46 protein-coding genes (1 of these 46 only partly in view) are annotated in these 54,078 nt (G+C 46.7%); 17 read left to right on the top strand and 29 right to left on the bottom strand.

The window, feature by feature from the left end; translation table 11 throughout:
- The 5 genes from HPC38_RS07030 to mdh form a co-directional block, all read right to left on the bottom strand.
- Positions 1-648 carry the 5' portion of a class I SAM-dependent methyltransferase gene (locus HPC38_RS07030; protein WP_208120571.1) on the bottom strand. It extends 147 nt beyond the left edge of the window, so only the first 648 of its 795 coding nucleotides appear in the window; the start codon lies at positions 646-648; its stop codon lies beyond the left edge, outside the window.
- Positions 645-1,376, bottom strand: a complete 732-nt coding sequence (locus HPC38_RS07035) for an ABC transporter ATP-binding protein (RefSeq protein WP_208120572.1) — start codon at positions 1,374-1,376, stop codon at positions 645-647. Before HPC38_RS07035 ends, HPC38_RS07030 begins: the two co-directional genes overlap by 4 nt.
- Positions 1,373-2,347: a FecCD family ABC transporter permease gene (locus HPC38_RS07040; protein ID WP_208120573.1), complete on the bottom strand. Its 975-nt coding sequence runs from the start codon at positions 2,345-2,347 to the stop codon at positions 1,373-1,375. Before HPC38_RS07040 ends, HPC38_RS07035 begins: the two co-directional genes overlap by 4 nt.
- Complete coding sequence (locus HPC38_RS07045; protein ID WP_208120574.1) at positions 2,334-3,335, bottom strand: ABC transporter substrate-binding protein; 1,002 nt, start codon at positions 3,333-3,335, stop codon at positions 2,334-2,336. The genes HPC38_RS07040 and HPC38_RS07045 overlap by 14 nt, the downstream gene beginning before the upstream one ends.
- Positions 3,336-3,417: 82 nt before the next feature.
- Positions 3,418-4,356 carry a malate dehydrogenase gene (mdh, locus tag HPC38_RS07050; protein WP_208120575.1) on the bottom strand — a complete coding sequence of 313 codons (939 nt, stop codon included), beginning with the start codon at positions 4,354-4,356 and terminating at the stop codon, positions 3,418-3,420.
- Positions 4,357-4,565: 209 nt separating this feature from the next.
- Between mdh and argR the strand changes: the two genes are divergently transcribed.
- The 3 genes from argR to mrcB all read left to right on the top strand — a co-directional run bounded on the left by argR (position 4,566) and on the right by mrcB (position 8,427).
- Positions 4,566-5,033, top strand: coding sequence for a transcriptional regulator ArgR (gene argR / locus HPC38_RS07055; protein ID WP_208120576.1), 468 nt, complete (start codon positions 4,566-4,568; stop codon positions 5,031-5,033).
- A gap of 8 nt (positions 5,034-5,041) precedes the next feature.
- Entirely contained in the window at positions 5,042-5,932 is an 891-nt protein-coding gene (locus HPC38_RS07060; protein WP_208120577.1) for a TIGR01777 family oxidoreductase, read from the top strand.
- A gap of 77 nt (positions 5,933-6,009) precedes the next feature.
- Positions 6,010-8,427, top strand: coding sequence for a penicillin-binding protein 1B (gene mrcB / locus HPC38_RS07065; RefSeq protein WP_208120578.1), 2,418 nt, complete (start codon positions 6,010-6,012; stop codon positions 8,425-8,427).
- A 37-nt stretch (positions 8,428-8,464) separates the two neighbouring features.
- Here the strand turns inward: mrcB and HPC38_RS07070 are convergent, their stop codons facing one another.
- A complete protein-coding gene (locus HPC38_RS07070) occupies positions 8,465-9,424 on the bottom strand; it encodes an AEC family transporter (protein WP_208120579.1) in 960 nt (319 codons plus the stop codon).
- Between the two features lie 172 nt (positions 9,425-9,596).
- On the opposite strand from HPC38_RS07070, the gene guaB reads away from it, so the two are divergent.
- From guaB to HPC38_RS07115, 9 genes are all read left to right on the top strand, one after another.
- On the top strand, positions 9,597-11,060 hold the full coding sequence (gene guaB / locus HPC38_RS07075; protein WP_208120580.1) for an IMP dehydrogenase: 1,464 nt from the start codon (positions 9,597-9,599) through the stop codon (positions 11,058-11,060).
- 73 nt (positions 11,061-11,133) lie between these two features.
- Positions 11,134-11,451, top strand: coding sequence for a hypothetical protein (locus HPC38_RS07080; protein ID WP_208120581.1), 318 nt, complete (start codon positions 11,134-11,136; stop codon positions 11,449-11,451).
- Positions 11,452-11,473: 22 nt separating this feature from the next.
- Positions 11,474-13,048, top strand: a complete 1,575-nt coding sequence (gene guaA / locus HPC38_RS07085) for a glutamine-hydrolyzing GMP synthase (RefSeq protein ID WP_208120582.1) — start codon at positions 11,474-11,476, stop codon at positions 13,046-13,048.
- A gap of 107 nt (positions 13,049-13,155) precedes the next feature.
- A complete protein-coding gene (locus HPC38_RS07090; protein WP_208120583.1) occupies positions 13,156-16,407 on the top strand; it encodes a helicase-related protein in 3,252 nt (1,083 codons plus the stop codon).
- Positions 16,404-17,063: a DUF4391 domain-containing protein gene (locus tag HPC38_RS07095; protein ID WP_208120584.1), complete on the top strand. Its 660-nt coding sequence runs from the start codon at positions 16,404-16,406 to the stop codon at positions 17,061-17,063. Before HPC38_RS07090 ends, HPC38_RS07095 begins: the two co-directional genes overlap by 4 nt.
- Positions 17,063-18,910 carry a site-specific DNA-methyltransferase gene (locus tag HPC38_RS07100; RefSeq protein ID WP_208120585.1) on the top strand — a complete coding sequence of 616 codons (1,848 nt, stop codon included), beginning with the start codon at positions 17,063-17,065 and terminating at the stop codon, positions 18,908-18,910. Before HPC38_RS07095 ends, HPC38_RS07100 begins: the two co-directional genes overlap by 1 nt.
- 10 nt (positions 18,911-18,920) lie before the next feature.
- Positions 18,921-22,031: a type III restriction-modification system endonuclease gene (locus tag HPC38_RS07105; protein ID WP_208120586.1), complete on the top strand. Its 3,111-nt coding sequence runs from the start codon at positions 18,921-18,923 to the stop codon at positions 22,029-22,031.
- A 146-nt stretch (positions 22,032-22,177) separates the two neighbouring features.
- On the top strand, positions 22,178-23,725 hold the full coding sequence (locus HPC38_RS07110; RefSeq protein ID WP_208120587.1) for a carbon-nitrogen hydrolase family protein: 1,548 nt from the start codon (positions 22,178-22,180) through the stop codon (positions 23,723-23,725).
- A gap of 200 nt (positions 23,726-23,925) precedes the next feature.
- The gene (locus HPC38_RS07115; RefSeq protein WP_208120588.1) at positions 23,926-25,242 is read left to right on the top strand and encodes an anaerobic C4-dicarboxylate transporter; all 1,317 of its coding nucleotides are present in this window, start codon (positions 23,926-23,928) and stop codon (positions 25,240-25,242) included.
- A gap of 42 nt (positions 25,243-25,284) precedes the next feature.
- Here HPC38_RS07115 and HPC38_RS07120 read toward each other — a convergent pair whose 3' ends face one another.
- The 7 genes from HPC38_RS07120 to uvrA form a co-directional block, all read right to left on the bottom strand.
- Entirely contained in the window at positions 25,285-27,153 is a 1,869-nt protein-coding gene (locus HPC38_RS07120; RefSeq protein WP_208120589.1) for a GNAT family N-acetyltransferase, read from the bottom strand.
- Positions 27,150-27,605 (bottom strand): rRNA maturation RNase YbeY, encoded by a 456-nt coding sequence (gene ybeY / locus HPC38_RS07125; protein ID WP_208120590.1) that lies wholly within the window; start codon positions 27,603-27,605, stop codon positions 27,150-27,152. Before ybeY ends, HPC38_RS07120 begins: the two co-directional genes overlap by 4 nt.
- Complete coding sequence (locus tag HPC38_RS07130) at positions 27,592-28,665, bottom strand: PhoH family protein (RefSeq protein WP_208120591.1); 1,074 nt, start codon at positions 28,663-28,665, stop codon at positions 27,592-27,594. The genes ybeY and HPC38_RS07130 overlap by 14 nt, the downstream gene beginning before the upstream one ends.
- 100 nt (positions 28,666-28,765) lie before the next feature.
- Positions 28,766-29,254 carry a rod shape-determining protein MreD gene (gene mreD / locus HPC38_RS07135; protein WP_208120592.1) on the bottom strand — a complete coding sequence of 163 codons (489 nt, stop codon included), beginning with the start codon at positions 29,252-29,254 and terminating at the stop codon, positions 28,766-28,768.
- Entirely contained in the window at positions 29,254-30,303 is a 1,050-nt protein-coding gene (gene mreC / locus HPC38_RS07140; protein ID WP_208120593.1) for a rod shape-determining protein MreC, read from the bottom strand. The genes mreD and mreC overlap by 1 nt, the downstream gene beginning before the upstream one ends.
- A gap of 41 nt (positions 30,304-30,344) precedes the next feature.
- Entirely contained in the window at positions 30,345-31,394 is a 1,050-nt protein-coding gene (locus tag HPC38_RS07145; RefSeq protein WP_208120594.1) for a rod shape-determining protein, read from the bottom strand.
- A gap of 129 nt (positions 31,395-31,523) precedes the next feature.
- Positions 31,524-34,361 (bottom strand): excinuclease ABC subunit UvrA, encoded by a 2,838-nt coding sequence (gene uvrA / locus HPC38_RS07150; RefSeq protein ID WP_208120595.1) that lies wholly within the window; start codon positions 34,359-34,361, stop codon positions 31,524-31,526.
- Positions 34,362-34,520: 159 nt separating this feature from the next.
- Between uvrA and ssb the strand changes: the two genes are divergently transcribed.
- The gene (gene ssb, locus HPC38_RS07155; protein ID WP_208120596.1) at positions 34,521-35,036 is read left to right on the top strand and encodes a single-stranded DNA-binding protein; all 516 of its coding nucleotides are present in this window, start codon (positions 34,521-34,523) and stop codon (positions 35,034-35,036) included.
- Positions 35,037-35,089: 53 nt separating this feature from the next.
- On the opposite strand, the gene HPC38_RS07160 is transcribed toward ssb, so the two are convergent.
- A complete protein-coding gene (locus HPC38_RS07160) occupies positions 35,090-35,317 on the bottom strand; it encodes a YgjV family protein (RefSeq protein WP_208120597.1) in 228 nt (75 codons plus the stop codon).
- Positions 35,318-35,470: 153 nt separating this feature from the next.
- Between HPC38_RS07160 and HPC38_RS07165 the strand changes: the two genes are divergently transcribed.
- Positions 35,471-35,815 carry a SirB2 family protein gene (locus tag HPC38_RS07165; protein WP_208120598.1) on the top strand — a complete coding sequence of 115 codons (345 nt, stop codon included), beginning with the start codon at positions 35,471-35,473 and terminating at the stop codon, positions 35,813-35,815.
- A 48-nt stretch (positions 35,816-35,863) separates the two neighbouring features.
- On the opposite strand, the gene yciH is transcribed toward HPC38_RS07165, so the two are convergent.
- The 13 genes from yciH to rlmE form a co-directional block, all read right to left on the bottom strand.
- Positions 35,864-36,181 carry a stress response translation initiation inhibitor YciH gene (gene yciH / locus HPC38_RS07170; RefSeq protein WP_208120599.1) on the bottom strand — a complete coding sequence of 106 codons (318 nt, stop codon included), beginning with the start codon at positions 36,179-36,181 and terminating at the stop codon, positions 35,864-35,866.
- Positions 36,174-36,881 carry an orotidine-5'-phosphate decarboxylase gene (gene pyrF, locus HPC38_RS07175; protein WP_208120600.1) on the bottom strand — a complete coding sequence of 236 codons (708 nt, stop codon included), beginning with the start codon at positions 36,879-36,881 and terminating at the stop codon, positions 36,174-36,176. Before pyrF ends, yciH begins: the two co-directional genes overlap by 8 nt.
- 10 nt (positions 36,882-36,891) lie before the next feature.
- A complete protein-coding gene (gene lapB, locus HPC38_RS07180; RefSeq protein WP_208120601.1) occupies positions 36,892-38,088 on the bottom strand; it encodes a lipopolysaccharide assembly protein LapB in 1,197 nt (398 codons plus the stop codon).
- Positions 38,089-38,091: 3 nt separating this feature from the next.
- The gene (locus HPC38_RS07185) at positions 38,092-38,382 is read right to left on the bottom strand and encodes a LapA family protein (RefSeq protein WP_208120602.1); all 291 of its coding nucleotides are present in this window, start codon (positions 38,380-38,382) and stop codon (positions 38,092-38,094) included.
- A 130-nt stretch (positions 38,383-38,512) separates the two neighbouring features.
- Positions 38,513-38,797 carry an integration host factor subunit beta gene (locus tag HPC38_RS07190; protein ID WP_208120603.1) on the bottom strand — a complete coding sequence of 95 codons (285 nt, stop codon included), beginning with the start codon at positions 38,795-38,797 and terminating at the stop codon, positions 38,513-38,515.
- Between the two features lie 60 nt (positions 38,798-38,857).
- Entirely contained in the window at positions 38,858-40,525 is a 1,668-nt protein-coding gene (rpsA, locus tag HPC38_RS07195; RefSeq protein ID WP_208120604.1) for a 30S ribosomal protein S1, read from the bottom strand.
- Positions 40,526-40,623: 98 nt separating this feature from the next.
- Entirely contained in the window at positions 40,624-41,304 is a 681-nt protein-coding gene (cmk, locus tag HPC38_RS07200) for a (d)CMP kinase (protein ID WP_208120605.1), read from the bottom strand.
- Positions 41,305-41,307: 3 nt separating this feature from the next.
- Entirely contained in the window at positions 41,308-41,877 is a 570-nt protein-coding gene (locus HPC38_RS07205; protein ID WP_208120606.1) for an RBBP9/YdeN family alpha/beta hydrolase, read from the bottom strand.
- Positions 41,878-41,881: 4 nt separating this feature from the next.
- Positions 41,882-43,999 carry a bifunctional 23S rRNA (guanine(2069)-N(7))-methyltransferase RlmK/23S rRNA (guanine(2445)-N(2))-methyltransferase RlmL gene (gene rlmKL, locus HPC38_RS07210; protein ID WP_208120607.1) on the bottom strand — a complete coding sequence of 706 codons (2,118 nt, stop codon included), beginning with the start codon at positions 43,997-43,999 and terminating at the stop codon, positions 41,882-41,884.
- A 116-nt stretch (positions 44,000-44,115) separates the two neighbouring features.
- The gene (locus HPC38_RS07215) at positions 44,116-45,321 is read right to left on the bottom strand and encodes an MFS transporter (protein ID WP_208120608.1); all 1,206 of its coding nucleotides are present in this window, start codon (positions 45,319-45,321) and stop codon (positions 44,116-44,118) included.
- A gap of 76 nt (positions 45,322-45,397) precedes the next feature.
- Complete coding sequence (gene serS, locus HPC38_RS07220; protein ID WP_208120609.1) at positions 45,398-46,690, bottom strand: serine--tRNA ligase; 1,293 nt, start codon at positions 46,688-46,690, stop codon at positions 45,398-45,400.
- A 156-nt stretch (positions 46,691-46,846) separates the two neighbouring features.
- On the bottom strand, positions 46,847-48,766 hold the full coding sequence (gene ftsH, locus HPC38_RS07225; RefSeq protein ID WP_208120610.1) for an ATP-dependent zinc metalloprotease FtsH: 1,920 nt from the start codon (positions 48,764-48,766) through the stop codon (positions 46,847-46,849).
- Between the two features lie 62 nt (positions 48,767-48,828).
- Positions 48,829-49,458, bottom strand: coding sequence for a 23S rRNA (uridine(2552)-2'-O)-methyltransferase RlmE (gene rlmE / locus HPC38_RS07230; RefSeq protein WP_208120611.1), 630 nt, complete (start codon positions 49,456-49,458; stop codon positions 48,829-48,831).
- A 113-nt stretch (positions 49,459-49,571) separates the two neighbouring features.
- On the opposite strand from rlmE, the gene yhbY reads away from it, so the two are divergent.
- Positions 49,572-49,865 (top strand): ribosome assembly RNA-binding protein YhbY, encoded by a 294-nt coding sequence (gene yhbY, locus HPC38_RS07235; protein WP_208120612.1) that lies wholly within the window; start codon positions 49,572-49,574, stop codon positions 49,863-49,865.
- A 42-nt stretch (positions 49,866-49,907) separates the two neighbouring features.
- Here yhbY and greA read toward each other — a convergent pair whose 3' ends face one another.
- Positions 49,908-50,387, bottom strand: a complete 480-nt coding sequence (greA, locus tag HPC38_RS07240) for a transcription elongation factor GreA (RefSeq protein ID WP_208120613.1) — start codon at positions 50,385-50,387, stop codon at positions 49,908-49,910.
- 165 nt (positions 50,388-50,552) lie between these two features.
- On the opposite strand from greA, the gene dacB reads away from it, so the two are divergent.
- Positions 50,553-51,971: a serine-type D-Ala-D-Ala carboxypeptidase gene (gene dacB, locus HPC38_RS07245; RefSeq protein ID WP_208120614.1), complete on the top strand. Its 1,419-nt coding sequence runs from the start codon at positions 50,553-50,555 to the stop codon at positions 51,969-51,971.
- Between the two features lie 55 nt (positions 51,972-52,026).
- On the opposite strand, the gene HPC38_RS07250 is transcribed toward dacB, so the two are convergent.
- Positions 52,027-52,956, bottom strand: a complete 930-nt coding sequence (locus tag HPC38_RS07250) for a mechanosensitive ion channel family protein (RefSeq protein WP_208120615.1) — start codon at positions 52,954-52,956, stop codon at positions 52,027-52,029.
- 156 nt (positions 52,957-53,112) lie between these two features.
- Between HPC38_RS07250 and tehB the strand changes: the two genes are divergently transcribed.
- Entirely contained in the window at positions 53,113-53,979 is an 867-nt protein-coding gene (tehB, locus tag HPC38_RS07255) for an SAM-dependent methyltransferase TehB (RefSeq protein ID WP_208120616.1), read from the top strand.
- Positions 53,980-54,078: the final 99 nt, after the last annotated feature.

Consider the following 54,078-nt stretch of genomic DNA (forward strand, 5'->3'; position numbering starts at 1 on the left):
ACTGTTGGCAACAAAACGCTTGTCCTCGCAATGAATATAGTCAACTTTAGGGTGAATGCCCATTTGATATAAGATGTTAATCACATAAATATAATCAGGCTTTGGCACAATCCCACGTTCGATAATGGCGTCAATGTCTTCGGCTAGAAAGCTGCGCCCCACTTTGTAAGTGAGATAGACGCGCCTTTTGGCCTTGCTGATGAGCTTTTCCAGCCCCATTTTGATGTCATCAAGCTCTAAGCAGCGTGAGGCAAACACCAAATCGCACGCTGGCACATCACGCCAGTCATCTTCATAGGCTAACTGGCGGGTACGAATATTGCTAATGCCCTGTGCCTTCGCATTTTCATGCAGGCAGGTGAGCATATTGGCGGAGTAATCACAGGCGAGCACCTCACGCAAGTGCGGTGCAGCCAATAGCGACAAAGTGCCTGGCCCACAACCGAAATCCAGCACACTGTGGCAATCCGTGAAATCTACTTTGGCGATAAAATCGGTGGGATAGTTACCTTTGAGCATATTTTGCCCAGAAAGGAGCGCTTTCTTATCCCAGTCTGCACTTGTTTTTGTTTTAAAGGTGCTGGCTTTTTTCTGCACACGATAAAGCCTGTCGAAATCCAAAAGATCATAATTTGCTTGTTCAATCATAACAGTGCTCCGTAGCGCTGATAATCAATATCATACAAGATGGAAAATTGCGAGGCTTGCAGCAAAGCTTGCTCACCAAACGCAAGCACTTTTCCCTGCTTAATCATCAAAATCGCAGTGTCTAAAAACTGCGCTTGGCGTGGGTGGTGGGTTGTAATCACAAAGCTGTAACCTTGCGTTTGCAGGCGTTGGATCAACTCCAGCAAGCGAATTTGGTTGCCAAAATCCAAGCCATTGGTAGGTTCATCCATAAAAATCATCTTCGCCTGTGTTGTCAAGGCACGGGCAATATACACAAGCTGCTGTTGCCCACCGCTGAGTTCGGTGAATAATTTATCGTGCAAATGGGGAATGTTAACCTGAGCCAACGCCTGCTGACAGATGGCATAATCCGCCTGGCTAAAGCCTTGCAGGGTTTTCTTATGGGCTAAACGCCCCATCAACAACATATCTATCACACGATAAGCAAATGGCGTGTGATAACGCTGTGGAATATAGGCCATTTTTCGCGCCAATGTTTTGCGTGGTATCTCATTAATCAGCTGGCCTTGAAACCGCACTTTGCCTTGAAAGGGTAAAATGCCGAGCATGCAACGCAGCAAGGTGCTTTTACCACAGCCGTTTTCACCGAGAATGCACAGGCTGCGCCCTGCCTCAAGGGTGAAACTGACATCGTTCAAGATGTTTTTTTTGCCGTAACTAAAGCGCAGATGCTCAACCTCAATCATACCGTCCCCTTCACGCTAAAGAGCACCGCAATAAAAATAGGAATACCAAATAACGAGGTAATAATGCCAATCGGAATTTCATAGCTATAAAGCTGACGTGACAGGGTGTCACAAATGAGCAAAAAGATTGCGCCAACAAGGGCTGACGCACTGAGCACAAAGCGGTTATCCGCTCCGAATAAAAAACGGCAAATGTGCGGTGCAATCAAACCGATCCAGCCAATAATGCCACCGAGCACCACGCTGAGAGAGCTGGCCAGTGTGGCTAAAATCACCACTGAAATCTTCAACTTTTGCGTATTAATGCCCAAACTTTTGGATTCGTCCTCCCCAAGACTTAACGCGTTGAGCTGTTTGCCGAGCAAAATCAGCAGCACAATACACACCAACATCACACCACCGACCGCTAAAACCGCACTTTTGGTCGCAAAGCTGAGACTTCCCATTAAAAAATAGACAATGTTTGGCAAAGTGTCGTATGGGTCGGCGAAATATTTCAGCACAGAGAGCAGCGCGCCAAAAATGGCGGAGCTAATCACCCCGCCAAGGATCAACATCAGCAACGGTTGCGCTCGCGAGATCAATGACAGCATAAAAGCAATCACCACTGCAGCAATGCCCATCACAAAGGTCAGCATTTGCATTTGCACAATCGACAGCCCCAAAATCATCGCCAACGCAGCACCAAAGCCTGCCCCACTTAACACACCCAAGATCGATGGCGACACCAATGGGTTAATCAGCATGGCTTGATAGGCCGCGCCACTGACCGACAATGCCGCGCCAATCAACACGGCGGCGGCAATGCGCGGGAAGCGGATATCCAGTAGCACCACCTTCGCTACGCTGTGATCAGCGCTGAAAATGGCGGCATATTCGCTCAAGTTAAGCTCAAATTTACCAATAAAAAGCGTTATTGCAGCCAAAAATGCCAACAGTAACGCCAGCAACGCAAGGCTAAGGTGTTTCATTGAGAATGTCGTTCAAATCGGCTTCACTTAACTCCCGTGACAAAAAAAGTTGATAGAATTGTTTCGCTTCATCACGAATATTGATCTGAGTAAATTCGTTTGGATGCAAGGTTTTCAGCAGCCAGCGAATACCCAAAAAACGCATAAATGATGCAGGCTTACCCATCCATGAAAATGGCTTGCGTGGGATTAAAAAGACTTGTTTATTTTTGACCGCACTTAGCACTTGCCATTTTTCGTCTTGATAAACACTGTCATAAAAGGCTTTATCATAAGCAATGATCATATCAGGGTTAAGAGAAAGCACCTGCTCAAAATTCACACTGACACGGCTGTTTTGTTTGGTGTTTTCACATTTGAGCACCACTTCGCCGCCTGCGAGCGTAATCAAATCGCCGAAGCTACTTTTTTCACACTCACTTTTTAAGCCATCTTTGCCAAAAGCGTAATAAACGCGAGGCTTGGTTTGATAAACCGCACTTTTTGCCATATCCACGGATTGCTGTGCGTACGCATGGAGTTTTTCACCACGTGCGCTAACGCCCAAAATATCTGCCAATGGCGTAAAGCTGTTCAAACTTTGCTCCAGCGTTAACGCATCGATATACAACACAGGCACACCAGCATTCACAAAAATTTCGCGGTATTTGTCTTGCACATTACCACTTGCAAGGATTAAATCAGGCTTTAGTGCGAGCACCGCTTCCATATTCGGGGTTTTACCTTGACCAAAAAAGCCGCCCACCACCGTCTGCTCGGTGACACTAGGGTCAAGATATTGCTTTTCAATGGGGTAAAATTCAAAATTAAGGCCCGCAATTTTGCTTTTATCCACCGCGTAAAGTTGGTAGAGCAAAACAGGATTTGACGCATAAACTTTTTTGATGTGTTCTGGGGTTAAATTCTCACAGCCCACACATTCTGGCGCGGGTGAGGCCCAAACAGGCTGCACAAAAATCAGTGAAAGAAGAAGCAGAAATAAACGCATACGCACTCCGTTATAGATAAGTTTATATAACGTTAACATAAAAAAGCCCGACAACATAACTGTCGGGCGATCTTTTAAAGCGTTATTCGCCGTTAACGAATTTTTCACCCAAAGCAATGTCTTTTTGCAGCGTCGGCAACATGGCTTCAACCGCACTTTGCTCAAATTCACTTAATGGACCAATTGGCAAAATTTCTTCTACACCATTTTTGCCTAAACGCACAGGTACCGCGAAGAAACGTGCATATTTGCCGTCGCCTTCAACATAAGTGTATTCCACAGCATCTTGCCCGCTTAAGCCTTTCAATACAGAAAGCCCGAAACGCGCGGCCGCTTGCGCCATTGAAAGGGTTGCACTGCCGCCACCTGCTTTCGCTTCCACCACTTCGGTGCCCGCATTTTGAATGCGTTTTGTCAAAGATTCAACTTCTTCAGCATTGAAACTTGCGCCTTCGACTTGTGAAAGCAATGGTAAAATGGTAACACCAGAGTGACCACCAATCACAGGCACTTTCACTTTATCTAATGCAACACCTTTAAGTTCAGAAACAAAAGTTTCAGAGCGGATAACATCGAGTGTCGTGACACCAAACAGACGACGCTTGTCGTACACGCCTGCTTTTTTCAACACTTCAGCGGCGATAGCCACAGTGGTGTTGACAGGGTTAGTGATGATGCCAATGCACGCTTTCGGGCAAGCAACAGCGGCTTTTTCCACCAAGTTTTTAATGATGCTGGCGTTGATGTTGAACAAATCAGAACGATCCATGCCTGGCTTGCGCGCAACACCTGCGGAGATCAACACCAAATCAGCGCCTTGTAATGCTTCACTTGGGTCTTCCCCTGCATAGCCCTTGGCTTGCACAGGGGTTGGGATATGGCTAATATCTTTTGCCACACCTGGTGTGACAGGCGCGATGTCGTATAACGCCAATTCTGTTCCCGCTGGGCAATTTAATTTCAGCAACAAGGCCAAGGCTTGACCAATCCCACCTGCGGCACCTAAAACAGCAACTTTCATTCAAATCTCCTTATGTTTACATTTAATTAACTAAAGTGAGTTAAGTCTAGATCCAAATGCAGCCAAATTCAAACACGACAATACAAAAGTGAGAGCTAGGGCAAATTTTTTCACACTTTAACCGCACTTTACACAAGAAGAAAATTTTATTTGCCTTTTTATGAAAAAATATGCACTATCTATGCAAATTTCTGCATAGAGAACGCATAATGAACACACAAAACAAGTCTGAATCCCTCAATAGTGCTTTTCGCGCATTATTGTTAGCCGAAAAATACGCTTCACAAAGCGAAATTGTTGAGGCGCTGCAAGCGCAAGGGTTTCAAGTGAATCAATCCAAAATTTCACGCATGCTAGCCAAATTTGGCGCAGTGCGCATTCGCAATTCCAAAATGCAAACCGTTTATTGCCTGCCACCAGAATTAAGCATGCCGAATACCTCAAGCCCGTTGAAAAATTTGGTGCTGGATATTGATTACAACAACGCGCTGGTGGTTGTACGCACCAGCCCAGGTGGCGCACAATTGATCGCGCGGCTGTTAGACTCCATCGGCAAAAACGAAGGTATTTTGGGCACCATTGCTGGCGACGACACGGTGTTTATCACACCAACGTTGGATACCAAAACTGCACAGTTGATGAAAAATATCCAACAGTTGTTTGAAAATTCACTTTAGGAAGAGCTATGCGCATTTTTATCACTGGCGCGACAGGCTTGATCGGCAGCGCACTTTGCCAACAATTAGTCTCTCTTGGGCACACGGTTGTTGCACTCACGCGCGATGCCGCCAAAGCAAAAGCGCACTTTGGCGAGCTAAACATTGATTTTTGTACCGATTTAACCGCACTTTGCACACTGGATGATATTGATGCGGTGATCAACCTTGCAGGCGAACCCATTTTCGATAAACGCTGGCATAAAACACAAAAAAAGCGCTTGATCGAAAGCCGCGTTACCCTCACTCAAACGTTGGTTGGGAAAATCAACGCCAGCCAAACACCGCCACAGGTGCTTATCTCAGGCTCTGCGATCGGTTTTTATGGCAACGTGACTCAAAGTGCGGTTGATGAAAGCGCCCCTGCGGGAGAAGGCTTTGCCGCTGAACTTTGCCAGCGCTGGGAGCAGGCTGCGCTCAACGCCAACACGCGCGTATGTTTGCTGCGCACGTCAAATGTGCTTGCCACCCACGCGGGCGCACTTTCAAAAATGCTGCTTGTTTACCGATTAGGGCTTGGCGGCCCATTGGGTTCAGGCGAGCAAAACTGGGCGTGGATTCACTTAGCCGATATGGTCAACGCGATTCTCTTTTTGTTAACCACTCCGTCATGTCAAGGGCCATTTAACTGCTGCGCACCGCACTTTATTCCTCAAGCGCAATTTAGCCACACGTTGGCGAATGTATTGCACCGACCGCACTTTGCCTTTGTGCCCGCCTTTGCGCTCAAACTGATGCTCGGCGAACGCGCGCAGCTGCTGCTTGACAACCAGCCGATTATGCCAAATGCACTCACGCAAGCAGGCTTTCGGTTTACGCATCCGACGCTTGACGGCGCCCTGCGCAACTTGCTGACCTAACGAACGTTAGGCATTTTGCTTCAGGCTTGCTATAATTTGCGCAAAATTCGAATAGTTAAATGGCATAGGTTTATTGCATGACAACGCCGACAGATCCGCAAAACGCACAACAAGACCCACAAGAACAACCCGCTGCGCCTAAACGCACGCGCTCATGGCGTATGCGTTTTTTGATCTTTAGCCTAAAATTGGGCTTCACCGCACTTTGTTGTGTATTGTTTTATCTCGCCTATCTTGACGCCAAAATTCGCCATACGCTTGACGGCAGCATTTGGCAGCTGCCAGCGGAGGTGTATGCCAATATTGAAAGCATTGAACAGCCCCGCCACCCAACCCTCAATGAGGTGCGGGCAAAATTAATTGATAATGGCTATCGCCAAGTCAATATGCTCGGCACACCAGGGGATTTTAAAATTGAAAACGATACTTTAGTACTGATTCGCCGTGCGTTTGAATTTCCTGATGCACCTGAACCACAACGTGTTTTGCGCCTGCGCTTTAAAGACGAGCGACTTTACGTGATTGAGGATTTGGTTAACCGCCAAGCTATTGCGCAATTTCGCCTTGCGCCAAAACTTATCGCGATGTTGCAGTCTAACAAAGAGGACCGCTTAGCCATTCCGCTGCACCAGTATCCGCGTTATTTGATCGATACACTTCTTTTAACCGAAGATCGCCGCTTTTATGAGCATAATGGCGTCAGTTTGCTTGGGATTACGCGTGCGATGATCACTAATATTCAAGCGGGTCAAACCGTACAAGGTGGCAGTACTCTCACCCAGCAATTGGTGAAAAACCTCTTTTTGAGTAACCGTCGTAGCTTCACGCGCAAAATCAATGAAGCCTTTATGGCGATTTTGCTTGATGCGCGTTACGACAAAAACAAAATTTTAGAAACCTACCTCAACGAGGTTTACCTTGCTCAATCGGGTGACACCGAAATTCATGGCTTTGCGCTGGCCAGCCAACTCTTTTTTGGCCGCCCAATTCAAGAAATTCGCCTTGATCAAATTGCATTATTGGTAGGCATGGTCAAAGGACCATCAATTTATAATCCGTGGCGCTATCCTGACAACGCCACCGCGCGGCGTAATGTGGTGCTGAAAATCATGCAAGAAAATGGCATTATCAACGAAAGCCTATATCAATTGCTTAGCCGTCGCCCACTGGATGTAAAACCCAAAGGCAGTGTTACCCGCGCGCAGCCAGCATTCATGCAATTGGTGAAACAAGATCTCAGCCATGTGCTAGGCGAGAGCAAAACAACCGCACTTTCAGGTGCACGCATTTTCACCACGTTAGACATTAACAAACAGCGCATGGCCGAAAAAGCCCTCGTTGAAGCCACCCAAAAACTACAGCTGCAACAAAAACGCCCTGATCTGGAAGCCGCAATGGTGGTGGCGGATTACCGCACTGGCGGCGTGCTGGCAATGGTCGGTGGGGTGCAAACACAATATGCAGGTTTCAACCGTGCACTGCGCTCACAGCGGCAAATTGGCTCACTCGTTAAACCGTCAATTTACCTTAGCGCCTTGGCAAATCCAGAGCAGTTTAGGCTCAACACGCCGATTCAAAACCGCCCTATTACAATTCGTATCAAAGGCGCGCCTGATTGGCAACCACGCAACTATAATCGCCGTTATAGCGGCTCAGTAATGCTGATGGATGCCTTAGTGCGCTCACTCAATATTCCTACTGTCAACATCGGCATGAAAGTGGGGCTTGATACCATCATATCTAATCAAAAAGCGATGGGCTGGGATAAAATCAAAATTCCGCGTGTGCCTGCCATGCTGCTTGGCTCATACTCTATCGCACCATTTGACGTGGCGAAGCTGTTCCAAGTGATCGCCAATGCGGGGGAAAAGGTGCCGCTCTCATCCATCGATAGTGTTACCCGTCGTGATGGCGAAGTGCTCTATCAACGCACCGATACCGCAAACCAAGTGGTTCCCCGCGAGGCCGCTATTCAAACGCTCTTTGCCATGCAACAAGCCGTTGAACGCGGCACTGGGCGCAGCTTACAAACAGATTTTGCTGATTTTCATCTGGCTGGCAAAACAGGCACCACCAATGACGCGCGCGATACCTGGTTTGTCGGCATTGATGGGCAAGAAGTGATCACCGTATGGCTGGGGCGTGATAACAACGGTAAAACAGGGCTAACTGGCTCCACAGGCGCATTAAAACTCTATCAGCACTATCTCTCCCTCGTGCCACCCACACAACTGCATTTGCCAAAATCGCCTAACATCAAATGGGTAGGCATCAACAGCTTTGGCAGCTGGGATTGCGCCAGTGGTCGCACTATCCCTGTATGGGCTAACCGTAACCAAAGTTTTTGCTCACAAAGTGCACCAGTGGTGGCTCCGAGCAGTCAACCTGCACCAGACGCACCAGTCGCAAGCCCTGAGCGCAAACCCAGCGTGTGGGATGCATTGAAACTACAAGACGGTGGCGCCCCAGTAGAAGAAGCCCAACCCAGCCGTTAAAGTGCGGTTTGGTTATAAAGTGCGGTTTGGTTTTTAATCAAATCCAATTCAGCATTTTTAAGATGACAATGCCGATGGCTGAGGTGAACATGGCGGCGAAGGTGGTGATGCCGATGATGTTAGCAGCGGTTTTGTCATTGCCACCCATGCCGCGCACCATTGCGTAGCTCGCGGCGGCTACTGGTGTTGAGGTCATTAAAAAGACTACCCCCAACCCGATGCCATGTAGCCCAAAGGCGTGGGCGAGTAGCACCATAATTAATGGTGCGATAAATACCCTGCCACAACTCGATGAAATAGCAACCATCGAAGTGCTATCTATCCGTTTGAGATCTAAACTGGCACCAGCGCAAAGTAACGCCAGCGGTAGTGTCATATGCGAAAGATAATTGCCTGTGCTAATCAAGGGGACTGGGATTTTAAATGGCAGGTGGCTGACCACCAGTGCGATGATGATCGCTAAAATCAGCGGATTTTTAATTAATTGTTTGAACACATAAATAATATCTGCTTTGCCGTTTTCCGCCAGTGAGCGGCTTAAGGTTATCACCGCTAAAACGTTATATAACAGCGTGATAAGTGCGGTATAGACCGACGCCACCGCAAGGCCTGCCGCGCCGTAGGCATTAGCGCACAACGACAGCCCGATAATGCCGCTGTTGCCACGAAATACACCTTGCACAAAGGTACCGCGCTCACGTTTGTCCGCCACAAAGCGCCAAGCATACAGTTCTGCAAGCGTGAAAATAATGAATGTGCCGAGATAACCAACGCCAACGATACTTAACTGAGAAGTATAATCCGTTGGGTTTTGCACAATGCTTAAAAATAAAAGTGCGGGTAGCGTGATGTTAAACACTAATTTCGCCCCTTGCTGAGCAAAATGGTCGTTGATCATGCCAATGCGTTTAAGATAAATGCCAAGCAGCAGCATTAAAATATTGGGCAGTGTTACACTCACTGAGAAGGCGATAGAGTCGAGAAAAGTGTCTTGCATGACATGTCCTACCGAAAAAACATCGTTCTATCTTAGTCATATTTCATCTAAATTGCCAGTATAAGTCAGAAAGTGGTGTTGATACGTTAAAAGTCATTCACAAATGGCGTAAAAGCCTGTATAATCCGCCAGCAATATTTATACAACCCACCTTGATTTGAGAGATATTGCAATGCTTAGAATCGCCAAAGAGGCACTCACTTTTGATGACGTGCTATTAGTGCCAGCACATTCAACCGTTCTTCCGAATACTGCCGATTTAACCACTTATTTAACCAAAGACATCAAGCTGAATATCCCTGTATTATCCGCTGCGATGGATACAGTGACAGAAACCAAATTGGCGATCTCCCTTGCCCAAGAAGGCGGCATTGGTTTTATCCATAAAAACATGAGCGTTGAGCGCCAAGCCGACCGGGTGCGCAAGGTGAAAAAATTTGAAAGCGGTATTGTAACCGATCCAATTACTGTGCGCCCTGATATGAACTTGCGTGATTTAGCCGCATTAAGTAAGAAAAATGGCTTTGCAGGCTATCCTGTTACGACTGAAGATGGTGATTTAGTTGGCATTGTCACTGGTCGTGATGTGCGTTTTGTGACAGATTTAGATCGCCCTGTGAGTGATGTTATGACACCGAAAGAACGCCTCGTTACCGTGAAAGAGCATCGCCCGCGTGAAGAAGCCTTTTCACTCATGCACCAACACCGCATTGAAAAAGTGCTGGTGGTCAACGATGCCTTTAAACTCGTGGGCATGATCACCTTGAAAGACTACCAAAAAGCTGAAAGCAAACCGAACGCCTGTAAAGACCAATACGGCCGCTTGCGCGTGGGTGCTGCTGTCGGTGCCGCCCCAGGCAATGAAGAGCGCATTGATGCCTTAGTGGCTGCTGGTGTGGATGTATTATTAATTGACAGCTCTCACGGCCACTCTGAAGGTGTGTTAGAGCGTGTGCGTGCAGCACGGGCTAAATACCCTGACTTGCCGATTGTGGCGGGCAACGTCGCCACCGCGGCGGGTGCCATTGCGTTGGCCGATGCCGGTGCAAGTGCGGTTAAAGTGGGCATTGGCCCAGGCTCGATTTGCACCACCCGTATTGTAACTGGCGTGGGTGTGCCACAAATCACTGCTATTGCTGATGCAGCCGAAGCATTAAAAGATCGCGGTATCCCAGTGATTGCCGACGGTGGCATTCGTTACTCAGGTGACTTAGCCAAAGCCATCGCCGCAGGCGCTAGCTGCGTGATGGTCGGCTCTATGCTCGCTGGCACCGAAGAAGCACCTGGGGAAATTGAACTGTTCCAAGGCCGCGCGTTCAAATCCTACCGCGGCATGGGCTCACTGGGTGCGATGACCAAAGGCTCAAGCGACCGTTACTTCCAATCCGATAACGCCGCCGACAAACTCGTGCCAGAAGGCATTGAAGGACGCATTCCATATAAAGGGTATCTCAAAGAAATCATCCACCAACAAATGGGTGGCTTGCGTTCATGTATGGGTTTAACAGGGTGTGCCACGATTGAAGAGCTGCGAACCAAAGCACAATTTGTACGTATCAGCGGCGCTGGCATCACCGAAAGCCATGTGCATGATGTCACTATCACCAAAGAAGCCCCGAATTATCGCATGGGATAAGCCAAAACCGCACTTTGATGATTAAAGTGCGGTTGATTTGAATAGTTGCTATTAGATATAAGGACTAGACCAAATGAAAAAACTCGCTATGCTTTTAATGACTCTTTTTTTATCCGCCTGTGCCAATGATTGGTCATCAAGTGGTGTCCCTGATATGTATGAAGGTCAATCGCAAGAAAGTGTGCTAAAAGCCTTAGCGAAAAATCATTGGGTGATTAAAAAACAAGACACTGATGAAGACGGCACTTTATATCTCATTGCTGAAGGTAAACCGACAGCCCAATTTGCACGCCTCTACGGTTCAGATTGTCGCCAAGGTGCATTTGCAATCTATAAAAAAGAAGGCTTGCAAGTGCTAAAAACGTCATCATGCCAAGCCACTAAAAAATAATATTTAATCAATAGAGATCATAATGAACAACATCCACAACGACAAAATCCTTATCCTCGACTTTGGTTCGCAATATACCCAACTGATCGCACGACGCATTCGTGAAATTGGCGTTTATTGTGAGCTGTGGGCGTGGGACGTTTCAGAGCAAGACATCCGCGATTTCAACCCGAAAGGGATCATCCTTTCTGGCGGGCCAGAAAGCACCACGGAAGAAAACAGCCCGCGTGCGCCAGAATATGTGTTCAACGCTGGTGTGCCAGTGCTGGGCATTTGTTACGGCATGCAAACCATGGCAATGCAACTCGGTGGCTTGACCGAAACTTCTGATCATCGCGAGTTTGGCTATGCGCAAGTAGCGTTAGAAAATCCAACCGCACTTTTTGCTAATATGAAAGATGCGCAAAACGACACTGGTCGTGCGTTGCTGGATGTGTGGATGAGCCACGGTGACAAAGTCACCCGCTTGCCACCGCACTTTAGTATTGCTGGCACCACCGCTACCTGCCCAATCGCCGCTATGGCGGACGAACAGCGTCATTTTTATGGTGTGCAGTTCCACCCAGAAGTCACTCACACTAAAAGTGGCTTAACACTGCTCACCAACTTTGTGGAAAACATCTGCGGCTGTGCACGCGAATGGACGGCAGAAAACATCATTGAAGACGCTGTGGCACGCATTAAAGCACAAGTTGGTGACGACCAAGTGATTTTAGGCCTTTCTGGTGGCGTGGATTCATCTGTGACCGCACTTTTACTCCACCGCGCCATTGGCAAAAATCTCCACTGCGTGTTTGTCGATAACGGCTTGCTGCGACTTAACGAAGCCGAGCAAGTAATGGAGATGTTCGGCGATAAATTCGGACTGAATATTATCCACGTCAACGCTGAAGATCGTTTCTTAAATGAACTTAAAGGCGTGGCAGATCCTGAAGCCAAACGCAAAATCATCGGCAAAGTGTTTGTTGATGTGTTCGATGAAGAATCCCACAAACTCAGCAACGTCAAATGGCTCGCACAAGGCACAATCTACCCTGACGTGATTGAGTCCGCCGCCAGCAAAACGGGCAAAGCGCACGTGATTAAATCCCACCACAATGTGGGTGGCTTGCCAGATTATATGAAACTTGGGCTGGTTGAACCGCTGAAAGAATTGTTCAAAGACGAAGTACGCAAAATCGGCCTTGCCCTCGGCTTGCCGCACGAAATGTTAATGCGTCACCCATTCCCAGGCCCTGGACTTGGCGTGCGCGTGCTCGGCGAGGTGAAAAAAGAATACTGCGACATCCTCCGCCGCGCCGACGCAATCTTCATCGAAGAGCTGCACAACGCCGATTGGTACCACAAAGTTAGCCAAGCCTTCACCGTATTTCTGCCAGTGAAATCCGTCGGCGTGATGGGCGACGGGCGCAAATATGACTGGGTTGTCTCTATCCGTGCGGTGCAAACCATCGACTTCATGACCGCCCACTGGGCACACCTGCCATACGACCTACTCGGCAAAGTGTCCAACCGCATCATCAACGAAGTCAATGGCATATCCCGCGTCACCTACGACATCAGCGGCAAACCACCTGCTACGATTGAGTGGGAGTAAACAAAAGCCCTTTTTACAGGGCTTTTTTTATTTTAAAATAACCCAGCACTTGTATTCTTATGATTCATTTCTAAGATCAACCCAGTTCTTATAAATTGGTGAAATAAATGGAAACAAAAGTCTTCAACAACATCACTGACATCGTGCGCGATGATCTTTTGCTGAGTATTCAACCGGACAGCAGAGTTTCCGTCACTGCCGCCTGTTTTTCTATGTATGCTTATAAAGAATTACAAAAGCAACTGGAATCTGTTGATGCGTTCCGTTTTATTTTTACCTCTCCCACTTTTATTACCGAAAAAGCGCAAAAGCAAAAACGGGAATTTTATATTCCCAGATTAAGTCGTGAAAACAGCCTTTATGGCACTGAATACGAGATAAAACTCAGAAATGAAATGACGCAAAAAGCCGTTGCCAAAGAATGTGCGGATTGGATCAGAAAAAAAGCGACGTTTAAATCGAATATCACAGGCGAAAACATGAGCAGCTTCATGACTATCGAAAGCCATCAGCATACTCTCGCTTATATGCCATTCAATGGCTTCACTACCACTGATATCGGCTGTGAACGCGGTAATAATATTTGTAACATGATCAACCGTTTTGAAGCAGCTATATCGCTTCCTTACACGCAGCTATTTGAAACATTATGGAATGATGCTCAAAAATTCCAAGATGTTACCGAAGCGGTGATTGAAAACATCACCACGGCATACAACGAAAATGCACCGGAATTCATTTATTTCATGACCTTGTATCATATCTTTAATGAATTTCTGGAAGACCTTTCAGAAGATGAATTGCCCAATGAAGCCACCGGCTTTAAAACCAGCAAAATTTGGAGCTTACTTTATGACTTTCAAAAAGATGCTGTATTAGCCATCATCAATAAGCTGGAGCGTTATAACGGCTGTATTTTGGCGGATAGCGTCGGCTTGGGGAAAACCTTTACCGCACTTGCTGTGGTGAAATACTATGAAAACAGAAATAAAAGTGTGCTGGTATTGTGTCCGAAAAAGCTGGCAGAAAATTGGAATACCTATAAAGATAATTATGTGAATAATCCCATCGCAGCCGACAGGCTTAACTATGATGTGTTATTCCACACCGATTTATCACGCGCACAAGGACAATCAAACGGACTGGATTTAGAGCGCTTAAATTGGGGCAACTATGATTTAGTGGTGATTGATGAATCGCATAATTTTCGCAACGGCACCGGCACGCACGCAGACACCCACGAAAACCGCTACACCAAGCTGATGGAAAAAATCATCAAATCCGGCGTCAAAACCAAAGTGTTAATGCTCTCAGCCACGCCGGTGAACAATCGCTTTATCGACCTGAAAAACCAACTTGCCCTTGCCTATGAAGGCAATTCGGAAAACATCAATCACCAACTCAAGACCGGCAAAACGATTGAAGAAATTTTCAAGCAAGCCCAAAGAGCCTTCAACACTTGGAGCAAGCTGGAAGCAGATGCGCGCACAACAGAAGCCCTACTGACAACATTGGATTTTGATTTTTTTGAATTACTCGACAGCGTGACCATTGCGCGTTCCAGAAAACATATCGAAAAATACTACGACACCGCTGCCATCGGGCAATTCCCCGCACGCAGAAAGCCTGTGTCATTGCGCCCACCGCTGACGGATTTAAATACCGCGATTAATTACAACGAAATTTACGAGCAACTGATGCAGCTTAATCTTGCTATCTACACACCGTCGAATTATATCTTTCCGAGCAAAATAGAAAAATATAACGACCTTGCGTCCAACAAAGAAAACCTCACGCAAGCAGGGCGTGAAAAAGGTGTGCGGCAACTGATGAGCATCAATCTATTAAAACGCTTGGAAAGCTCAGTCAATTCCTTCCGTCTTACGCTAAAAAGAATCAAAGCCTTGATTGACGACACCATTACCGCGATTGATGACTTTGAACAATCCGGACGCGCAAATATTGAAGGTTACGACGCAGCAGATGACGAATGGGATGTGGATGACAGCAACACCGACTACTTTACCGTCGGCAAAAAGGTAAAAATTGATCTCGCTGATATGGACTACTCTTCATGGCGCACTGAATTACAAGCAGATGCTGAAACCATAGAGCTGATAACCGCTATGGTAGACGACATCACTCCGGAGCACGACAGTAAACTGCAAGCGCTTCTTAAACTACTGGCGCAAAAAATTGAGCATCCCATCAATGCGGGCAACCAAAAAGTGCTGGTGTTTTCCGCCTTTGCCGACACAGCAGAATATTTATACGAACACGTCAGCACCTTTATCAAAAAACGCTACGGCTTGGATACAGCACTTATTACCGGCAGCATCGACGGCAAAACCACGATTAAAGGCTTTCGGGCAACGCTTAACAATGTGCTCACTTGTTTCTCACCAATTTCAAAAGACAGAGCATTATTAATGCCCGACAGCCAAACTGAAATCGACGTGCTGATTGCCACAGACTGTATTTCTGAAGGACAAAACCTGCAAGACTGCGATTATCTGGTCAACTACGACATTCACTGGAACCCCGTGCGCATTATTCAGCGCTTTGGACGTATTGACCGCATCGGCAGTCAAAATGCTGAAATTCAGCTGGTCAACTTCTGGCCGGATTTAGATTTGGATGAATACATCAATCTCAAAGGACGGGTAGAAACCCGCATGAAAATATCGGTGATGACTTCTACCGGTGATGACAACCTCATCAACCCCGAAGAAAAAGGCGATTTAGAATACCGCAAGCAACAGCTCAAGCGCCTGCAAGAAGAAGTGGTGGATATGGAGGACATCTCCGGCGGCATCTCCATTATGGATTTAGGACTGAATGAATTTCGCCTTGACCTGCTGGAATACGTCAAACAGCACGGTGATTTGGATAACAAACCCAAAGGAATGCACGCGGTTACGGCTGCTACAACGGAACTCCCGCAAGGCGTGGTGTTTGTGCTGAAAAATATCAACGATAGCGTCAATGCCGACAAACAAAACCGCATTCACCCGTTTTACATGGTCTATATCGCCGCCGACGGTAGCGTGGTGTGTGATTATCTCAACCCCAAAGCCTTGCTTGACCATATCCGCCTGCTTTGCCGCGGTAAAAAAGCACCAATTCCCGCACTTTACGAGGCTTTTAACCGCGAAACCGACGACGGGCGCAACATGGGCAAAGTTTCTCAATTACTCGATGATGCCATCAGCTCCATTATCAGCCGCAAAGAAGAAAGCGACATCGACAGCCTGTTTTCAGCAGGCGGAACTTCAGCGCTCATATCCGACATTAGCGGATTGGATGATTTTGAACTCATTTGTTTTTTAGTGGTGAAAACGTCTCAGGAAGCATCATGATCAAATTGCCCAAAAGCACCGAATTTGAAAAAAGAAAAAGAATTCCTAAGCAACAATTTTACGAAAAAATAGATATTCCTTCTGCCGTAAAAAAAGCCTTTGTCGCGCAAATAAAAGCCATTTATTGGCGCAATAAAATTGATGCGTCAAAAGCTAATCTTGCGCCAAGTGATGAAGTCATTGAGATTGAAGTGTTTGAAATCTTACTCAACCAACCGAGCATTGATGAAGCATTGCTCAAGCAAATTGATAAACAAATTCCCTATCACATTATCTTTTTACTGGAATATCAGGGGAAATATCAGGCATGGATTGGTTATAAAGAAGCCGCCGCCGCGGGCAATCATGCTTTTAAAGTCAATCGCTATTACCATACGCAGTGGCTGGCAGAAGAACAACTATCGCTACGGTTAGAAGGTTTAGACATCAAAAGTGCCTATGAAAACTTTATCCGCCAAATCGCCGGCGAACGACTCAGCGGCAAGCAACCTTCAGGCAGCCTTAAAGCCGCGGTGGAATGTGATGAACAACGGCAAAAACTGCAAAAGCGCATCGCCGCCTTGCAACGTAAAATAGCCAAAGAAAAACAGCTCAACAAACAAATGCTGCTTAATACCGAACTGAAAAAACTCAAACAAGAATTGGAGAACCTCTAATGGAAAAAATGCGCATGGCATCCGCTGATATGACCGCACAACATATCGACCAAATCGCCGAACTTTTCCCCAACTGCATCACCGAAACCGTGGACAACAAAGGCAAGCCGAAAAAAGCAATTAACTTTGAGATGCTCAAACAAATGCTTGCCGATGAAGTGCTGGACGGCGATGAAGCGTATGAATTCACTTGGGTGGGTAAAAAAGCCGCGATGGTAGAAGCCAACAAGCCGATTAGCAAAACCCTGCGCCCCTGCCCTGAAGAAAGCGTGAACTGGGACACTACCGAAAATCTCTATATTGAAGGCGATAATTTAGAAGTCTTGAAGCTCTTGCAAGAAAGCTATCTGGGCAAAGTGAAAATGATTTATATCGACCCGCCGTATAACACCGGCAACGATTTTATCTACAACGATGATTTCAAAATGACCGCCGCCGACTATGCCGACGAAAACGGCGAGTTTGACGACGACGGCAACCGCCTGTTTAAAAACACCGAAACCAACGGACGCTTTCATTCTGATTGGTGCTCGATGATTTACTCACGGCTGATGCTTGCACGCCACTTGCTCAGCGATGATGGCGTGATTTTTATTTCGATTGATGACAATGAACAGGCGAATTTGAAAAAGATATGTGATGAGGTGTTTGGAGCGGGGAATTTTGTGGCGCAGATGGTTTGGAAGAAAAAGCAAGGCGGTGGCAATGATTCAAACCATGTTGTTATTGAGCATGAATATATCATTGCATACACTAAAAATTTAAACATTCTGAAATTAAATTTGGACAAAAAACATCAACTCGATGATAGCTTGTATCCTTTTACTGATGAGAACGGAAGCTATGGATTGGTTACGCTTGATAAATCTTCAATTAGATTTAGTGATTCGCTAGTTTTTGAAATAAAAGATAATGAAGGAAATGTTTATTTACCTAGAGTTATTAAAGGAAAACAGTCATGTTGGAGATGGAGTCAGAAAAAAGTTTTAGCTGATTTTGATCAACTGGTTTTTAAAAATGGCAAGGTATACACAAAATATTACAGACCAAATGGCGTAACCCCTAAAAGCCTATTAATTGATGCGGTTTATGGAAGAACCGAAAGCGGCAATGATGATATAAAAAGTCTTTTTGATGGAATGGTGTTCAGTTACCCCAAACCGATCAATTTAGTTTCGCACCTTGCATCTATCGCAACCGATTCAGACGGCATCATCCTCGATTTCTTTTCAGGCAGCGCCACTACCGCCCACGCCGTGATGCAACTGAACGCTGAAGACGGCGGTAATCGCCAATTTATTATGGTGCAATTACCTGAAAAAACTGACCCGAGTTCAGAGGCGTATAAAGCAGGCTTTGAAAATATTTGTGAAATCGGCAAAGAGCGCATCCGACGTGCGGCGAAAAAGATTGCTGAAGACCATCCTGACAAACCGTTTGATGGCGGTTTTCGTGTGTTGAAAGTCGCGGATTCCAATATGGAAGATGTGTTTTATCACCCTGAAGCATACGATCAAAAGTTATTGGTGCAAATGGAATCCAATATTAAGCCCGACCGCACTGCTTTGGATTTGCTGTTTGGCTGCCTGATTGATTGGGGTTTGCCGTTGTCCATGCCGTATCGTGCCGAAGAGATAGAAGGTTACACCGTGCATAATTACAACGACGGCGATTTAATCGCCTGCTTTGATGATAATGTGTCAGAAAGCGTGGTAAAAGCGATTGCCAAACTTCAGCCGTTACGCGCCGTGTTCCGTGATAGTGGTTTTGAGAGCAGTCCTGCCAAAATCAATGTGGGCGAGATTTTTAAATGTTATGCACCCAATACCCGTGTGAAAGTGATTTAAGGGGGCGGCGATGAAACTTCAATTTAAACATCAACCATTCCAAGCGGATGCGGCGCAGACGGTAGTGGATGCGTTTGCCGGACAGCCGTATCGCACGCTGAGTTATCGTGTTGATCCAGGTATTGATCTTAAGCGAGCCCTAACCAAAGGAAATGGAGAACAATTGCAATTTGAAGGGATGGATGGTGATCAAACCGCACTTGATACTGTTCAACATACAGGCTGGCGCAATCAGCCGCTTGTGCCTGCTCTTAGCGATGCGGCGATTTTAGCCAATATTCAACGCACGCAAAAAGCCCATCATCTGATGCCGTCTGAAAAGCTCGAAGGTAAGTTTAACCTCACCATTGAGATGGAAACGGGCGTAGGCAAAACCTACACCTACATTAAAACCATGTATGAATTGAACAAGCATTATGGCTGGAGCAAGTTTATCGTGGTCGTGCCAAGCATTGCCATTCGTGAAGGCGTGTATAAAACATTTGCTATTACGCAAGACCATTTTGCCGAAGAATACGGCAAAAAAATCCGCTTTTTTATCTATGATTCCAAGCGCCTGACGGAAATCGACCGCTTTGCCTCCGATAGTGCTATTCATGTGATGATTATCAACTCGCAGGCGTTTAATGCCAATGGCAAAGATGCACGGCGGATTTATATGAAGCTCGATGAGTTTCGCTCACGTCGCCCGATTGACGTCATTGCCAAAACCAATCCGATTGTGATTATTGATGAACCGCAATCGGTGGAGGGTAAAAAAACCAAAGAGCAGCTAAGAGAATTCAAGCCATTGATGACGCTACGCTATTCTGCCACGCACAAGGCAGACAGCCTTTATAATCTGGTGTATCGCCTCGATGCGATGGAAGCCTACAATAAGCACTTAGTGAAAAAAATTGCGGTCAAAGGCATCAGCCAATCAGGCAGCACTGCCACGAATAGTTATGTGTATTTAGAAAAAATCAATCTTTCCAAATCCGCACCCACGGCAACGCTTCAGTTTGACTGCAAAGGCAAAACAGTCCTGCGCAAAATCACCCGCACGGTGCAGCAAGGCGATAACCTTTATGATCAATCGAACTATCTCGAAGAATACAAAGACCGTTTTGTCGTCGCGCGGATTGACGGGCGCAATCATTCGATTGAGTTTGTCAACGGCGTGAAGCTACATGCCGGCGAAGTGATCGGGCAAGTGGAAGAAGACGATTTACGCCGTATTCAAATCCGCGAAACGATTCTCTCGCATCTGGAAAGAGAACAGGCGCTGTTTGCGCAAGGGATTAAAGTCTTATCGCTGTTTTTTATTGATGAAGTGGCGAAATACAAGCAATACGATGAAGCAGGCAATGCGCAAAACGGACGCTATGCCGAGCTATTTGAGCAGGAATATCAGGATATTGTTCAGCAGTTTCAACATGAACTCGGGTCAGATGCCTATCGCCAATATCTGGATGCGATCAGCGCAAATCAAACCCATGCGGGCTATTTTTCCATTGATAAAAAAGGCAAGCTGGTTGATAGCAGGGTGAGAAGAAATGAAACCTCCGCCGACGATGTGGATGCTTACGATTTAATTATGAAAAACAAAGAGCTGCTGCTTGACAGAAACCCGAGTAAATCGCCGGTGCGCTTTATTTTCTCGCATTCTGCCTTGCGGGAAGGTTGGGATAATCCGAACGTATTCCAAATCTGCACACTCAAGCAAAGCAGTAGTGAAGTGCGCAAACGGCAAGAAGTCGGGCGCGGGTTGCGCTTATGCGTTAACCAACAAGGTGAGCGCATGGACACGAATGTGCTAGGCGAAGACGTGCATCAGGTGAATGTGCTCACCGTGATTGCCAGCGAAAGCTACGACAGTTTTGCCAAAGGGCTGCAAAGCGAAATGGCAGAAGCGATTGCTGACAGACCGCGTGCGGTTACGCAAGCCTTGTTTGTGGACAAGGTCATTGAAGACGCGCAAGGTAATAAGCAAGTAATTGATGCAGAAAGTGCACAAGCCATTTTCTTAGATTTGTATGCCAACGGCTATATCGATAAAAAAGGAGCAATCACAGAGAAATATCACGAAGCCAAAGCCAATGGTGAAGTGAAAATTGCTGAAGAAGTCACCCACGCCGCCTCCACTATTATCGCCATTATCGATTCGGTGTATAACCCAAGCGCGATGCTACCTGAAAATGCGCGCGACAATGATGTTAAGCTGACCATTGATAAAGACAAACTCGCCATGCCAGAGTTTAAAGCGCTGTGGCGGCAGATCAACGCCAAATCGGCGTATGTGGTGGATTTTGACAGCGATGAGTTGGTGGCAAAAGCTATCGCTGCCATTAATACGCATCTTGATGTGCCGAAGGTGTATTTCAACGTGGAAAGCGGCGAGATGACGCAGATCGAATCGAAAGACGCGCTGGCAAGCGGCACGGCGTTTGTGAAGAAGGCACCCAAAATTCATCGCGCACAGGCGCAAGTCAGCGCCACGGTGAAATACGATTTAATCGGCAAAGTGGTGGCAGAAACAGGGCTCACGCGCAAGGCGGTGATCCGCATTCTGCAAGGCATCAAAGCGGAGAAATTCGCGCAGTTTCAAGCCAACCCTGAGGCGTTTATCATCAAAACCGCCGCGCTTATCAACGCGGAAAAAGCCACCGCGATTGTGGAGCACATCACCTACAATGTGCTCGATGAACGCTACGACGCCAATATTTTCACCGACCCGAAAATACAATCGCAAAAAGGCAAGCTAGATGTCAATGCGATGAAAACCAACAAGCATCTCTACGATCATCTGTTCTACGATTCCGCCAACGAGCGCGGCTTTGCCAACGAATTAGAAGCCAGCGGCGATGTTGCCGTGTATGTGAAACTGCCCAATAGCTTTTACATCTCCACCCCCGTGGGCAAATACAACCCCGACTGGGCCATCGCGTTTTATGAAGACAATATCAAGCACATCTATTTTGTGGCAGAAACCAAAGGCTCGATGGATTCCATGCAACTGCGCTTAATTGAAGACGCCAAAATCCACTGCGCCAGAGAGCATTTCAAAGCGATTAGTCATGGCAACGTGATTTATGATGTGGTGGACAGTTATCAGTCGTTGTTGGAGAAGGTGATGAAATGATGAAAAAGCCACCAATTTGCAATTTAAAGCCATAAACTGTAGAATAATTTTAACAAATTAATTATTTCTCACAGGCAATAAATATATGCCACCTCTTTGAAAAGTGCGGTTTGACCGCACTTTGTCGTTGAATAATAGGAGAATCAATGAACTACCAAGAAATTGAAAATATTGAGTTGACGTATCTGACCATGGAAGATTATCCACAGCTCAAGCAAGCGATGATTGAATCCTACGCCACGCTGGAAGATGCCTACTGGAGAGAAGATCAAATCGAGGCATTGATTGAAAAATTCCCTGAAGGGCAAGCCATTATTAAGGTGAATGGGGATTTAGCGGGCTGCGCGCTGTCCATTATTGTGGATTATCAAAAATACGATGACAACCACACTTATAATCAAATTACGGCAAATGAAACCTTTGATTCCCATGACAATGACGGCGACATGCTCTATGGCATTGATATTTTTGTGCGCCCTGAGTTCCGTGGCTTGCGCCTAGGCCGCCGTTTGTATGACTACCGCAAAGAGTTGTGTGAAAAACTCAATTTGAAAGGGATCACCTTTGGTGGGCGGATTCCGAATTATCACAAATACAGCGACGAGCTGACACCGAAGCAGTACATCGAAAAAGTGCGGATGAAAGAAATTCACGACCCAGTGTTTAATTTCCAGCTTGCCAATGACTTCCACCCGCGTAAAATTTTGCGTCGTTATCTCCCTGGTGATGCGGGTTCCAATGATTATGCGGTGTTGCTACGTTGGGACAATATTTATTATGAAAAACCCACGGATGAGGCAACAACCAACAAAAAAGACATCCGTTTGGGGCTGATTCAGTGGCAAATGCGCTCGTATAAAAATGTCGACGAACTGATGCAACAAGCAGAATATTTTATTGACGCAGTCTCCGATTATCAGTGTGACTTTGCTCTATTCCCTGAATTTTTCAACGCGCCGCTGATGGCAAAATATAACCATTTGTCAGAGCCTGAGGCGATCCGTAAATTGGCGAAATACACCCAGCCGATTGTTGATAAATTCGCGGAGCTGGCGATTTCTTATAACATCAATATCATTACTGGCTCCATGCCTGAGCTGCGCGATGGCAGTTTGTACAACGTGGGCTATTTGTGTAAACGTGACGGTACACAAGACCGCTACGAAAAAATTCACGTCACGCCTGATGAAGAGCGCGTGTGGGGGATGGTTGGCGGCAGCCAAATCAAATCCTTTGACACCGATTGCGGCAAAATCGGGATTTTGATCTGTTATGATTCCGAGTTCCCAGAATTAAGCCGAATTTTAGCCGACGATGGCATGGATATTTTGTTCGTACCTTTTTTGACCGATACCCAAAACGGTTTCTCACGCGTGCGTTATTGCGCCCAAGCGCGTGCCATTGAAAATGAATGTTTTGTGGCGATTGCAGGTTCCGTAGGCAACTTGCCGAACGTGCACAATATGGACATTCAATACGCACAATCGATGATTTTCACGCCGTGTGATTTCGCCTTCCCAACCAATGGGATCAAAAGCGAAGCCACACCAAACACCGAAATGGTGCTGATTGCTGATGTCAATATTGACGATTTGCGTGAGCTGCACCAATTTGGTAGCGTGCGCAATCTCAAAGACCGTCGTAAAGATGTGTACGAATTGCGCAAGAAAAAACCGCGCAACAGCGCAAAATAACCGCACTTTTCATTTTCAAGGGGCTTCGGCCCCTTTTTTCGGCTTTATTTTGATTTAAACCGCCTTTTTACGCATTTTCCGCTCTATTTTTGGCGCACAAATTGCTAAAATAGGCGCGCTTATCGCAAGCACAATTTTAGGGTATTCATAACCGTTGGCCACATCTGGCTCAACATTCGTCTATTTTCAACGGAGCAATTATGTTTCTGATTCAATTTGCAATAGTATTACTATGTATCTTGATCGGTGCACGCATTGGCGGGATCGGTCTTGGTGTGATGGGGGGAATGGGGCTCGCTGTGCTTGCCTTTGTGTTTGATTTAAAACCAGGTAGCCCACCAATTGATGTTATGTTTATGATTATGGCAGTGGTTTCTGCTGCAGCTGCAATGCAAGCAGCAGGTGGTTTGAACTATATGATTAAAATTGCCACTAAAATTTTGCATAAGAATCCTAAACACATCACTTTTGTTGCCCCAGTGGTAACGTATGTTTTCACCTTTTTAGCGGGGACTGGTCATGTGGCCTACTCCGTACTGCCTGTTATTGCAGAGGTAAGTCGCCACAACGGCATCCGCCCAGAGCGCCCACTGTCAATGGCGGTTATTGCTTCTCAGTTTGCGATTGTCGCCAGTCCAATTGCTGCTGCTGTGGTAACGATTGTGAAATTCCTTGAGCCACAAGGTATTAAACTGACCGATGTGTTGATGGTCACCATCCCTGCCACCGTGCTGGGCATTGCACTGGCTTGTGTGTTTGTGAACAAAATGGGGAAAGAGCTTAGCGAAGATGAAAACTACCAACGCCTGCTCAAAGACCCGAACTACCAAAAACACAACGCGACCAGCACCACCGATATCGAAAGTATGCAAGTTACCCCAACTGCCGTGCGTTCTGTGGCGTTGTTCTTGTTCGGCGCTTTGTTAGTCGTTATTATGGGTGCCTTCCCTAGCATTCGACCGCACTTTGATGGTCAACCGATGGGCATGGCGCACACCATTGAAATTGTGATGCTTACCATCGGTGCGTTAATTATCTTAACCTGTAAACCAGACGGCAATGAAATCACTCAAGGCTCAGTATTCCACGCCGGTATGCGTGCAATTATTGCCATTTTCGGTATCGCATGGTTAGGTGATACATTGGTTGCTGCACACAAACCCGAAATCATTGAAGCTGTTCAAGGATTGGTTCAAGCTGCGCCTTGGACATTTGCGCTCGCGTTGTTCGCGTTGTCTGTGATGGTCAACAGCCAAGGCGCCACCACTGTGGTGTTAGTGCCAGTTGCGCTCACCCTCGGCTTGCCTGCACATGTAATCATTGCCACTTTCGTTGCGGTTAATGGTTATTTCTTCATTCCAAACTATGGCCCGATCATCGCCTCCATTGACTTCGACACTACAGGCACAACCAGAATTGGGCGCTTTATTTTCAACCACAGCTTTATGATTCCAGGTTTATTGAGCATGGTATTTAGCTTGGTATTTGGCTTTATCTTCGCCAACTTATTCCTGTAATCATCTCACAGTATAAAATCACGGGCTACGGCTCGTGATTTTTTATGCCAAATACTCTTTCAACCGCACTTTGAATGCTTTCAACAACACTTTTTGATTAACCTGTGCTCCACGCACCTCATCAAGTGCGTGGCTGAGATCGACGTTGGGCTGGTTGTGTAAAAAGCGCTTGAGCGCGGGTAACGTGGCGTGCAAAGTGCGGTTGGTGTGGGCAAAATCATACAGTGCTTGATAATCTGATGCCTGCAAGGTGAAATCACAGGCGTGAGGAAATGCTGAACACAGCGGATGCTCGCTTAGCGGGAAATCGCGCGCAAACCGCACTTTGGCTTGGGTAAGCAACTCGCGCCCTGCTGGGCTGATGGCGAGCAGTGCCACCGCACTGAACAATCCACTACTCGCCTCTTTAAACGGCGTAATATGTACAATCTCAAAACCGCACTTTTGCCAAAATTGTGCAAGCTCTGGCGTGTAACCAAAGCTGACAGAATAGAAATCAGCACGATGTTGGCTGATGAGATACTCAATCAGCGCCTTAGCATGGCCATGGCGACGATACGCTTGCGCCACCGCAATACGCGAGATGCGAATACTGTTAAGTGTTGCCGCAGCTTTTAATCCCGCTTGAAAGCATAATAATTGTGCCACCAAATTACCTGGTGGCTGGCGCTCTCCACGATAAATGGCTGTACTTAACGCGCTCGGCAAACCACCCTCGCCCACCGCCCACAATGCGGCGATGCAGCGCGTGGCGTGAGTGTGTTGATAAAGCAGCTGCCCGCTGGCGTCAAGCATACGGCGCAAATCCAGCGGCGTGGTGCGATAATGAGCTTGGCGCAAGAGTTGATAGCACGCTAGTTTGTCCGCCACACGCGCAACGTGCGAAATACCCTCATCTGCCACGCTTGGTGCGCTGCATGGTGAGATACCAATCAGCGCATTAACCCACTGCTCAAGCCTATCATTTTCAGCCCAGCGCAAAGGCGTGTGCAGTTGCACATGATAAGCGTGGGGGTGATCTTGCAGCCATTTTTGCACAAAGCCCTGCCCTGTGCCTTCATAACCGTCAATGGTGGTCGCCAATATGCTATGTTGCGCATGCGCGAGCAAGGATGCCACCACGCTAAGAGGCAACATCGCCGCTTCATCAATCACCAGCCACTTTGGTGCAGGCCGCCCTTGTGCAAACTGTGCCAACAACGCATCAGGTGCGACAAAGTGCGGTTCACACTGAGCAAATTGGCGCAACGTTGTGACCGCACTTTTATTCGCCGCCGTGACAACCACATCGCCTGCCAATGCGCGCACCAATTGCCCCAGCAAGGCCGATTTACCGCGCCCACGGTGAGCGGTGATCAAGGTTGTACGCGGTTGTTGTGTCAACACGTTGGTGCAAATGGCCTGTTGAGCGGCAATGGCGTCTTGCGGTGGTGGGTAATCTACTGCGGTATAAATGGGCAGCGGCTGCCCTGCGTTTAAATCCACCACTGGCCAGCCAAATTGCGCCACCAATGCTTTGAAAAAAGCCATAAAGTGCGGTGTGGCGATCGTGTTTTGGTTGTTCCAACGCTGGCTGTCGCCATCAGGCAGCGATTCAAGTGCGGCATAATCGGGTAATAAGATGTACAAACAGCCACCTGCTTTGATACATGCGGCAACGATGGCTAAACTTTCGAGGTGGAAATGGAGCTTGCCGTTGTGGCTGCAATCCAGCAGTGCGCAATTAAAGGTTTGCCCAAGGGCATTGCGGCTATGTTTGAAGGCGTAAAATTGGCTGTGGGGAGGAAGAGGGCTATCTAATTGAGCTGCACAATATACGCATGAGTGGTTTTGTGCCAAAATACGCTCTCGCGCAGCGATTAGCGCGACTTCATCGCCAAAGGCGAGTACGCAGCCGCGCTGGTGGCTCATTCGCGCTCCGCGCGATACGGGTCGTCAAAGCCTAGGCGCGCCATAATCTCACGCTCTAGGCTTTCCATCTCTTCTGCCTCACTGTCGGTGAGATGATCATAACCTTGCAAATGCAAACAGCCATGCACCACCATATGCGCCCAGTGTGAAAGTGCGGTTTTGCCCTGCTCTTTGGCCTCGCGCTCAACGACTTGGCGACAAATCACCAAATCCCCCAGTAGCGGCAACGCCACTTCAGGCGGGCATTCAAATGGGAAGGACAGCACATTGGTGGGGTAATCTTTGCCACGATAAGTGCGGTTAAGCATTTGGCTCTCTGCTTCATCAACAATGCGCACGGTCATTTCAAGGCCTGATTGGCGCACTGCACTTTCCGCCCAGGTTTCAATCTGCTCAGCCGTTGGCAGGCCAGCCTCATCTTGGCAGGCAATTTGCAAATCAATTTCGATCATCTTGCATCTCACGTTCTCTACGGCGCGCTTCAGCCGCCTCTAAGCGACGTTGTTCGTCAGCACGCTCCCACACTTCGTACGCCTGCACGACTTTTGCCACCACAGGATGACGCACCACATCATGGCTATCAAAATAATTAAAACTCAGCTCAGGCACCTCGCTTAGCACCTCCATCGCATGGCGCAGGCCCGATTTTTGCCCACGCGGCAAATCCACCTGTGTGACATCGCCGGTGATCACCGCTTTAGAGTTAAAGCCAATGCGAGTGAGGAACATTTTCATCTGCTCGATAGTGGTGTTTTGGCTTTCGTCCAAAATGATAAAGGCATCATTGAGCGTGCGCCCTCGCATATACGCCAAAGGAGCAATCTCAATTACTTTGCGCTCCATCAATTTTTCCACTTTTTCAAAGCCGAGCATTTCAAACAGCGCATCATACAATGGGCGCAAGTATGGCTCAATCTTCGCGCCTAAATCACCAGGTAAAAAACCCAGTTTTTCGCCTGCCTCAACAGCAGGCCGAGTGAGTAAGATGCGGCGCACATCTTGCCTTTCGAGCGCTTCAACCGCCGCTGCCACTGCAAGATACGTTTTACCCGTACCCGCTGGACCAATGCCAAAAGCGATGTCATGGCGCAAAATGTTATGCAAGTAATTGATTTGATTGTCGCCACGCGGTTTTATCACACCACGTTTTGTTTTGATCGTTGTGGCATACACTTTAGGTGCGCTCTCGCGCGAGGCTTGTGCATTTTGTAACAAAATACGGCTTTCTTGGATGGCAAGGTGAATGTCTTCCATATCCAGCTCTTTCACTTTGCCTTTCACGGGGGCTGTATCAACATACAGCTGTTTGATCAAATTTTCGACCGCACTTAGGATGGCATTTTGCGCAGGGCTTTGTGCTTTGAGTGTAAAAGTGAAATCAAAGCGTGCCACGCGCACGGCAAAGTGCTCTTCAATGTGTTTTAAATGGGCATCAAATGGCCCACAAAGGGATTGCAAACGCGCATTGTCTTGCGGCGCGAGTGTAAATGTTGTTTGGGAAATATCGCTCAAAATAACCTCTCTTAAATTTACCCTAGTATAACGCGTTTAGGGCTAAGAAAAAACCGCACTTTGGATTGCAAGGCTGAGGAAAGAGAAAGTGCGGTTGGCATTAACGCATTTGGAATTTGCGGCGCAAGGCGCGCAAGAGTAGGAACACCCACGGCCACAGAATGCCGCTGAGTACGGCACCAACTAGCTCTTGTGGGTTAAAGCGAGCGCTGTGCATAAACAACTCAAGCAAAAAGATGGCAATATCGATCACAATCACGGATAACACCGCAATCACGCTTTGTAGCCACAGCGAAAGATTGCGCAGCACAAGATAATTTGAGGCAATAATGTAGGTGAAAATCGACAATGTCAGCGCATGCACGCCCATGATCGAGCCAAGGCTGAGATCCCAAACTAATCCAACCACAAACGCCCAACCAATACTGACGCGGTTAGGCAACGCCATCACCCAATAAAATAGTACCATTACCAGCCACGCAGGGCGAAAGCCTTGAAAATCCGCCGACCACGGCGTGATTTCCATAATCAAGGCGACCACGAAAGTGGTGGCTAAAATCAAGGTTTGTAAAATCCAACTGCCGCGCATTATGGGTTGTCCTCCCGCAGAGCGTCTTGTTGCTGCTGATTGGCATCCGCTGGGTCAAGATCTTGATTGTGTTTATCTGCCTCATCTGCTGCTTCGTCAAGCTCCACTTTCTCTTTCACATTTTGCCCGCGTTTTGGGTTGAGATAATCATTCGGTTTGGCTGACAAGCGCTGACGCACGGCGTTGCGTACATCTTCTGGTGAAAGTGAATGGGCGCGATGCAATTCATCGTTGACAGGCCAAAGCAGCAATAAATAGCGTAAACGCTCCAGTGAAGCTAATGGGCGAGCGGTAATGGTAGCAAAATAATTTTGTTTATCGCGCGATACACTATCAACAATCGCAACGGGATACCCTTCAGGAAATCGCCCACCAAGACCAGAGGTTACCAACAAATCCCCTTTGATGATATCCACCGAGCGTGCGACGTTATCAAGCTGTAACTCATCGCTGCGCCCTGTGCCACTGGCAATCACGCGCACATCATTGCGCAACACTTGCAGAGGAATGGAATGCGTCACATCGGAAATTAATAAGACACGGCTGCTGGTTGCCCCAACCGAAATCACCTGCCCGACCACGCCTTTTTCATCAATAATCGGTTGCCCAACAAACACGCCGTCTTTACTGCCTTGATTAATCACCACCTGCTGGCGATAGATGTCGGTTTCTGCTGTCAGCACTTCTGCAATTTTTTTGTATTCGTCGTAACGCAGTGGCGAGTTGAGCAGTAAACGCAGGCGTTGATTTTCAACTTTGAGTTGGTCAAGCAACAAAAGATCGGCATTTTTTTCGCTCAGCTGCTGCTTAAGCACTTTGTTTTCGATTTGCAGTTTGGAGGCATCCACAAAGTTATCAGACACACCATCAAGCACCGTGCGTGGCATATTGGCGAAATAAAACAAGCCACTGATGGATGTTTCCATCAAGCTACGCAGCTGAATCATCGCACTGCTACGCCCATCGCCGATCATCAGCAAAACAGACGCTACAATCGCCAAAATCAAGCGAATGCCTAATGGCGGTGCTTTGGAAAAAATGGGTTTCATTGGCATGTCCTAGGGCGAGCCACTCGCCCTATTGGCAGGCATTAATCATCACTGAAGATGTCGCCACCATGGGTGTCGATCATCGAAAGTGCTTCACCACCGCCACGTGCCACACAGGTTAACGGATCTTCTGCAATAATCACAGGCACACCAGACTCACGCGAAAGTAAAATGTCGATGTTTGGCATCAACGCACCACCGCCTGTAAGCACCATGCCGCGCTCGAAAATATCGGCGGCCAATTCAGGTGGGCAAGACTCAAGTGCGGTACGCACTGCCGTTACAATGCCACTAAGCGGTTGTTGGATAGCTTCCAGAACATCTTTAGAGGTGAGTTTAAAGCTGCGCGGTGCGCCTTCTGCCAAGTTGTGACCGTGAACTTCAATTTCTTTAATTTCATCACCTTCCTCGATAAAGGCGGTGCCGATTTCGTGTTTGATGCGCTCAGCTGTGGCCTCACCAATGGAAGAGCCAAAGGTACGACGCACATAAGCAATAATCGCCTCATCGAAGCGGTCGCCACCAATGCGCACAGAAGAAGAATACACCACACCATTCAATGAAATCACCGCCACTTCAGTGGTACCGCCACCGATGTCGATCACCATAGACCCTGTGGCAGAAGAAACGGGCAATTTTGCGCCAATAGCCGCCGCCATTGGCTCTTCAATCAAATACACCTCACGCGCACCAGCACCGATAGCTGATTCCTTGATCGCACGGCGTTCTACCTGAGTGGCACCTGCTGGCACACACACGAGCACACGCGGGCTTGGGCGCATAAAATTGTTACGGTGTACTTGCTTGATAAAATATTGCAACATTTTTTCTGTTACGAAGAAGTCTGCGATCACGCCATCTTTCATCGGGCGGATAGCCGCAATGCTTTTTGGAGTACGGCCGAGCATCATTTTGGCATCACGCCCAACGGCGGCGATCGATTTAAGTGAGCCAACACGATCTTGACGAATAGCGACAACGGAGGGTTCATCAAGGACAATGCCTTGACCTTTAACATAAATGAGGGTGTTTGCTGTTCCTAAATCGATCGAAAGATCATTAGAAAAGAGCCCACGAATTTTTTTAAACATAGTCATTCCGATTTGAATTTGAGAGTTAATTGTGTTTGGCAGAAATTGCGCTCAATGTATCAAAATCTGCGCCCTTGCTCAACTTTAAATTGCAAAAAGACACAGATTGTTTGTGTTAAAACCGCACTTTTATTTTGCCTTATTCAGCATTGGTGCTAAAAAGCGTGCCGTATGCGATTTTTCATTTTTGCACAACTGTTCTGGCGTGCCTGTTGCAATGATCTCACCGCCGCCATCACCGCCTTCGGGGCCGAGATCGACAATCCAGTCTGCTGTTTTGATCACATCTAAATTATGCTCAATCACAACCACCGTATTGCCCTGATCACGCAAGCGGTGCAACACGCTCAATAACTGTTTGATATCAGCAAAATGCAGCCCCGTAGTTGGTTCATCCAGAATATAGAGCGTTTTGCCCGTATCGCGTTTGGAAAGCTCAGTGGCCAGCTTAACGCGTTGCGCCTCACCGCCCGAGAGTGTTGTAGATGACTGCCCTAAGCGAATGTAGGACAAGCCAACGTCCATCAAGGTTTGCAGCTTGCGTTTAATGGCAGGAATCGCATCAAAAAATTCGCACGCCTCTTCCACCGTCATTTCCAAAATTTGGTGAATGGTTTTGCCTTTATACCGCACCTCAAGGGTCTCACGGTTGTAGCGTTTGCCTTTACACTGATCGCACGGCACATACACATCGGGTAAGAAGTGCATTTCCACTTTGATCACGCCATCTCCCTGACAAGCCTCACAGCGACCACCGCGCACGTTAAAACTAAATCGCCCTGGCGTATAGCCACGCGCGCGAGATTCTGGCACGCCTGCAAAGAGTTCACGAATCGGGGTAAAAAGCCCTGTATAGGTGGCTGGATTAGAACGTGGTGTGCGCCCAATCGGGCTTTGATCAATGTCGATCACCTTGTCAAAAAAGCCTAAGCCATCAATGCTGTCATACGGCGCCACATGGGTGTTTTCTGCGCGGTTGAGGGCATTTTGTGCCAGCGGGAACAAGGTGTCGTTAATCAGTGTTGATTTACCTGAGCCTGACACGCCCGTAATGCAAGTAAATAAGCCCACAGGAATGTCAAGGTTGACATTTTTAAGATTATTGCCGCGTGCACCTTTGAGTGTAAGCCAGCGTTTTTTATCCACAGGGGTGCGCGCTGTTGGAATCTCAATTTTCTCTTTACCCGCCAAATAACGCCCAGTTAGCGAGGCGACATTTTTCATCAGTTGCTTTGCCGTACCTTGCGCCACCACATTGCCACCGTGTACACCTGCACCAGGGCCAATATCAATAATATAATCGGCGGCCATGATGGCGTCTTCATCGTGCTCCACCACAATCACGGTGTTGCCGAGATCGCGCAGGTGGGTCAACGTTTTCAGCAAGCGTTCGTTGTCGCGCTGATGCAAGCCAATCGACGGCTCATCAAGCACATACATCACGCCCACCAAGCCCGCGCCAATTTGGCTGGCCAAGCGGATCCGCTGTGCTTCGCCACCCGACAAGGTTTCAGCCGAGCGCGAAAGCGATAAATAATTTAGCCCAACGTTGACTAAAAATGATAACCGCTCTTTGATCTCTTTAAGAATTTTTTCTGCAATTTGAGCGCGCTGCCCTTGGAGTTTCAGCCCTTCAAAAAATGCTAACGCACTGCCAATACTACGCTCAGCCACATCAGGCAAATTGAAATTGTTAATAAACACATGGCGCGCTTCGGTGCGCAGGCGTGAACCACCACAATCACGGCATGGGCGATTACTGATGAGCTTCGCCAACTCTTCACGCACCGCGGTGGATTCGGTTTCTTTATAACGGCGCGCCATATTGTTTAAAATACCTTCAAAGGGATGCTTGCGCACCACAATATCACCACGGTCGTTAGCATAATGAAAATCGATTTTTTCACTGCCAGAGCCATGTAGAACGATGTCTTGTACTTTTTTCGGTAATTTCTCAAAGGGCTGATTGATGTCGAATTGATAGTGTTTCGCCAGCGAAGTCAGCATTTGGTAGTAATAAAAATTGCGTTTATCCCATCCTTTGATCGCACCATTGGTCAACGAAATAGAGGGATTTTGCACCACATGCTTTTCATCAAAATATTGCTGCACGCCCAGCCCATCACAGCTTGGGCACGCCCCCGCAGGATTATTAAACGAGAACAGGCGCGGCTCCAGTTCCGCAATGGAATAGCCACAATGTGGACAGGCAAAGTTGGAGGAAAACAGCAGCTCTTCTATTTCCGCTTGCTTATCCATTGGCGCCACCACCACCGTACCACCTGAAAGCTCAAGTGCGGTTTCAAACGATTCTGCCAAGCGTGTGGCGATGTCTGACCGCACTTTGAACCGATCAATCACCACCTCAATGGTGTGCTTTTTCTGTAATTCTAAGGTTGGTGGGTCGGAGAGATCGCACACTTCGCCATCAATACGCGCACGAATAAACCCTTGTGTGGCAATATTTTCAAGCAATTTAACGTGCTCGCCTTTGCGTTCTTTCACAACTGGCGCAAGCAGCATCATTTTGCTGCCTTCTGGCAAAGCCAGCACTTTATCCACCATTTGGCTAATGGTTTGTGCCGCCAAAGGCACATCATGCGTTGGGCAACGCGGCTCGCCGATGCGCGCAAACAGCAAGCGTAAATAATCATAAATTTCAGTAATGGTGCCCACAGTGGAACGCGGATTGTGCGAGGTGGATTTCTGCTCAATTGAGATTGCCGGCGACAGCCCTTCAATATGATCCACATCAGGCTTTTCCATCAACGACAAAAATTGGCGCGCATAGGCCGACAGCGACTCCACATAGCGCCGCTGCCCCTCAGCATAAAGTGTATCAAATGCCAACGACGATTTGCCCGAGCCAGAAAGCCCCGTAATAACCACCAATTTATCGCGCGGAATGGTGAGATCAATATTTTTTAGATTGTGCGTGCGAGCGCCACGAATCTCAATGTTATCCATGATGACTACTCTTTAATGTAAAATTGGAACGATTATCGCAAATCCCCAAAACTGTGTAAACATCCAGTATTTTTTATTTGAAATTTGATGATTTTTTTCCAAATTTCAGGCAAGATATGAGATCATCAAAATTGAAAGCCAATACAGAAAGAGGATTTTATGGCGGGAGTGAACAAAGTAATTATTGTAGGCAATCTTGGCAATGACCCTGAACTGCGCACCATGCCAAATGGTGAAGCGGTGGCCAACATCAGCGTGGCAACCAGTGAGTCTTGGCGCGATAAAAACAGTGGCGAAATGCGCGAAGTCACCGAATGGCACCGCATTGTGTTATATCGCCGTTTAGCCGAAATTGCTGGGGAATATCTGCGCAAAGGCAGCAAAGTGTATGTGGAAGGGCGTTTAAAAACCCGCAAATGGCAAGATCAAAACGGGCAAGACCGCTACACCACCGAGATCATCGGTGACAACTTGCAAATGCTAGACTCCCGTGGCGATCGCAACAACCAAGGCGGTGGCTATAATCAAGGCAACTACAACCAAAGCGCACCTGCTCAAAATAACTTTAACCGTGGCAATGCGCAATCCGCTCCAAAACAACCGTCACAACAAAATACCCCCCCAGCACAGGATAACTTCGCCGACCCATTCACCGACGATGATATCCCGTTCTAAGCAAAAAATGAGTATAAAAAACCGCACTTTAAAGTGCGGTTTTTGTTTGTGTGTTAGGCTTTTCGTTGGGTGAGTTTGTAAATTTGGTAAAAATTCACGGCGGTGACAAAAAGGTTAAGCAACATCACGGGGACGGACCCGATAAGGGCGCCGTAGATGATGTATAAAATGGCGCCGATGGAGTTGACCACGCGCAATGCCATCATTTTGCTCAATAAAAAAGAACCTGCAACAAACGCCGTTGCGATATAACCTAAGATTTCAATAAAATTAATGTCCATTGTTATTATTATCCTTATTATAAGAAAAGCGTTAGGTTATCAAAAAGCATTTTGAGAATAAAGTAGGATTGCTGGAATAATCAGCAACCGTGGATTCTGATTGCATAAAATGCGTGCTATAATTCTCGCCTTGTTATTCTGTTGGAGTATGTTATGGCTTTTGAGTCTGTTCTGTTAGGGCACGTTATTTTTGCTTTTTTAGCGTTGGGCTTTTTGTTAATTCGTGGCGTGATGCAATACCGTGGCTTGAATTGGCGCTCAATACTCGTGTTGCGTGTGATGCCGCATATTGTCGATACATTATTACTGCTCTCTGGCGCACTGATGATTTATCTTGGCTATCCGATGTTCACTTGGCTTTGGATTAAGCTGGCTTTATTGCTCGGTTATATCATTTTTGCCGCGAAAACATTTAATCGACACACGCCTAAACCGCACTTTTTTATCCCTGCCCTGCTATGCCTGCTGGCCGTGATGGGCATTGCGTACTTTCATTAAGCACATTTTTCAGCCAACAAAAAAGGAAGCCTTCGCTTCCTTTTTATCTCAACCACCCGCCAGTTTGACTTTGTAGCCTTTTTGTTCTAAAAGCTGTCTGATTAGCTCACGATTATCACCTTGAATTTCAATGGTGAAATCTTTCACCGCACCGCCACAACCGCACTTTTTCTTCAACTCCGAGGCCAATGTGCTTAGGGCTTTTTTATCTAGCCCTAACCCTGTGATAACACTCACACCTTTGCCCTTGCGCCCGCTGACTTGACGCTGAATTCGCACCACGCCATCGCCTTGTGGCACTTCTTCTTGCGCAGGTGCTGCCTTTATGCGCCCCGTTTCCGTAGAATACACTAACGGATTAGCCATGACGTGCTTGGCTCACTTCGGCGTTGATTTGTTCCAGCACGGATAACGGATTAGCCGCTTGTGTGATTGGACGTCCAACCACAAGGTAATCCGAACCTTGGCGAATCGCCTCAGCTGGTGTCATCACGCGGCGTTGATCACCAAAATCAGAGCCTACTGGGCGGATACCTGGCGTGACGAGGGTGAAATCTTGCCCACAGTTAGCCCGCAAAATTTCAACTTCCTGTGGCGAGCACACCACACCATCAAGACCTGCACGTTGTGTTAAGCGCGCAAGACGAATGACCTGCTCCATCGGTGAAGCATTTAAGCCAATTTGCAGCAAATCAACATCTTCCATACTGGTAAGCACTGTTACTGCGATGAGCTTTGGTGCATCTTTACCATAGGGTTCAAGAATTTGTTTCGCCGTTTCCATCATGCGCAGACCACCACTGGCATGCAAATCAACCATCCATACACCTAAATCGGCAGCAGAGCGCACTGCACGTGCTACTGTGTTGGGGATGTCATGAAATTTCAAATCTAAGAAGACATCAAAGCCACGCAGATGCAGTTGTTTCACAAACTGTGTGCCAAGTGTAGTGAACATCTCTTTGCCTACTTTAAGGCGACAAAGTTTGGGGTTGATTTGATCAACCAACGCTAACGCCTCTTTCTCTTTTTCATAGTCGAGTGCAACAATCACCTTACTTTCCATTGAAATCCCCTTATTGATTGATGTTTTTATAAATACCGTCGGTTGGCTTTATGGTTTCCCATTGATGACACGATGGGCAATTCCACAGTAAACGATGGCTATGATAACCACAATTTGTACAGTGATATTGGTAATTCTTTTCCATTTTATTGCTGACAATTTGCTGCAAACGCATAAGGCTCGTTTGCGCACGGGCGGTGTCAACATTATTTAAATCGTACTGTAATAAACGCTGAAAAATTTCCATGCTTGGAATATGTGCAAGCTGTTCATAAAGATGGGTTTGTGCCACCTGCTCACCACTCTTTTTCTCAATTATCTCCGCCAGTGCTAGTTCAATTTGCCCACTTTTGATAAAGTGACGCGCTTTAATTAAAAACAATTCGAAATTGTCCAGCTGATTGAGCTGCTCGTAACACCAGTGTAAATGCACCAACGCTTCACTGATAAATACAGGATTTTGATCTAAAATCTGTTCAAAATACCCAATGGCTTGTTCAAATGCCTGTTCACGCATCGTGTTAACACCCAATTCAAGGCTGGCACGCACACACGTTGGTGACACTTCCAATGCCTTATGCCAAAGTGCGGTTTTTTCTTTGTCGTCGAGTTCATTGCTGGCAATATATTCACAATAATAGTGTGCCAACTCCACATTATTTTGCTTTGGAAAGGCTTTTTGACGCTTTTCTGTGACATCAATTGCCTTTTTCCATTCTTTCATTTTTTGATAAATTTTAGCCAGTTCTTTAAGTGCATTTTCGGCATATTCAGGCTCATCAATCAAGCTAATATAGAGATTTTCAGCGCGGTCAAAAAAGCCCACACGCATATAATCAAAAGCGAGTTGCTGCTTAACCAGCAGTTTTTGATCATCCAAAAGATTGTCATCATCGAGTAGATTTTGGTGAATACGAATGGCACGATCCACCTCGCCACGGGTGCGAAAAAGATTCCCCAGTGTCAATGAGGCTTCAAATTGGGAAGTGCTATCAATCTCGTTTTCTGCTTCTTGTTTTTGCAGCATATCCAGAAAAAGCCCGACCGCTTTGTCTTGTTGATTCGACAAAAGCAAGTTAACGCCAGTGACATAGTCTTGCGACAGTTTGTTACGGACATCATCTTGGCCTTTTCTGGCGCTGCGATAGCCCATATACCAGCCATAAAGCGCGGCGATGGGCAACAACAGAAAGAGTAATTCCAGCATTGATTATTGTGGCTTATGGCTCACATTTAATTCTGTAATTTGTTGTGCTTGACGTTTAACCTGACGATTGAGGCTCATATTTTTCATTTTCAAACGCAGCACAAAATAGGCGCTGATCAGCCAGCCAAGCAACAGCCCTAAACCAAATAAAATGGCGACTAATGATGAAAGCTGCAATTCAGATTTAGCGATGATGTAGTTAAACGTGATAACTTGATCGTTGTCTGCCCCGATAGTAACAGCGACAATCACAATGGCGAGAATAATCACGAATCCAAGGAAAAATTTAATCATCTTGCTCTCCAAACAGTAAAACACTTTCCTATTATGCCAAAATTTATCTAGCGCTTGTAGATATTTTCACAGCAAAGCATGGAAAATGCGATGTTAGGCAATAAAAAACGGTGTTTAAACACCGTTTTTGTTATCTTGCTGCGTTCACACGCTCTCTTAGCTCTTTGCCCGCTTTAAAATGAGGTACATATTTCGCATCCAAATCCACTTGTTCACCTGTTTTTGGGTTGCGCCCTAAACGGGGCTGACGGTAATGCAATGAAAAACTGCCAAAACCGCGAACTTCAATGCGACCACCTTGATCCAATGTTTGTGACATCAGCTCAAGAATTGCCTTCACACCATTCTCTACGCTCTTAACAGGAACAGTTTGATTTTGTTCAATCAAACATTCAATAAGTTCAGATTTTGTCATAACGATGTCCTCATTAAAAGCAGGCAAGCCTTTAGCTCACCTGCGTGTTACACGTTTTAATTATTCACTTTTCGCGGCTTTAAACGCTTCTGCCATGGCATTTGGAATAGCTTCTTCTTGCTTATTCACATTGGCAATTGCAGCGCTGTCTTCAGCTTCGTCTTTAGCTCGTACAGACAAATGAACCAAACGTGCTTTGCGGTCAACACCTGTGTATTTCGCTTCAACTTCATCACCCACATTCACAACGCTAGTTGCGTCTTCAATACGGTCACGAGAAAGATCAGCTACACGAACATAACCTTCAGCACCGCCATCAAGTTCAACTTTCACGCCTTTCGCATCAACTTCGATAGCTTTACCTTTTACGATAGCGCCTTTTTTGTTGGCTGCGATGAAGTTATTGAACGGATCATCTTCTAATTGTTTGATGCCCAAAGAGATACGTTCTTTAACAGCGTCGACTTGCAACACAACTGCGGCAACTTCGTCACCTTTTTTGTAGTTGCGGACAGCTTCTTCACCTGGCACATTCCAAGAAATGTCAGACAAGTGAACAAGGCCATCGATGCCGCCTTCTAAGCCAATGAAAATACCAAAATCAGTGATCGATTTGATTTTACCTTCAACACGATCGCCTTTTTTATGGGTTTCATCGAATTGTTGCCATGGATTTGGTTTGCATTGTTTCAAACCTAAAGAAATGCGACGACGGTCTTCATCGATTTCCAATACCATTACTTCAACTTCGTCACCAACGTTAACCACTTTAGATGGGTGAATGTTTTTGTTAGTCCAATCCATTTCTGAAACGTGAACCAAACCTTCAACGCCGTCTAAAATTTCTACAAAGCAACCGTAGTCAGTTAAGTTAGTCACTTTACCAGTCAATTTGCTATTAACTGGGTGATTTTCAGCGATCGCAACCCAAGGGTCTTGGCCTAATTGTTTCAAGCCTAAAGATACACGAGTGCGCTCACGGTCGAATTTCAATACTTTAACAGTAATTTCATCACCTACATTGACAATTTCACTTGGGTGTTTAACACGTTTCCAAGCCATATCAGTGATGTGCAACAAGCCATCCACGCCGCCGAGATCAACGAATGCGCCGTATTCGGTCAAGTTTTTAACCACACCAGTCACAGTTGCGTCTTCAGCAAGATTTTCAAGCAATTGTTCACGTTCTTGGCTGTTTTCAGTTTCAATCACAGCGCGACGAGAAACCACAACATTGTTGCGTTTTTGATCAAGTTTGATCACTTTAAACTCTAATTCTTTACCTTCCAAGTGCGCTGTATCACGAACTGGACGAGTATCAACTAAAGAGCCTGGTAAGAAAGCACGAACACCATTTAACTCAACAGTGAAGCCACCTTTAACTTTACCGTTGATTACACCGGTCACGGTTGCTTGATCTTCGTATGCTTTTTCTAATTCAATCCAAGATTCGTGACGAACCGCTTTCTCGCGAGAAAGTTTAGTTTCGCCGAAGCCATCTTCCACAGCATCAAGGGCAACTTTCACTTCGTCGCCCACTTGGACATCGAGCTCGCCTTGCGCGTTTAAGAATTCTTCAACTGGAATAGCGGATTCAGATTTCAAACCTGCGTCAACCAATACAAATCCTTTTTGGATTGCAACTACAGTACCGTTAACGATAGAACCTTGACGGGTTTCAAGTTCTTTTAGTGATTCTTCAAATAATTGAGCAAAAGATTCAGTCATATTTAATCTTCAAAGTTAATTAATAACGTCCACTTGAAGTCCTTTCAAATGGGGCTGTAAGTATCGGTTAAATCATCCTTGATTAAACCCTATTATCATCACACCCTTAAATTAAGGTTACGATCGATGTATTGTAACGCTTTTTCAAGCACTTGGCTAATACTTAATTCACTTGTGTCCAAAAAATAGGCGTCCGTGGCTGGTTTCAGTGGCGCCACCGCACGATTGCGGTCACGATCGTCACGCGCTTGAATGTCGCTTAAAATCGCCTCAAAGTCCGCCATTACACCTTTGCCGAGTAATTGATTGTAACGCCGCTGGGCACGCACCTGTGCGCTGGCATCTAAGAAAATTTTAATCTGCGCATTCGGGAATACCACCGTGCCCATATCTCGCCCATCGGCAATCAAGCCACGCGGCGTGCTAAAATCACGCTGGCGCTGCAACAAGGCTGACCGCACTTTAGGCAACGCCGCCACTTTAGAGGCATTAATACCTGCCGCTTCGCTGCGAATGTTTGCACTCACATTCTCACCGTCAAGTAACACCTGCACTCCACTGTCTTGCGCAATAAACTGCAAATCCAACTTAGCGGCAAGTGCGCTTAATGCTGCTTCATCATCAAGTGCTATACCACGTTTCACTGCTGCCACGCCCAGCACGCGATAAATCGCACCAGAATCAAGCAAATTAAAATTAAAATGCTGCGCCAACCGCTGACACAACGTCCCCTTGCCTACCCCACTTGGGCCGTCAATCGCAATGACAATATTTTCCATATTTTATTCCTTTCCTAAAACCGCACTTTGTATATTTAGCACCTGCTCAAGCACAATGGGTAAAGTCAATACCCCTTCTCTGTCGAGAAAATGCCCTCCCCTGTTGAGCAGATGAAAATCTGCTGCTAATTTTTCAGCTAAACGATGACTATACTGCCATGGCACAATCTCATCATCACGAGCCGACAGCACCACTTTGTGCGAAATTTTCTGCTTTAAAAAGTCAAAATCAAGGGCTGACGTACAAAATTCGTCTAATTCACTTAACCCTGTCACACATTCATGAAACCCAGAAACTAAGATAGCTCCCGCAATAGGCATAACATTTTTTTCACTATTTAAATACTGCAAAAGTGAAATGCAGCCCAAACTATGACCGACCAAAATAGTTTCACGGTCAAGTTGAATTTCTTCTCTCAGCGTTTGCAGCCACTCGCCAAAGTGCGGTGCATGACTATTTGGCATAGCTAAGGCGCGTGCAAGAATGTTATGCTGTTCACACTGTGCCGCCAACCAAGGAAACCAATGCGCATCTCGACTTGCTGTATAGCCATGAACGATATAGAGCTTCATGTCATCACTCCTTAACAACCCAACAGTTGTGAATCTGTTTATTTCGCTCAAAATCAAGCGGCAGCGTTTTGGCAGTGATGTCAACCGCACTTAAGCTCAGTTGCGCCAGGCCTGCGTGGTCCATTTTAAAGCCGCGTTTGTTGTTTGAAAAAATAATCGTGCCGCCGTCGGCAAGGCAACTTTTTAACATCGTAAATAAGCGAATATGATCACGCTGCACATCCCAGCTGTCTTGCATACGCTTGGAGTTTGAAAACGTTGGTGGGTCAACAAAAATCAAGTCATACCGCACTTTGCATTGCGCCAACCATTGCAGGCAGTCGGCTTGAATGATTTGATGGGAGCGGCTTTCTTCAAAGCCGTTTAGGATCAAATTCTGCTCTGCCCAATTAAGGTAGGTGTTTGACATATCCACCGTGGTGGTGCTTTTTGCGCCCCCCAGCGCGGCATGTACTGTCGCAGATCCTGTATAGGCGAACAAATTTAAAAACGACTTGCCTTTGGCCATCTCACCGACCATTTTGCGCGTCAAGCGGTGGTCTAAGAACAAGCCCGTGTCTAAGTAATCGGTCAGATTAACCCACAATTTTGCGCCGTACTCTGTGACATAAAAATACTCACCCTTCTCCGCCATTTTTTCGTATTGGTTTTTGCCCTTTTGCTTTTGCCGCACTTTAAGCACCAGTTTATTGGTATCTACGCCTGTTACATTAAGCGTGGCGGTAACAGCATCGAGCAAACGCTGGCGAGCTTTAGCGGGGTCAATATTTTTCGGTGCGGCATACTCTTGCACCACGATGTGATCGCCATAGCGATCTACCGCGAGATTATATTCAGGCAAATCCGCATCATATAAGCGGTACGCATCCAGCCCTTGCTGCACAGCCCATTTTTCGATTTTTTTGCGATTTTTTTGCAAGCGGTTAGCAAAATCCTCTGCCACCTCAACCGCACTTTGTGTTTTTTCTACACTCGGCGCATCGGCTGCACGCTCAGCAATTTGGTAGTTTTTCTGCACGCAATCCAGCGGGCCGTTTTTCGCTTTGAATTGGCGATGGGAACGCAGGCGCACGCAATCAAGCAACTGCGGCTCACCACTGAAAAGTGATACATTCCACCCTGCAAACTCCGATTTTAAGCGCTGACCCAGCACGGAATAAAGCGCAATTAGTGCAGGCGTTGCGCCTAAACGCTCGCCATAAGGTGGGTTGCTCACTAACGTACCATGTAGATTAGAGCTTGGGTTGATGAGTGCGGCGACATCACCAAAGCGGAAGGTGATAAGATTGCCTACGCCGGCTGCAATCGCATTATGTTGCGCTTTGGTTAGCACACGGCGGTCAATGTCAAAGCCATAAAAGTGCGGTTGCACATCATGCTTGACCGCACTTTGCATCTCCTCGCGCACGCGTTGGAAGGTGGCTTGATTATGCTCACGCCAATGGTCAAAGCCCCAATGCAAACGGCTTAAATTCGGCGCGATATTCGCCTCCATCATTGCCGCTTCAATCAATAAAGTGCCAGAACCACACATTGGATCCACTAGTGGTGAGCCATGCTGCCAACCTGAACGCAAAATGATAGCAGCAGCTAAAGTTTCTCGCAGTGGTGCTTGGCCACTTTCTTGACGATAGCCACGCAGATGCAGCGCCTCGCCGCTGAGATCAAGGGATATAATCACTTCATCACGTTTAAGGTAGGCATGCAGTCGGATATCTGGGTAGGCTTTATCCACATTCGGTCGAGGCTCGCCCTTGCGCTCAAAATAATCAACGATGCCGTCTTTCACACGCATTGCGCCAAATTGACTGTGACGAATTTCTTGATTGGTACCATTGAAATCGACCAAAAATGTGCATCTGCTGTCAAATACCTCTGACCAGTCAAATTGGCTCACCAGTGCATATAAATCCATGTCGCTGTACACCTTGCCGGTGACTAGCGGCAGCAAAATGCGTGACGCCAAGCGCGAGCCAAGCAAAGTGCGGTAAAGCGTTTCATCATCAGCTTGATAATGCACGCCGCCTTGCGCCACGCGTACGTCTTGCGCACCGAGTGTGGTGAGTTCGGATTTTAATAATTCTTCAAAACCACGCGCAGTGGTGGCAAACAGTGTTCTCATAATAACCTTTCAACAAGCAGTGATCTTTAAATTATAACAGATGAAAACTAGAAAAAGCAGCGTTCAGCAAAGAAAAAGCGCAGCCTAAGCTGCGCTTTTATCAAAGTGCGGTTGGGTTAGTTCAACGCCTTGCCTTTGAGTTCAGGAATTAAGAAGACAGTGGCAATCAAATCTAAGATATAGATTGCAGCAAGTAACGCAATTGCCACTTGGAAGGAATAGGCAGAGACAATTGCACCTACCACTATCGGCCCAAAGCCGCCCACTGCACGCCCGAGATTGAACAATACATTTTGCGCGGTAGCACGTGCCTCGGTTGGATAAGCCTCTGACATAAGCGCACCATAGCCACCTAGCATACCGTTTACAAAAATACCCATCACGACACCAGCAATGAGCATAGATTCTGGCGTGGTAAGTTGTGAATAGACAATCACCGCAATCGCTGCACCAATTTGGAATAAAATAAAGCTTGGTTTGCGCCCAATGCGATCAGCCAGTTGGCCAAACACCCAAATACCAAACATCATGCCCAGCACGCTCATGGCCGTCCACAAGCCTGATTTAGCTAAGGTAAATCCAAGTTGTTTAGATAAAAAGCTTGGCATCCAGATCATGATGCCGTAGTAACCAAAGTTTTGCACTGAGCACAAAATCCAAATACCAATGCTCACTTTGGTAGTTTCGCGATCTTTTACGAGCAAGCGGAACGAATCCCACTTTGATTGGCGCGGTTGTTTTTGTTTTGCTTGGAACACCTCTGGCTCATGTAGTTTTGAGCGTAAATACCACGCCACAAATGCAGGGATAATCCCAACTAAAAACATACCACGCCAGCCGATGACGGGTAGCAACAGCGGTGTTAACAACGCTGCCGCTAACACACCAAGTTGCCAACCGAGCGCAACATAACTTGACGCGCGCGCTCTGTGGCGAGCAGGCCACGCTTCAGCCGCCAGTGCCATACCAATGCCAAACTCACCCCCTAAGCCGATACCTGCGATGGTGCGATAAATCAATAAATCCCAGTAACCTTGGGCAATGGCACACAACCCTGTGAAAACGGCGAACAATACAATCGTCCACGTCAGTACGCGCACCCGCCCAAAGCGGTCGCTTAAAGCACCAAAAATAATGCCACCAGCTACAGCGCCCACCAGTGTCCAGGTCACCAGTGAGCCAAGTTGCGCTTTGCTCAAGGCTAAATCCGCACCGATGGCGGAAAGCATAAAGCCAAGAATTAATAAATCAAAGCCGTCCATTGCATACCCCACGGCGGACCCCACCACCGCCTTGATGCCATAACGATCTACTTTTTGCATTTGCTGTTTTCTCCTGTTGTTTCTCTTGTTTTCAAGCCAAAAAAAATCCCTTTTAAAATAAAAGGGATTTTAAAAATTATTGACCACCGATAATATCAATGCCATTCATATAAGGTCGTAACACTTTAGGAATGACAATGGAACCATCGGCTTGCTGATAGTTTTCCATCACCGCCACTAAGGTTCGCCCAACGGCTAAACCCGAGCCGTTCAACGTATGCACCAAACGCGGTTTCTTTTCACCTTTTGCTCGACAACGTGCCTGCATGCGCCGTGCTTGGAAATCCCACATATTCGAGCAAGATGAAATTTCACGATAGGTGTTTTGCGCAGGCAGCCACACTTCTAAGTCATAAGTTTTGCATGAGCCAAAACCCATGTCGCCAGTGCATAACAAGACTTTACGGTATGGCAATTCCAGCAATTGCAGCACTTTTTCTGCGTGCCCTGTTAATTCTTCCAATGCTTGCATTGACTGCTCTGGGGCAACGATCTGCACCATTTCAACTTTGTCAAACTGGTGCATACGAATTAAGCCACGCGTATCACGCCCATAAGATCCTGCTTCAGAGCGGAAACACGGTGTGTGTGCTGTCATTTTAATTGGCAGACGTTCTTCGTCTAAAATCTCTCCACGCACAATATTTGTTACAGGCACTTCCGCGGTTGGAATGAGGGCGTAAGGTTGTTCGCCTTCCAATGGTTTCGTGTGGAATAAGTCTTCCCCAAATTTTGGCAACTGCCCTGTGCCATAAAGGGTTTCGTGATTAACGAGATACGGCACATAGGTTTCTTGATAGCCATGTTGTTCGGTGTGGAGATCCAACATAAATTGTGTCAAGGCACGGTGCAGTTTCGCAATTTGACCTTGCATCACCACAAAGCGGGCGCCTGCAAGTTTTGCACCTGTTGCAAAATCCAACCCCTGCGCTATTTCGCCCAGGGTTACATGATCGCGCACGTCAAAATCAAACTGTTTCGGCTCACCCCAGCGCAGCACTTCTTGGTTGTCGTTTTCATCTTTGCCTAATGGCACTTCATCATCAGGGATATTAGGGATACTCAGCGCAATCTCTTGCATTTCAGCTTGAACTTGTTCAAGGGCTTGCTTGGCATCATTGAGCGCATTGCCCATTTGATCAACTTCTGCCAGTAAAGGGGCAATATCTTCACCGCGCGTTTTAGCAGCACCAATGGCTTTTGAGCGAGTGTTGCGTTCGGCTTGCAAGGTTTCAGTTTTCACTTGCAGTGCTTTACGTTGTTCTTCAAGTTGAGAATAGCGATTGACGTCTAAGGTGTAATTACGACGGATTTTGAGTTTTTCAGCAATCTCAGTAAGATTGTTTCTTAAAAGATTAGGATCGATCATAAACTAGCCTTGTGAATCAGGATGTGTGTTTCACACAAAATTGGGGTATTTTAACGCTATTTTTGTGATCGCGCTAGCAAAAAAACCGCACTTTGCCTTTTTTATTTTCATTCATAAAAAAAGCACCTCGAAAGGTGCTTTTAAAAGTGCGGTCAGCTAGGCTTTTGGCTGCTCGTCATCCGCTTTTTGTTGCTCATCTTCTTTGACTTCTTCAAAGGATTTCGGCTCATCGTCTGACGGCTGTGGCGCATTGCCTTTCACCTCTTCCCATCCCATTGGTGGGCTGACTTCCTCACGCGCCATCAGCTGTTTGATCTGCTCAAGCTCGATGGTTTCATATTTTATCAACGCATCTTTCATGGCATGCAAAATGTCCATATTGTCCTTGAGCAACTGGCGTGAACGCTGGTAGTTGCGGTTGACAATCGCACGCACTTCTTCATCAATCAAATGCGCGGTTTCATCTGACATATGCTTGGCTTTTGCCATAGAGCGACCTAAGAATACTTCTCCTTCATCTTCGGCATACAGCACTGGACCAAGTTTGTCTGAAAAGCCCCATTCAGTCACCATTTTGCGCGCAATGTTGGTGGCTACTTGAATGTCGTTAGACGCACCAGTTGAGATATTCTCCTCGCCATAAATCAACTCTTCAGCAATCCGCCCTGCATACAAGGTGGAGAGTTTGCTTTCCAATTGTTTTTGGCTAATGCTAATTTGATCGCCCTCTGGCAAGAAGAAAGTTACACCCAGTGCACGCCCGCGTGGGATGATAGTTACTTTGTGCACAGGGTCATGCTCTGGCACTAAATACCCCACAATCGCATGGCCTGCTTCGTGATACGCGGTGGATTCTTTTTGCTTGTCGGTCATCATCATGGTGCGACGCTCAGGCCCCATGTTGATTTTATCCTTCGCTTTTTCAAACTCCAGCATAGTCACAATGCGCTTATTGGTGCGTGCGGCAAAAAGTGCTGCCTCATTGACCAAGTTGGCCAAATCTGCACCAGAATACCCTGGTGTGCCACGGGCAATTACCATTGGGTTGACATCATCAGCCACAGGCACTTTGCGCATATGCACTTTCAAAATTTGCTCACGGCCACGCACATCTGGCAAGCCAACCGTGACTTGGCGGTCAAAACGCCCAGGGCGGGTCAATGCTGGGTCCAGCACATCTGGGCGGTTCGTTGCGGCAATCACAATCACGCCAGAATTACCTTCAAAGCCGTCCATTTCCACCAGCATTTGGTTTAAGGTTTGCTCACGTTCATCATGCCCGCCACCGAGGCCTGCGCCACGTTGACGACCGACGGCGTCGATTTCATCGATAAAAATCAAACACGGTGCATTTTTCTTTGCTTGTTCGAACATATCACGCACACGAGATGCCCCCACACCGACGAACATTTCCACAAAGTCAGAACCTGAAATGGTGAAAAACGGCACTTTTGCCTCACCAGCGATGGCTTTTGCCAACAAAGTTTTACCTGTCCCTGGCGGGCCGACCATCAAAATGCCTTTCGGGATTTTACCGCCGAGTTTTTGGAATTTGCCTGGGTCACGCAAAAAATCGACTACTTCAGCTACTTCTTCTTTTGCTTCTTCACAGCCCGCCACATCAGTGAACCGCACTTTGTTTTGGTCTTCACTCATCATTTTGGCGCGGCTTTTACCAAAGCTCATCGCCTTGCCGCCGCCACCTTGCATTTGGCGCATAAAAAAGACCCACACACCGATAAGCAACAGCATTGGGAACCATGAGATCAAAATTTGTGACAAAAGACCGCGTTTTTCAGGCGGGGTGCCCAGCACTTTGACATCTTTTTTGATCAGATCATCTAGCAGTTTGTCGTCATAAAGTGGCATCACAGTTTGGTACTTATCACCATTGGTTTTGGTCACTGTAATCTCATTTTGATCAAAGCGCGCTTCACGCACTTGATTTTTGCCCACATCAGAAATAAACGTCGTATAATCTACGCCACTTTTAGCATCCGAATCCGAGCTGAAACTTTGAAAAACAGACATCAAAATCACCCCGATGACTGTCCACAAAATTAAATTTTTTATCATATCGTTCTTCAAGTTACGACCTCTTATGATTTCCCATAGTGATAAAATAAGGCAATAGGTTACTACAATTTATAACCTGTTGCCACAATATAAACCTCCCGCGAGCGATCCCGCGAGGCTTCTGGTTTACGCACCTTGACCGTTGTAAATAACGATCGGATTTCACGCAAGTAATTATCAAAGCCCTCACCTTGGAACACCTTGACCACAAAGCTGCCATCTTTCGCCAGCACTTGTCGGCACATATCCAATGCCAGCTCTACTAAATACATCGCACGCGGAATATCCACCGACGGCATGCCTGAGAAATTGGGTGCCATATCAGACATCACCACGTTCACTTTTTGCTCACCCACACGGTCTAAAAGTGCGGTCAACACGCTTTCTTCACGAAAATCCCCTTGTAGGAAATCAACCCCTGCAATAGGATCCATATCTAAAATATCGCAAGCAATCACACGCCCACGCCCACCAATTTGCGTCACCACAAATTGCGACCAGCCGCCAGGTGCCGCGCCCAAATCGACCACCGTCATACCTGGCTTGAACAATTTATCTTTGCTTTGCAATTCATCTAATTTGAAATACGCGCGCGAGCGCAGTTTTTGCTTATGCGCTTTTTGCACAAACTGATCTTTAAAATGTTCATTTAGCCAGCGATTGGAACTTGCCGAGCGTTTTTTCTTTCCCATTTTTTCTCTCAGAACATCAAATGATGGTTTAAATGTTAATATGGTGCTAAAATTTTTATATTCAAGCGGATTTTTACAACGTTCCGCATAACTGGAAACCATTAAGGGTAACTATGACACTTTCAACCAAACAAAAACAATTTTTAAAAGGCCTCGCGCACAATTTAAAACCCGTGGTGATGCTCGGTGCCAATGGCTTAACCGAAGGCGTTGTCGCTGAAATTGACAATGCGTTAAATCACCACGAACTGATTAAAGTGAAAATCGCAGGTGCCGAGCGCGAAACGAAGCAACTAATTATTGAAGCCATCGCCCGCGAAACCCACGCCCAGCCAGTGCAATTAATTGGGCATGTGTTGGTACTTTACCGCCAAAGTGATGAGCAACTTATTCGCCTACCGAAATAAACAAAATGCCTTTCACCTGAAAGGCATTTTTACAACCACACTTTAGGCTTGGTAAATCACTTCAATAATATCAAATTCCACTTGTCCACCTGGCGTGGTGATCGCGACATTATCATCCACTTCTTTGCCGATCAGCCCGCGAGCAATCGGCGAATTTACCGAGATTAATCCTTCTTTAATGTCCGCCTCATCATCACCGACAATCTTATAGGTCACTTCTTCATCAGTATCTACATTCACCAGCACCACCGTTGCACCAAAAATCACTTTGCCGTTATTTTTGATTTTGCTCACGTCGATAATCTGACAATTAGCCAACTTGCTTTCAATGTCTTGAATGCGCCCTTCACAAAAGGCTTGCTGCTCGCGTGCGGCGTGGTATTCCGCGTTTTCTTTCAAATCACCATGCTCACGGGCCTCGGCAATGGCCTTGATAATTTCAGGGCGACGAACGGTTTTCAGTTGTTCCAATTCTTGTTTTAATTGTTCCGCACCGCGTGCTGTCATTGGAATTTGTTGCATAATAACTTCCTTGCGTTAAGACAAAAAAAACCTACGGCAAAGTACCTTTGCCGTAAGCAATTGGTGTTTTGTAAAAGAATTTGAAAGTATTCAAATTCGCTTTTAAATAACCTACATTAGCACTATATTATGGGCTTTATTTAAAAATTGCAATGTGAATTCACTATGATGAGATTATCCGTTCTTGCTGGCATGCTGTTTTATGCCGCCACAGCCTGGCCGAGCATCACGCCCAGCGACTTTATCCCCACCCTGCCACAAGGCGCATCGGTTGCGTTAGTGGCTGAAAACCTAAACCAACACCAACGCGTTGTGCAACTCAATGAACAACAATTAATGCTGCCCGCCAGCACACAAAAAATTTTTACGGCACTCGCCGCTAAGCTGGTGCTCGGCGATGAATTCACCTTTAAAACCGCACTTTTAACCACAGGAAAAGTGCAAAATGGTGCGCTCAAAGGTGACGTGATTGTGAAATTCGCAGGCGACCCGACACTCACCAGCGGGCAACTTTATCAGCTCTTAGTACAACTCAAACAGCAGGGCATTAATCGCATTGATGGCAATGTATGGCTTGATTCCACCGTGTTTGCTAGCCACGACCGCGGCTTGGGTTGGATTTGGAATGATTTAACCATGTGTTTTAACGCACCACCGTCGGCAGCCAGTGTCGATGGCAACTGTTTTTCGGTGAATCTTGATGCCTCCGCCAAACCAGGCGAGCTGGTCAATGTCACTATTCCTGCACAATTTCCAGTGCAGGTGTTCAGCCAAGTGCAAATTGTTGACCCCAAAGCTGCGGGGTTTTGCAACTTTGATGTCAGCGTAAGCGATAACAATCGCTACACCTTAAAAGGCTGCATTGCCCGCAACCCTAAACCTTTTGGCTTAAGTTTCGCTGTGCAAGATCCTGACAGCTATGCAGGCTCTTACATCGACAGCCAATTAAAGCGTCTTGGCATTCAACACAGTGGTGTGAATGTCAGTTTAGTGCCACGCCAAGGCAAAGAAATCGCCATTGTGGAATCTAAACCGCTGCCCGTGTTACTGAAAAAAATGATGAAGCACTCAGACAACCAAATCGCCGACAGCCTATTTCGCCGCATCGGCTACGCTTATTACCAGCGCCCTGTCTCCTTTCAGCAAAGTGCGGTTGCGCTCAAAACCATTTTGCGCAAACAAGCGGGCATCAAATTTGGTAATGATCAACTCGCCGACGGCTCAGGGCTTTCACGCCATAATTTAATCAGCCCACAAACGCTGCTGCAGGTGTTGGAATACATCAACGCCCATGACGAAAAGCTCGATTTGCTCACCACCTTCCCAATTGCGGGTGTAGACGGTACCATCAGCGGGCGTGGCTCGATGATCGCTCCCCCAATTCAAAATAACTTGATTGCCAAAACAGGATCGCTCAAAGGCGTGTATAATCTCGCAGGATTTATCACCAACGCGCGCGGTGAAAAAATCGCTTTTGTGCAATTTGTCAGCGGCTATGTCACTGGCGATTTAGAACAAAAAACTAAGCGTCGACCGTTAGTGCAGTTTGAAAAACAACTTTACACCGCACTTTATGAAGACTAACCGCACGTTGCCTTAACATAAAAAATCCCCTGCATTCAGGGGATTTTGATTTTGATTAATTGTTATCGTGCAACGTATTTTCCAGTTTTGCCAGCTCTTTTTCTGGAAAACGAATATCCAGTTGATCGTATGGAATTTCAATTCCCGCACGGTCAAATTCTAATTTAACCCGCTCTGTCAGCGCAAATTGCACCGCAAAATAATCACTGGTTTTCACCCAAGGGCGAACAAATAGCTGTACACTGCTCGCCTCTAATGCACCCACGGCAATCAGTGGCTCTGGGTGGCGTAACACGCGAGGCTCTTCTTCCAAACACAGTGCCAGTACTTCTTTGGCTTTGCGAATGTCGGCCTCATAGGCAATATCGAAAATAAAATCAATGCGGCGAGTTTCATTAATCGAATAGTTGGTAATACTATCACCAAACACTTTGCCGTTAGGCACTAACACAGTTTTATTATCGGCAGTGCGCAATTCCAGCACCAAAAGGCCGATTTGCTCCACACTACCTGCCACACCGCCCGCTTCGATATAATCCCCTTTGCGAAACGGTTTAAAGATTAAAATCATCACGCCCGCGGCAAAATTTTGCAGTGAGTTTTGTAGCGATAAACCAATCGCCAAGCCTGCGGCACCAATCAGCGCCACCAGTGAAGTGGTATTCACGCCAATTTGCGACAGTGCGGCAATCACCACCATCAACATCAGGGCAAAATAGCTAATCGAGCGCACAAAGCTTTGCAGCATTTCATCGCCGCTGGAGCGCGCAATTGCTTTGCCTAAAATGTTGCTAAACACCCGTGCTACACGCTTGCCCACCCAATAGATAATAATCGCGAGCAAAATTTTGGTGCCGTAAGGGATAATCCACTCATAAATGAGCGTGTGCATATCAAGCCCTTGCACACCGTTGATGAGCTCTTTTGCACTCTCTGTAATATCAATGTTCGGTGCGCTCACCGCACTTTCATTTTCTCCAGCCATCATCCTTCTCCAACAGTAAAATAGGGCGGCATTCTAGCACTTCTGACCGCACTTTTTAAGCATTTCCGACTAAATTAATCAGGAATAGATTGCACGCCACACACTTTTTTTATACACTCTATTCATTCATCTAAAATACATCTTTAAGGAAGCACTATGACACCAAGTCAACTCGTTTGTTATAAAAAAATGCCCGTTTGGAGTAAAGACACCCTGCCCGAAATGTTCCAAAAAATGCACAACACCAAAGTCGGCACCTGGGCCAAACTCACCATTTTAAACGGCTCACTCAAGTTTTATGCTCTTGATGAGCAAGGCAATATTCAAGCGGAATGTGTTTTCGACAAAGACAATCAAGCGCCCTTTGTTGAGCCGCAACAATGGCATCGCGTTGAGCCACTGAGTGATGATTTGGAATGTTATTTGGAATTTTATTGCGAGCTGAAAAATTTCGGCGCGAAAAAATACAACATGACCGCCACCCACAGCGATGTGGTGCGCACGATGGACGTTATCTCGCAAGGCAAAGCGCTCGATCTCGGCTGCGGGCAAGGGCGCAATGCGCTCTTTTTGGCTAAAATGGGCTTTGACGTTGATGCCTACGATCGCAATGAGGCGAGCATCGCTTTTCTCAATAATGTGAAAGAAAAAGAGCAATTAGACAATCTCAATACCGCAGTTTACGACATCACCGAGGCGGCTATTCAAGATCACTACGATCTTATCATCTCCACCGTAGTGCTGATGTTCTTACCTGCCAAGAGTATCCCTCGCGTGCTCGCCAACATGCAAGATCACACCAACAAAGGCGGTTATAATTTGATTGTTGCTGCCATGTCCACCGACGACTACCCGTGCCCAATGCCCTTCCCATTCACCTTCAAAGCAGGCGAATTGAAACAGTATTATCAAGACTGGGAGATTGTGGACTACAACGAAAACATCGGCGAACTACACAAAACCGACGAAAACGGCAACCGCATCAAACTACGCTTCGCCACCCTCTTAGCGAAAAAGCGCTAAAAAGCAAAGTGCGGTCAACTGACCGCACTTTTGCCTAGTGTTTACGTTTAAGAATTTCGCGCCTTCCATCAACAGCCCTAGAGACAATCCCCTGTGCTT

The sequence above is a fragment of the Spirabiliibacterium pneumoniae genome, assembly GCF_014884995.1.
Taxonomy (GTDB): Bacteria; Pseudomonadota; Gammaproteobacteria; order Enterobacterales; family Pasteurellaceae; genus Spirabiliibacterium; species Spirabiliibacterium pneumoniae.

Excerpts from the sequence above, each read along its gene's own strand:
- HPC38_RS07035 (WP_208120572.1), bottom strand. The coding sequence starts at position 1,376 with ATGATTGAGGTTGAGCATCTGCGCTTTAGTTACGGCAAAAAAAACATC.
- HPC38_RS07040 (WP_208120573.1), bottom strand. The coding sequence starts at position 2,347 with ATGAAACACCTTAGCCTTGCGTTGCTGGCGTTACTGTTGGCATTTTTG.
- HPC38_RS07045 (WP_208120574.1), bottom strand. The coding sequence starts at position 3,335 with ATGCGTTTATTTCTGCTTCTTCTTTCACTGATTTTTGTGCAGCCTGTT.
- mdh (WP_208120575.1), bottom strand. The coding sequence starts at position 4,356 with ATGAAAGTTGCTGTTTTAGGTGCCGCAGGTGGGATTGGTCAAGCCTTG.
- argR (WP_208120576.1), top strand. The coding sequence starts at position 4,566 with ATGAACACACAAAACAAGTCTGAATCCCTCAATAGTGCTTTTCGCGCA.
- HPC38_RS07060 (WP_208120577.1), top strand. The coding sequence starts at position 5,042 with ATGCGCATTTTTATCACTGGCGCGACAGGCTTGATCGGCAGCGCACTT.
- mrcB (WP_208120578.1), top strand. The coding sequence starts at position 6,010 with ATGACAACGCCGACAGATCCGCAAAACGCACAACAAGACCCACAAGAA.
- HPC38_RS07070 (WP_208120579.1), bottom strand. The coding sequence starts at position 9,424 with ATGCAAGACACTTTTCTCGACTCTATCGCCTTCTCAGTGAGTGTAACA.
- guaB (WP_208120580.1), top strand. The coding sequence starts at position 9,597 with ATGCTTAGAATCGCCAAAGAGGCACTCACTTTTGATGACGTGCTATTA.
- HPC38_RS07080 (WP_208120581.1), top strand. The coding sequence starts at position 11,134 with ATGAAAAAACTCGCTATGCTTTTAATGACTCTTTTTTTATCCGCCTGT.
- guaA (WP_208120582.1), top strand. The coding sequence starts at position 11,474 with ATGAACAACATCCACAACGACAAAATCCTTATCCTCGACTTTGGTTCG.
- HPC38_RS07090 (WP_208120583.1), top strand. The coding sequence starts at position 13,156 with ATGGAAACAAAAGTCTTCAACAACATCACTGACATCGTGCGCGATGAT.
- HPC38_RS07095 (WP_208120584.1), top strand. The coding sequence starts at position 16,404 with ATGATCAAATTGCCCAAAAGCACCGAATTTGAAAAAAGAAAAAGAATT.
- HPC38_RS07100 (WP_208120585.1), top strand. The coding sequence starts at position 17,063 with ATGGAAAAAATGCGCATGGCATCCGCTGATATGACCGCACAACATATC.
- HPC38_RS07105 (WP_208120586.1), top strand. The coding sequence starts at position 18,921 with ATGAAACTTCAATTTAAACATCAACCATTCCAAGCGGATGCGGCGCAG.
- HPC38_RS07110 (WP_208120587.1), top strand. The coding sequence starts at position 22,178 with ATGAACTACCAAGAAATTGAAAATATTGAGTTGACGTATCTGACCATG.
- HPC38_RS07115 (WP_208120588.1), top strand. The coding sequence starts at position 23,926 with ATGTTTCTGATTCAATTTGCAATAGTATTACTATGTATCTTGATCGGT.
- HPC38_RS07120 (WP_208120589.1), bottom strand. The coding sequence starts at position 27,153 with ATGAGCCACCAGCGCGGCTGCGTACTCGCCTTTGGCGATGAAGTCGCG.
- ybeY (WP_208120590.1), bottom strand. The coding sequence starts at position 27,605 with ATGATCGAAATTGATTTGCAAATTGCCTGCCAAGATGAGGCTGGCCTG.
- mreD (WP_208120592.1), bottom strand. The coding sequence starts at position 29,254 with ATGCGCGGCAGTTGGATTTTACAAACCTTGATTTTAGCCACCACTTTC.
- mreC (WP_208120593.1), bottom strand. The coding sequence starts at position 30,303 with ATGAAACCCATTTTTTCCAAAGCACCGCCATTAGGCATTCGCTTGATT.
- HPC38_RS07145 (WP_208120594.1), bottom strand. The coding sequence starts at position 31,394 with ATGTTTAAAAAAATTCGTGGGCTCTTTTCTAATGATCTTTCGATCGAT.
- uvrA (WP_208120595.1), bottom strand. The coding sequence starts at position 34,361 with ATGGATAACATTGAGATTCGTGGCGCTCGCACGCACAATCTAAAAAAT.
- ssb (WP_208120596.1), top strand. The coding sequence starts at position 34,521 with ATGGCGGGAGTGAACAAAGTAATTATTGTAGGCAATCTTGGCAATGAC.
- HPC38_RS07160 (WP_208120597.1), bottom strand. The coding sequence starts at position 35,317 with ATGGACATTAATTTTATTGAAATCTTAGGTTATATCGCAACGGCGTTT.
- HPC38_RS07165 (WP_208120598.1), top strand. The coding sequence starts at position 35,471 with ATGGCTTTTGAGTCTGTTCTGTTAGGGCACGTTATTTTTGCTTTTTTA.
- yciH (WP_208120599.1), bottom strand. The coding sequence starts at position 36,181 with ATGGCTAATCCGTTAGTGTATTCTACGGAAACGGGGCGCATAAAGGCA.
- pyrF (WP_208120600.1), bottom strand. The coding sequence starts at position 36,881 with ATGGAAAGTAAGGTGATTGTTGCACTCGACTATGAAAAAGAGAAAGAG.
- lapB (WP_208120601.1), bottom strand. The coding sequence starts at position 38,088 with ATGCTGGAATTACTCTTTCTGTTGTTGCCCATCGCCGCGCTTTATGGC.
- HPC38_RS07185 (WP_208120602.1), bottom strand. The coding sequence starts at position 38,382 with ATGATTAAATTTTTCCTTGGATTCGTGATTATTCTCGCCATTGTGATT.
- HPC38_RS07190 (WP_208120603.1), bottom strand. The coding sequence starts at position 38,797 with ATGACAAAATCTGAACTTATTGAATGTTTGATTGAACAAAATCAAACT.
- rpsA (WP_208120604.1), bottom strand. The coding sequence starts at position 40,525 with ATGACTGAATCTTTTGCTCAATTATTTGAAGAATCACTAAAAGAACTT.
- cmk (WP_208120605.1), bottom strand. The coding sequence starts at position 41,304 with ATGGAAAATATTGTCATTGCGATTGACGGCCCAAGTGGGGTAGGCAAG.
- HPC38_RS07205 (WP_208120606.1), bottom strand. The coding sequence starts at position 41,877 with ATGAAGCTCTATATCGTTCATGGCTATACAGCAAGTCGAGATGCGCAT.
- rlmKL (WP_208120607.1), bottom strand. The coding sequence starts at position 43,999 with ATGAGAACACTGTTTGCCACCACTGCGCGTGGTTTTGAAGAATTATTA.
- HPC38_RS07215 (WP_208120608.1), bottom strand. The coding sequence starts at position 45,321 with ATGCAAAAAGTAGATCGTTATGGCATCAAGGCGGTGGTGGGGTCCGCC.
- serS (WP_208120609.1), bottom strand. The coding sequence starts at position 46,690 with ATGATCGATCCTAATCTTTTAAGAAACAATCTTACTGAGATTGCTGAA.
- ftsH (WP_208120610.1), bottom strand. The coding sequence starts at position 48,766 with ATGATAAAAAATTTAATTTTGTGGACAGTCATCGGGGTGATTTTGATG.
- rlmE (WP_208120611.1), bottom strand. The coding sequence starts at position 49,458 with ATGGGAAAGAAAAAACGCTCGGCAAGTTCCAATCGCTGGCTAAATGAA.
- yhbY (WP_208120612.1), top strand. The coding sequence starts at position 49,572 with ATGACACTTTCAACCAAACAAAAACAATTTTTAAAAGGCCTCGCGCAC.
- greA (WP_208120613.1), bottom strand. The coding sequence starts at position 50,387 with ATGCAACAAATTCCAATGACAGCACGCGGTGCGGAACAATTAAAACAA.
- dacB (WP_208120614.1), top strand. The coding sequence starts at position 50,553 with ATGATGAGATTATCCGTTCTTGCTGGCATGCTGTTTTATGCCGCCACA.
- HPC38_RS07250 (WP_208120615.1), bottom strand. The coding sequence starts at position 52,956 with ATGGCTGGAGAAAATGAAAGTGCGGTGAGCGCACCGAACATTGATATT.
- tehB (WP_208120616.1), top strand. The coding sequence starts at position 53,113 with ATGACACCAAGTCAACTCGTTTGTTATAAAAAAATGCCCGTTTGGAGT.